General features: G+C 68.0%; 51 protein-coding genes and 6 pseudogenes (1 of these 57 running past the window's edge). 24 read left to right on the forward strand and 33 right to left on the reverse strand.

Annotated elements, in window-relative coordinates; all coding sequences use genetic code 11:
- Positions 1–220: 220 nt before the first annotated feature.
- The 3 genes from ACF073_RS35340 to ACF073_RS35350 all read right to left on the reverse strand — a co-directional run bounded on the left by ACF073_RS35340 (position 221) and on the right by ACF073_RS35350 (position 1,029).
- Positions 221–388 carry a hypothetical protein gene (locus ACF073_RS35340; protein ID WP_392075577.1) on the reverse strand — a complete coding sequence of 56 codons (168 nt, stop codon included), beginning with the start codon at positions 386–388 and terminating at the stop codon, positions 221–223.
- A 91-nt stretch (positions 389–479) separates the two neighbouring features.
- Positions 480–773, reverse strand: coding sequence for a hypothetical protein (locus tag ACF073_RS35345; protein WP_392075578.1), 294 nt, complete (start codon positions 771–773; stop codon positions 480–482).
- A gap of 61 nt (positions 774–834) precedes the next feature.
- Complete coding sequence (locus tag ACF073_RS35350) at positions 835–1,029, reverse strand: hypothetical protein (RefSeq protein WP_392075579.1); 195 nt, start codon at positions 1,027–1,029, stop codon at positions 835–837.
- A 293-nt stretch (positions 1,030–1,322) separates the two neighbouring features.
- On the opposite strand from ACF073_RS35350, the gene ACF073_RS35355 reads away from it, so the two are divergent.
- On the forward strand, positions 1,323–3,863 hold the full coding sequence (locus ACF073_RS35355) for a Helicase associated domain protein (RefSeq protein WP_392075580.1): 2,541 nt from the start codon (positions 1,323–1,325) through the stop codon (positions 3,861–3,863).
- An 83-nt stretch (positions 3,864–3,946) separates the two neighbouring features.
- Here the strand turns inward: ACF073_RS35355 and ACF073_RS35360 are convergent, their stop codons facing one another.
- The 6 genes and pseudogenes from ACF073_RS35360 to ACF073_RS35385 all read right to left on the reverse strand — a co-directional run bounded on the left by ACF073_RS35360 (position 3,947) and on the right by ACF073_RS35385 (position 8,843).
- The gene (locus ACF073_RS35360) at positions 3,947–4,885 is read right to left on the reverse strand and encodes an abortive infection family protein (protein WP_392075581.1); all 939 of its coding nucleotides are present in this window, start codon (positions 4,883–4,885) and stop codon (positions 3,947–3,949) included.
- A 31-nt stretch (positions 4,886–4,916) separates the two neighbouring features.
- Complete coding sequence (locus ACF073_RS35365; protein ID WP_392075582.1) at positions 4,917–5,843, reverse strand: abortive infection family protein; 927 nt, start codon at positions 5,841–5,843, stop codon at positions 4,917–4,919.
- Between the two features lie 409 nt (positions 5,844–6,252).
- The gene (locus tag ACF073_RS35370; RefSeq protein ID WP_392075583.1) at positions 6,253–7,131 is read right to left on the reverse strand and encodes a hypothetical protein; all 879 of its coding nucleotides are present in this window, start codon (positions 7,129–7,131) and stop codon (positions 6,253–6,255) included.
- Positions 7,132–7,298: 167 nt separating this feature from the next.
- Positions 7,299–7,697: a transposase gene (locus ACF073_RS35375; RefSeq protein ID WP_392075584.1), complete on the reverse strand. Its 399-nt coding sequence runs from the start codon at positions 7,695–7,697 to the stop codon at positions 7,299–7,301.
- Between the two features lie 133 nt (positions 7,698–7,830).
- Positions 7,831–8,118, reverse strand: a pseudogene (locus ACF073_RS35380) (winged helix-turn-helix domain-containing protein); the annotation flags it as partial.
- On the reverse strand, positions 8,043–8,843 hold the full coding sequence (locus ACF073_RS35385) for an MFS transporter (protein WP_392075585.1): 801 nt from the start codon (positions 8,841–8,843) through the stop codon (positions 8,043–8,045). The gene ACF073_RS35385 and the pseudogene ACF073_RS35380, both read right to left, overlap by 76 nt.
- 38 nt (positions 8,844–8,881) lie before the next feature.
- On the opposite strand from ACF073_RS35385, the gene ACF073_RS35390 reads away from it, so the two are divergent.
- Positions 8,882–9,478, forward strand: coding sequence for a CGNR zinc finger domain-containing protein (locus ACF073_RS35390; RefSeq protein WP_392075586.1), 597 nt, complete (start codon positions 8,882–8,884; stop codon positions 9,476–9,478).
- A gap of 289 nt (positions 9,479–9,767) precedes the next feature.
- Here ACF073_RS35390 and ACF073_RS35395 read toward each other — a convergent pair.
- The 9 genes and pseudogenes from ACF073_RS35395 to ACF073_RS35435 form a co-directional block, all read right to left on the reverse strand.
- Positions 9,768–10,028 (reverse strand): annotated as a pseudogene (locus ACF073_RS35395) (aldo/keto reductase); the annotation flags it as partial.
- A 462-nt stretch (positions 10,029–10,490) separates the two neighbouring features.
- Positions 10,491–10,922: pseudogene (locus ACF073_RS35400) on the reverse strand (transposase); the annotation flags it as partial.
- 164 nt (positions 10,923–11,086) lie between these two features.
- A pseudogene (locus ACF073_RS35405) lies at positions 11,087–11,763 on the reverse strand (IS5 family transposase); the annotation flags it as partial.
- A 46-nt stretch (positions 11,764–11,809) separates the two neighbouring features.
- A complete protein-coding gene (locus ACF073_RS35410; protein WP_392075587.1) occupies positions 11,810–12,064 on the reverse strand; it encodes a DUF6332 family protein in 255 nt (84 codons plus the stop codon).
- Positions 12,065–12,184: 120 nt separating this feature from the next.
- Positions 12,185–13,087, reverse strand: coding sequence for a hypothetical protein (locus ACF073_RS35415; protein WP_392075588.1), 903 nt, complete (start codon positions 13,085–13,087; stop codon positions 12,185–12,187).
- 91 nt (positions 13,088–13,178) lie between these two features.
- Complete coding sequence (locus ACF073_RS35420; RefSeq protein ID WP_392075589.1) at positions 13,179–14,297, reverse strand: S1 family peptidase; 1,119 nt, start codon at positions 14,295–14,297, stop codon at positions 13,179–13,181.
- 274 nt (positions 14,298–14,571) lie between these two features.
- A complete protein-coding gene (locus ACF073_RS35425) occupies positions 14,572–15,390 on the reverse strand; it encodes a hypothetical protein (protein ID WP_392075590.1) in 819 nt (272 codons plus the stop codon).
- Positions 15,391–15,662: 272 nt separating this feature from the next.
- The gene (locus tag ACF073_RS35430) at positions 15,663–16,067 is read right to left on the reverse strand and encodes a hypothetical protein (RefSeq protein ID WP_392075591.1); all 405 of its coding nucleotides are present in this window, start codon (positions 16,065–16,067) and stop codon (positions 15,663–15,665) included.
- Positions 16,068–16,310: 243 nt separating this feature from the next.
- Positions 16,311–17,534, reverse strand: a complete 1,224-nt coding sequence (locus ACF073_RS35435) for a hypothetical protein (RefSeq protein WP_392075593.1) — start codon at positions 17,532–17,534, stop codon at positions 16,311–16,313.
- A 204-nt stretch (positions 17,535–17,738) separates the two neighbouring features.
- Here ACF073_RS35435 and ACF073_RS35440 point away from each other — a divergent pair, with 204 nt between their 5' ends.
- Complete coding sequence (locus ACF073_RS35440) at positions 17,739–18,335, forward strand: hypothetical protein (protein WP_392075594.1); 597 nt, start codon at positions 17,739–17,741, stop codon at positions 18,333–18,335.
- A gap of 1,016 nt (positions 18,336–19,351) precedes the next feature.
- On the opposite strand, the gene ACF073_RS35445 is transcribed toward ACF073_RS35440, so the two are convergent.
- Complete coding sequence (locus tag ACF073_RS35445; RefSeq protein ID WP_392075595.1) at positions 19,352–20,158, reverse strand: hypothetical protein; 807 nt, start codon at positions 20,156–20,158, stop codon at positions 19,352–19,354.
- Positions 20,159–20,819: 661 nt separating this feature from the next.
- Between ACF073_RS35445 and ACF073_RS35450 the strand changes: the two genes are divergently transcribed.
- The 3 genes from ACF073_RS35450 (at position 20,820) to ACF073_RS35460 (ending at position 23,481) form a co-directional block, all read left to right on the forward strand.
- Positions 20,820–21,437: a DUF6000 family protein gene (locus ACF073_RS35450; protein WP_392075597.1), complete on the forward strand. Its 618-nt coding sequence runs from the start codon at positions 20,820–20,822 to the stop codon at positions 21,435–21,437.
- 516 nt (positions 21,438–21,953) lie between these two features.
- A complete protein-coding gene (locus tag ACF073_RS35455; protein ID WP_392075598.1) occupies positions 21,954–22,499 on the forward strand; it encodes an RNA polymerase sigma factor in 546 nt (181 codons plus the stop codon).
- Positions 22,492–23,481 (forward strand): CU044_5270 family protein, encoded by a 990-nt coding sequence (locus ACF073_RS35460; RefSeq protein ID WP_392075599.1) that lies wholly within the window; start codon positions 22,492–22,494, stop codon positions 23,479–23,481. The genes ACF073_RS35455 and ACF073_RS35460 overlap by 8 nt, the downstream gene beginning before the upstream one ends.
- Positions 23,482–24,028: 547 nt before the next feature.
- Here the strand turns inward: ACF073_RS35460 and ACF073_RS35465 are convergent.
- On the reverse strand, positions 24,029–24,580 hold the full coding sequence (locus tag ACF073_RS35465; protein ID WP_392075600.1) for an AAA family ATPase: 552 nt from the start codon (positions 24,578–24,580) through the stop codon (positions 24,029–24,031).
- Positions 24,581–24,981: 401 nt separating this feature from the next.
- Between ACF073_RS35465 and ACF073_RS35470 the strand changes: the two genes are divergently transcribed.
- The 4 genes and pseudogenes from ACF073_RS35470 to ACF073_RS35485 form a co-directional block, all read left to right on the forward strand.
- Positions 24,982–25,386, forward strand: a complete 405-nt coding sequence (locus tag ACF073_RS35470; RefSeq protein ID WP_392075601.1) for an ADP-ribosylglycohydrolase family protein — start codon at positions 24,982–24,984, stop codon at positions 25,384–25,386.
- Between the two features lie 9 nt (positions 25,387–25,395).
- The gene (locus ACF073_RS35475; protein ID WP_392075602.1) at positions 25,396–25,878 is read left to right on the forward strand and encodes a hypothetical protein; all 483 of its coding nucleotides are present in this window, start codon (positions 25,396–25,398) and stop codon (positions 25,876–25,878) included.
- A 100-nt stretch (positions 25,879–25,978) separates the two neighbouring features.
- Positions 25,979–26,110 (forward strand): annotated as a pseudogene (locus ACF073_RS35480) (SAM-dependent methyltransferase); the annotation flags it as partial.
- A gap of 456 nt (positions 26,111–26,566) precedes the next feature.
- Positions 26,567–26,796: pseudogene (locus ACF073_RS35485) on the forward strand (IS630 family transposase); the annotation flags it as partial.
- Positions 26,797–26,908: 112 nt separating this feature from the next.
- Here the strand turns inward: ACF073_RS35485 and ACF073_RS35490 are convergent.
- Positions 26,909–28,300: a hypothetical protein gene (locus ACF073_RS35490; protein ID WP_392075603.1), complete on the reverse strand. Its 1,392-nt coding sequence runs from the start codon at positions 28,298–28,300 to the stop codon at positions 26,909–26,911.
- 605 nt (positions 28,301–28,905) lie between these two features.
- On the opposite strand from ACF073_RS35490, the gene ACF073_RS35495 reads away from it, so the two are divergent.
- On the forward strand, positions 28,906–29,808 hold the full coding sequence (locus ACF073_RS35495; RefSeq protein WP_392075604.1) for an aminoglycoside phosphotransferase family protein: 903 nt from the start codon (positions 28,906–28,908) through the stop codon (positions 29,806–29,808).
- A gap of 296 nt (positions 29,809–30,104) precedes the next feature.
- On the opposite strand, the gene ACF073_RS35500 is transcribed toward ACF073_RS35495, so the two are convergent.
- Positions 30,105–30,371: a LuxR C-terminal-related transcriptional regulator gene (locus ACF073_RS35500; protein ID WP_392075667.1), complete on the reverse strand. Its 267-nt coding sequence runs from the start codon at positions 30,369–30,371 to the stop codon at positions 30,105–30,107.
- 111 nt (positions 30,372–30,482) lie between these two features.
- Positions 30,483–31,253: a transposase gene (locus ACF073_RS35505; protein ID WP_392075605.1), complete on the reverse strand. Its 771-nt coding sequence runs from the start codon at positions 31,251–31,253 to the stop codon at positions 30,483–30,485.
- A gap of 218 nt (positions 31,254–31,471) precedes the next feature.
- On the opposite strand from ACF073_RS35505, the gene ACF073_RS35510 reads away from it, so the two are divergent.
- The 5 genes from ACF073_RS35510 to ACF073_RS35530 all read left to right on the forward strand — a co-directional run bounded on the left by ACF073_RS35510 (position 31,472) and on the right by ACF073_RS35530 (position 36,648).
- Positions 31,472–32,659 carry a tyrosine-type recombinase/integrase gene (locus tag ACF073_RS35510; protein WP_392075606.1) on the forward strand — a complete coding sequence of 396 codons (1,188 nt, stop codon included), beginning with the start codon at positions 31,472–31,474 and terminating at the stop codon, positions 32,657–32,659.
- An 83-nt stretch (positions 32,660–32,742) separates the two neighbouring features.
- On the forward strand, positions 32,743–35,118 hold the full coding sequence (locus ACF073_RS35515) for a tyrosine-type recombinase/integrase (RefSeq protein WP_392075607.1): 2,376 nt from the start codon (positions 32,743–32,745) through the stop codon (positions 35,116–35,118).
- Positions 35,115–35,660 carry a hypothetical protein gene (locus ACF073_RS35520; protein WP_392075608.1) on the forward strand — a complete coding sequence of 182 codons (546 nt, stop codon included), beginning with the start codon at positions 35,115–35,117 and terminating at the stop codon, positions 35,658–35,660. Before ACF073_RS35515 ends, ACF073_RS35520 begins: the two co-directional genes overlap by 4 nt.
- A gap of 41 nt (positions 35,661–35,701) precedes the next feature.
- Positions 35,702–36,085, forward strand: a complete 384-nt coding sequence (locus tag ACF073_RS35525; protein WP_392075609.1) for a phage tail protein — start codon at positions 35,702–35,704, stop codon at positions 36,083–36,085.
- A gap of 233 nt (positions 36,086–36,318) precedes the next feature.
- Positions 36,319–36,648, forward strand: a complete 330-nt coding sequence (locus ACF073_RS35530) for a hypothetical protein (RefSeq protein WP_392075610.1) — start codon at positions 36,319–36,321, stop codon at positions 36,646–36,648.
- A gap of 195 nt (positions 36,649–36,843) precedes the next feature.
- Here the strand turns inward: ACF073_RS35530 and ACF073_RS35535 are convergent, their stop codons facing one another.
- A complete protein-coding gene (locus ACF073_RS35535) occupies positions 36,844–37,572 on the reverse strand; it encodes a hypothetical protein (protein WP_392075611.1) in 729 nt (242 codons plus the stop codon).
- 1,384 nt (positions 37,573–38,956) lie between these two features.
- On the opposite strand from ACF073_RS35535, the gene ACF073_RS35540 reads away from it, so the two are divergent.
- Both ACF073_RS35540 and ACF073_RS35545 read left to right on the forward strand, forming a co-directional pair.
- Positions 38,957–39,118: a hypothetical protein gene (locus ACF073_RS35540; RefSeq protein WP_392075612.1), complete on the forward strand. Its 162-nt coding sequence runs from the start codon at positions 38,957–38,959 to the stop codon at positions 39,116–39,118.
- 568 nt (positions 39,119–39,686) lie between these two features.
- Positions 39,687–40,412: a helix-turn-helix domain-containing protein gene (locus ACF073_RS35545; RefSeq protein ID WP_392075613.1), complete on the forward strand. Its 726-nt coding sequence runs from the start codon at positions 39,687–39,689 to the stop codon at positions 40,410–40,412.
- Positions 40,413–40,695: 283 nt separating this feature from the next.
- Here the strand turns inward: ACF073_RS35545 and ACF073_RS35550 are convergent, their stop codons facing one another.
- Complete coding sequence (locus ACF073_RS35550) at positions 40,696–40,890, reverse strand: hypothetical protein (RefSeq protein WP_392075614.1); 195 nt, start codon at positions 40,888–40,890, stop codon at positions 40,696–40,698.
- A 50-nt stretch (positions 40,891–40,940) separates the two neighbouring features.
- Between ACF073_RS35550 and ACF073_RS35555 the strand changes: the two genes are divergently transcribed.
- Entirely contained in the window at positions 40,941–41,084 is a 144-nt protein-coding gene (locus ACF073_RS35555) for a hypothetical protein (RefSeq protein WP_392075615.1), read from the forward strand.
- A 1,278-nt stretch (positions 41,085–42,362) separates the two neighbouring features.
- Here the strand turns inward: ACF073_RS35555 and ACF073_RS35560 are convergent.
- From ACF073_RS35560 to ACF073_RS35570, 3 genes are all read right to left on the reverse strand, one after another.
- Positions 42,363–43,622, reverse strand: coding sequence for an MFS transporter (locus tag ACF073_RS35560; RefSeq protein ID WP_392075616.1), 1,260 nt, complete (start codon positions 43,620–43,622; stop codon positions 42,363–42,365).
- 426 nt (positions 43,623–44,048) lie between these two features.
- Positions 44,049–44,441 carry a DUF6281 family protein gene (locus ACF073_RS35565; RefSeq protein WP_392075617.1) on the reverse strand — a complete coding sequence of 131 codons (393 nt, stop codon included), beginning with the start codon at positions 44,439–44,441 and terminating at the stop codon, positions 44,049–44,051.
- A gap of 11 nt (positions 44,442–44,452) precedes the next feature.
- Entirely contained in the window at positions 44,453–45,550 is a 1,098-nt protein-coding gene (locus ACF073_RS35570) for a matrixin family metalloprotease (RefSeq protein WP_392075618.1), read from the reverse strand.
- Between the two features lie 326 nt (positions 45,551–45,876).
- On the opposite strand from ACF073_RS35570, the gene ACF073_RS35575 reads away from it, so the two are divergent.
- Positions 45,877–46,158 (forward strand): hypothetical protein, encoded by a 282-nt coding sequence (locus ACF073_RS35575; protein ID WP_392075619.1) that lies wholly within the window; start codon positions 45,877–45,879, stop codon positions 46,156–46,158.
- Here the strand turns inward: ACF073_RS35575 and ACF073_RS35580 are convergent.
- Positions 46,155–48,593 (reverse strand): Tn3 family transposase, encoded by a 2,439-nt coding sequence (locus ACF073_RS35580; RefSeq protein WP_392075620.1) that lies wholly within the window; start codon positions 48,591–48,593, stop codon positions 46,155–46,157. The two genes, ACF073_RS35575 and ACF073_RS35580, sit on opposite strands and share 4 nt — an antisense overlap.
- 332 nt (positions 48,594–48,925) lie before the next feature.
- Here ACF073_RS35580 and ACF073_RS35585 point away from each other — a divergent pair, with 332 nt between their 5' ends.
- A complete protein-coding gene (locus ACF073_RS35585) occupies positions 48,926–49,945 on the forward strand; it encodes a recombinase family protein (protein ID WP_392075621.1) in 1,020 nt (339 codons plus the stop codon).
- Between the two features lie 78 nt (positions 49,946–50,023).
- Here ACF073_RS35585 and ACF073_RS35590 read toward each other — a convergent pair whose 3' ends face one another.
- Positions 50,024–52,336 carry an FtsX-like permease family protein gene (locus ACF073_RS35590; protein ID WP_392075622.1) on the reverse strand — a complete coding sequence of 771 codons (2,313 nt, stop codon included), beginning with the start codon at positions 52,334–52,336 and terminating at the stop codon, positions 50,024–50,026.
- A complete protein-coding gene (locus ACF073_RS35595) occupies positions 52,333–53,067 on the reverse strand; it encodes an ABC transporter ATP-binding protein (protein ID WP_392075623.1) in 735 nt (244 codons plus the stop codon). The genes ACF073_RS35590 and ACF073_RS35595 overlap by 4 nt, the downstream gene beginning before the upstream one ends.
- A gap of 118 nt (positions 53,068–53,185) precedes the next feature.
- On the opposite strand from ACF073_RS35595, the gene ACF073_RS35600 reads away from it, so the two are divergent.
- The 3 genes from ACF073_RS35600 to ACF073_RS35610 all read left to right on the forward strand — a co-directional run bounded on the left by ACF073_RS35600 (position 53,186) and on the right by ACF073_RS35610 (position 56,506).
- Positions 53,186–54,028, forward strand: coding sequence for a sensor histidine kinase (locus ACF073_RS35600; protein ID WP_392075624.1), 843 nt, complete (start codon positions 53,186–53,188; stop codon positions 54,026–54,028).
- A complete protein-coding gene (locus ACF073_RS35605; protein WP_392075626.1) occupies positions 54,025–54,753 on the forward strand; it encodes a response regulator in 729 nt (242 codons plus the stop codon). The genes ACF073_RS35600 and ACF073_RS35605 overlap by 4 nt, the downstream gene beginning before the upstream one ends.
- Before the next feature lie 589 nt (positions 54,754–55,342).
- On the forward strand, positions 55,343–56,506 hold the full coding sequence (locus ACF073_RS35610; protein ID WP_392075627.1) for an ATP-binding protein: 1,164 nt from the start codon (positions 55,343–55,345) through the stop codon (positions 56,504–56,506).
- 95 nt (positions 56,507–56,601) lie between these two features.
- On the opposite strand, the gene ACF073_RS35615 is transcribed toward ACF073_RS35610, so the two are convergent.
- Complete coding sequence (locus tag ACF073_RS35615; RefSeq protein WP_392075628.1) at positions 56,602–56,727, reverse strand: hypothetical protein; 126 nt, start codon at positions 56,725–56,727, stop codon at positions 56,602–56,604.
- 283 nt (positions 56,728–57,010) lie between these two features.
- Positions 57,011–57,428 carry the 3' portion of a helix-turn-helix domain-containing protein gene (locus tag ACF073_RS35620; RefSeq protein WP_392075629.1) on the reverse strand. The gene runs 560 nt beyond the window's last position, so 418 of the gene's 978 nt are visible here — the last part of the coding sequence; its start codon lies off the right edge, out of view; the stop codon is at positions 57,011–57,013.

The following is a 57,428-nucleotide window of genomic DNA, read 5'->3' on the forward strand; positions in this document are numbered from 1 at the left end:
GGCCGGACGAACTCCCACTCGGCATCCGACAGTTCATGACGACGTATCACGCCACCATGATCCACCAGGCAAGATCATTTGAAGACACTGCCTAGTGGTCCTTCCGGCTGCGCCTGCAGGACCATGACGGCCCGCTGCCGCGGGCCTGGCTGGCTGCAGAAGGGGGTGGCGGGGGCTGTGGTCTCCGGTGACGGACTGTCACCGGAGACCGGTACGGGGGTCAGCGTCTGCGGGCCCAGCCGGAACCGATTCCGGCCACATGCAAGGCCAGAGCCGTCAACCCCAGCAACATGACGTTCGTCGAAGAAAACACATCGTTGGTACTGATATCAGCCGCGTTGATCAAAAACGCAAAGAAGAACAGCACCGCCGCGACTATGCCAAGCACGACAAGCTCCTCTCACAAGGGGGTGACACCCGTATGCCCGCCTATCGCTCCCGCAGACACCGGGACGCCCCAGGCCGTGCCCAGCGGTGAATCAGGCATGCGCGTGGTGCCGTCCGGCCGCCCGCCGCGGTGCGGCATGATGCGCAGGGACGGCCGAACCTGCGCCCTGAAGGCGCTGAAGCCACAGGGAAACCGTGAGCAGAAGACCGGTGAAGACGGCCAGGAGGAGAACGGAGACCCACATCTGCCGGCTCCCGGGAGACTGCCAGCCTGTCCAGACGGTCAATACCGCCCACATCAGGGCGCCCACAGCGTAGAAGGCGCGGACCCGGCCCAGCTGCCGCACGGCCCGCAGGGACATGATGCGATCAGTGATGGATGCCATGCCGGCCCGTGTACCCCGCTGCAGGCAGTTCAGCAGACCAGGTTTGCTTCTGCGGACTCGTTCACTTTTGCTCTTGCTGCTGGGTGCGCCCCTCGAAGTCGCGGCGCACTGCTGCGCCTTGGTCTTCTATCAGTCCTGCACCGTCGGGGAGGTCCAGGACGGCGCCGCAGTGGCCGCACAGTTTCCCGTCTTCGGCAGGCGTGCCGCAGGCCTTGCAGAACCGGTTGCCTTTGTTGTTCTCGGTCTTCGATGTCATGACTCTCCCTGGACGGGTGGACTGGTGATGGGTGCGGAGTACCCCGTGGCTTCCGTGTCGATCCTCAAGGAGGCCTGCTTCATATTGAAGCTGCGATAGACTCTGGACTTGAATGGCTCCAGAGCTGTGGGGTGTGCGGTCCGCTTGAGGGTGGTGCGCTGTCTCCCGTGCCGGGGCGTGGATCCGGCGTTACAGCGGGAAGGCTGTGGCTCAACTCCCGCTGTGTGCAGGCTGGTTGATTGAGTGCCGGTGTGGGAGAGCTGTCATCGGAGCGTGGGAGAGGATGGACCGAAATGGCTGTGAAGGCACTCCGTCCTCACCAGCGAGAAGCCGTGGACGCGGTACTCCGGGCACTCGAATCGCCTGCAAGATCTACCGTGCCCGAGCGGAGTCTGCGGACCCAGGTGGTCATGGCGACCGGATCAGGCAAGACCCTCGTCGCCGTGCGCAGCGCGGAGGAGCTCCGTGCAGGCCGTGTCCTGGTGCTCGTGCCCTCGCTTGACCTGCTGGCCCAGACCGAGGCCGCATGGCGTGAGGGCGGGCGCACGGGGCCGATGATCGGGGTGTCGTCCCTGCGGGGTGCGGAGGCGGACTTCCCGAACACCACGGACGTGGACGAGCTGATCGCCTGGATGCAACCGCTCGACAAGGTCACTGTGTTCGCCACGTACGCCTCGCTCGGGCTCGGCACCCTGGAACGCGCGCACGCCGCCGGCCTTCCGGGGTGGTCGCTGATCGTCGTGGACGAGGCGCACAGGGTTTCGGGCAGGATCGGAAAGCCGTGGGCGGTCGTCCACGACAACACCCGTATCCCCTCCCTGCGCCGGCTCTACATGACCGCCACCCCACGGCTGTGGCAGCCGGACGAGGACTCCGGGCCGGGCGTGCCGGGCGAACTGGTCGCGTCGATGGAGGACGACCCGGCTTCACCGTTCGGCACCAGGTGTTTCACCCTGACACTTTCGGAGGCCGTGGACAGGGGGATCTGTGCCCCCTACCAGGTGGTGTGCGTAGACATCACCGACACGCAACTCCAGGCCGCCATGCTGCTCGGTGCCGAGGGGCGGTCGGATCAGGTGCGCGGGGCCCGGCTCGCCGCGCTCCAGACCGCGCTGGTGAAGGCGGCCTCGGAGGAGGGCTTCCGCCGTACGCTCTCGTTCCACCACGTGGTCAAGGAAGCCGAGGCTTTCGCGGCCGGCCTTCCCGTCATCGCCGCGCAGCTGCATGACGCGGATCCGGAGCTGTACCCGCGTGCGGTCTGGGCGGACTGGCTGTGCGGCGACCACAAGCCCAATCACCGGCGGCGGGTTCTCGGGGAGTTCGCCGACGGGATCGCCACGGACGGCACCGTAGTGGAGAAGGGCTTCCTGAGCTCGGTGAAGGTTCTGGGCGAGGGGGTGGACACCCGAAATTGTGACTCCGTGTACTTCGCCGACGTCCGCGGCTCCATGCCCGACCTCGTCCAAGCCGTCGGCCGCGCCCTACGCATCCGCCCCGGTGAGGGAAAGATCGCCTCCCTGGTCGTCCCCGTTCTGCTCGGGCCCGGAGAGACAGCCGACAACATGCTCACCTCCCGCGCCTACGGCGGGCTCGCCAAGCTCCTGGAAGCCCTGCGTGCCCACGACGCCCGCGTCGTGGAAGCACTCGCCGAGCCACAGGCACAAAGCCGCGTCAGGGGCGTACAGACCCGCTCCGGCGGCGATGAGGGCGAAGGGGAGGCCAGCGACCGAAGCGACCGAAGCGACCGACTCTCGGTACCGGCCCGGGAACTGCTGAAGTTCAGCACGCCCCGTGACCCTGCCCAGCTGGCAACGTTCATCAACCTGCGGGTGCTCCACCCTGAGCATCAGCACTGGCGGCGCGGCATCGAAACCGCCACCCTCTACCAACGGCTCCACGGCGACCTGAAGGTGCCGTTCACCTACCGCGTCCCCGCCGCAGGCGACCAAGAGGCGGAAGCCGAAGGGTGGCCGACCACGCTCACCGGGTTCCCCCTCGGGCAATGGATCGCCGACAACCGGCGCTTCTACGCCCGCGGCGACATGGACACCGACCGCATCGCCCAGCTGGAGAAGCTCGGCATGATCTGGTCACACTACGACGTCGCATGGGAAGAAGGCCTCGCCGCCGCCCGTGGGTGGACGGCTGAGACGGGCCACCTCCTGGCCCCGACGGACGCCACCCACCAGGGATACCGCGTAGGGCTGTTTCTGAAGAACGCGCGAGCGGCCGCCCGGCGAGCGGCCGTGAACGAGCAGCGGCGAGCCGAAGGACTGCCCGTTCAATCCACGGCTGGCGCACTGCCGGAGGAACGGCGCGAGCAGTTGGAAGAGATCGACCCCTCGTGGTGCCCCGCCTGGCCCGTGGAATGGCAGCGATGCTTCCACCTCACGCGACAGCACCTGGAAGCCGGCGGGACGCTGCCAATGGAGCCGGGTGCCGTCGTGCACCAGGGCGAGGATCTGGGGCGGTGGGTCAAGGCCGTGCGCTTCGGCTGGGACAAGCTCACCGGCGTCCAGCAGTGGATGTGCGAACACATCCTCGCGATCGAGCCCGCAGCCGACGACGAGAAACCCAAGCCGCGCCGTTCGCAGGCCGACAAATGGGCCATGAACTATGAGGCCGCCCGGCAGTACTACGAGCGCGAAGGCCACCTCCGAGTACCACGCAAGCATCTCGAGACGCTTGTCGGCGACGACGGCAGGAACGGCGCAGGCCAGGGGCCACGGGAGATCAAGCTCGGGGCATGGATCGGCAACCAGCGCTCCCGGGCTGCGACGCTGACGCCAGAGCGGATGGAGCAGCTCACAAGGATCGGCATGCGCTGGTCCTGATGGTGGGCGTCGTCGTCACCGCGGCCGCCGCGCTCGCAGCCGGCTATCTGCTCGGACGGCGGCCGGAACTACTGGGCATGAGGTTATGGAGAAAGGGGTGGGAGTTTCCCTCGATCGACACGGTCCTGCCAGGTGTCGAGCACGAACTCCGTCACGGCCACCGTGCTGTTCAGCGCCAGCCGGGCATGGCGGGTCAGGGCCGGACTCGGTGCGGCACGCCCGTGGCCGAGTCCGAGCTGGTTGCGTAGCTCAGCCAGGCCCTGCACTGTCGTGGTGAGTGTGCGCAGGACCTTGACCACCGTGGCGCTGGCCTTGGCGTGGTCGGCCACGGCGTCGGCGTTCAGGCCCAGCAGCGTCGTGACGCGCTTGAACAACGGAGGCAGGTCTTCCCCCGGCGGGAACTCGATGCCTTGACGCTCCAAGATGATCTTGCACAGGCTCTCGACGAGTTCTTTGCACGAAGCGATCGCCGCGGCCGGGTCGCGTTCCAGACCGGCCCTGATGCGCTCCTGATGCTCGTGGAGTACACGGGGGTCGGTCAGGAGCGGTCGTGATTCGAACTTCCAGTCCGGCCGGGCGCCATGGAACGTCGCGCGCGACCCGCCCGCGTAGACCGGCAACCCGCTGATGTACTCGGCCGGGTAGAGCTCGAAGCCGTCGACCGCGAGAAGCTCGTTCAGCTTCCCCGCCAGACGCTGGACCTCTGCCGGGTCGCGCCGCACCACTGGGTGAAGCATCTCGGCAAGGAACCTGAGCAGCGGTTGCGGGGAGTCGCCGTTGAGGCCGAAGCGGTCGTCGGTGAAAACCCATTCCGGCGGCCAGTCGTCATTGCTCAAGCAGTGCTGGATGATGTCCTCCCTGGCCGTCAAGCGCCGGAAGCCATCGCCTTCGAGGGCATTCAGGTCGTACAGGCGCTCCAGGAACCTCACCTCGTCCAGAGCGCCCCACCACCAGACCTTCTCGACAACCAGAAGGTCGAGAAGGCGCTGGCGGGTGACCACGGTGAGCTGCTGCGGTGCCACGGAGCTACTCCTTCCTGTCAGGGTCGCCGGCTCACGCGGGCTCATGTGGAGGTTGTGGGGTGCCACCCGCGGGCAGGGTCGTCGCGGATGCCCTGCGCCAGGGGGCGTCGGGGTCGGCGAGGGTGTCGAGCATCAGCTCGCACCATGTGGCGGCCGTGCCAACGGCGAAGCGGGCATGCCGGGGCCCCAATCCGGTGGGTGCGGTCAGCCGCCCGTGGCCGGTTCCATACCGGTCGCGCAGTTCCGCGACGCCGATGGCAGCCGAAGTCAGGGCACCCAGGATCCGCTTGATGCTGTCGGCGTTGTCGGGGCTGCTGGCGTTGCGTGCCGGCGGTACAGCCGCGGGGTGGAGGTGAAGTGCCTGTTGCGCCTGTTTGATCAGGGCAGGCAGATCCTGGCGTTCGTCGACCGGAAGCTTCCGCTTGAGCATCACGAGCTTGGCGGTAGCCTCGATCAGCTGTTTGGCCGCGCCGATGGCGTCGTCGGGATAGTCGGCTCCGAACCTGCGGACCCGCTCCAGCTCGGCGTGGATGCCCGATGCCTCAGTCAGACCGTCGACGTGGACGGTCAGGCGGGCGACGCGTGCCGTGTGCAGGCGCAGCTCGTCGTCCAGGCGGCAGCCGTCCTGCGCGAAAGCCTCCCGCAGGTCCGCCACCGTTTCGGCAGGCAGGCCGTTTCCCTCGAACTTCCGGTTGTCACGGTCGAGACGGCGCAGCATGCTCTCGAACACCCGCAGGGCCCGGGTCACGTGGTCTTCGTCAGTCCAGTCAACGGATGAGGCGTAGGAGTCGAAGAGCTGTTTACGGACGCCGCCCTCGCCGGGAGTAGCGTCAGGGTTTTGCGCGAAGTGTTCGTTCTCCCAGTACTCGCCGATCGCCCCTGCCACGAGATCGCTCATCAGTGCCCGGACGGCGTTTCGGGCGGTCCGGGAGAGAAGTTCACGATCAGGGGTGGTCATATAGGCAGATTACGGGGCCGGCGAATGAAGCACCCCCGCATTTTCTCCTTTCACCGAAGCCCGGCTGAAGGGCGGGAGCGGCCCGGGCGGTGCTGCGTCCAGTCCCAACGTGCCCCGGGTGCGAACCGGGATCCGGCTGCGGGCGCGGTCCCATCCGTGCGTGTACATGGTTGCGGTCTTCCCAGTCCTCGACGAGCTTCGGCAGCGCATTCGGGTGACGCTCCGGGTCTCCGTATCACTGAGCGCACCGTGTGAAGCTGCTGAAAGTGCATCAATAGAGAAGCCGCCCGCGCAGTACCGGGGGAATCAGCGGGAGATCAGAGTGACGGTTAGTTGGATCGTGTCATGGGCCGCTACTGAGCTTGAATGCGTGATGTCGGCCAGTCGTCCATGATCAAACCGGTTGTGGTCATCCCGCCTGAGATCGAGCCGGTGCGGTCCGTAGACGGGTGACCTGGGCGCGGTTGCGGGCGCGCGAGGCCCGACGCTCCCCGGCCTCGACGAGCACCGCGGCTCTGGCTTCCTCTCCGGCATCGAACGCCGCCGGAGTGAAGCGGTCGCTGGCTCTGACGTGCCGTTCCCAGTCGTCCTGCCAGAACTCCACCGTCCAGCCCGGCCACAAGTCTGGTATCTGGTAAGCCTGTGGCGCGGAGTAGAGGGACCACCAGCCCAGATGACGGCGTTCCGGGTCGAGGTGGATGCCGGAGTTAACGTGCAGGCGGCAGACTCCGTGCCCGGGGGTGTCTGCCAGGCGGTCGAGCAGGGCGGCGCCCTCGCGGACAGGGTGGTCGAAGGCGTCTGAGGCGACGTGGCAGCGGCCGGTGCTGACCGTGATCACCACACCGCCTGGGTCGGGCCCGACCAAGTCCTCGTCGTCGGGGGCGAGGAGCGGGGCCAAGGAGGGTTCCGAATCGCGGCAGCGGACGTATTCCGGGTCCAGCCCGACGTACTCACGCAGTTCGGCCGAGCCGTCGTATAGCCAGCGGACCTCCCAGCCGGGCCACGCTGCTCGGATCAGCTCGAGCATGGCCGCGCGGTGGCGGAGCTCAGTACTGGGCCCTTCCCAGGCGAAGAACAGGAGCACCTTCCGACCGAGGTCGAGCAGTATCCCGCCCTGGGCCATGGTGTCATCCAACCACCAGCCGTCTTGGCGGAGTCCGGGAAGCATGGCGAGAACCGGCGTCGGCCCTTCCAGCAGGTCGAGGTCGATTCCGACCGCCCAGCCGGTCCGGTACAGCTCATGTGTCCCGTTCTCGCGGACCACGATGATGTTGGCTCTGTCTCCCATTGGGCCAGGATGACCGGGCGGGAGGCTATCGGCCATCCGGTTTCGGCGGCTTCGGGGCTCCGGTGTCCAGAAAGTGAAGGCGTGCCGACAGGGTGGGGGTGTGGTCATGCCCCCCAGGAGCGGTGTAGCGATCATGTTCCGACGGCCATGCGGTGGGCAGTGCTGACTCAGTCGTCCATTCTCAGACCGGTGCTGGTCAAGCAGCCGTCGACCAGGTCCGGACGGTACTGGATCTGCTTGAGCCTGCGCTTGACGGCGCGAGTGATCTGGCCGAGGTCGGCTGCGGCGAGGTTGCCGATGTCGCGCTTGATCAGCGACCAGATGCCCTCTTGCGGGTTCAGGTGCGGTGAGTAACTCGGAAGTTGGAAGACGGTGAGCCAGTCCGCGTGGTCGGCGATGAATCGACGCATCGCCTCGACCAGATGCATGCGCAGGTTGTCCCAAACCAGCACGATCGGGCCGCCGAGCTGGATGTGCGCTCTGACCAGCAGATCGCGCAGGTCGCGCCAACCGATGCCCTTCGGTTCGCCTTTGCGGCCCCGGTACTCGCGGACCGAGTAGAACATCCTGGACCGCTCCCCTGCTTGTAGCAGGTCAGCCCGGCTATGGACACCCGGCCCGAGCCCCGGCCACGGACCCGGAGCCGGACCACCGGCGTTGAGCCCTTGCGTCCCCAGCTCCTCGCGCGCGGCGTCGTCGTCGACTGTCCGGCTTCGTCCTCGAAAACGATCCAGCCGTCATACGCCGCCGCGGTGCTCTTACCCGCGGCCAGGTCTCCTTCGTCCAGACCTCGACCGCCGCGTCGTCACGCTCGATCGCCCGCCGGGCGGGCTGCTGCCAGGACCAGCCGTACCGCTTCAACAGCAGCCACGTGCCCTCCACCATGTAGCTCACGTGGAACAGCCGGCCAATCAGCGTCCTGATCCGTGCAAGTGTCCACCGCTGATCGGCCCAGCCGTGGACCAGCGGCCCGCGGTCCAGCTCCCGCGTTCGCCCAGGAGCGGGATGCACGCCGTCAGCATGCCCTGGGCGACGCAGGAGACGATGGAAGTGAGGGTCGCCCGAGCCAGAGGCGGCCTTCCGACGATGATCCGCATCCCGGCAACGAGGTCGCTGATCACCGAGGTCGTCCGAGCGCCCCGCGCCCGACCAGGAGGGGCAGGCAGCAACCATGCGGCGGGCAGTGCCAAGGCGATGAGCACCACGGAGACCACCACGGCCGAAGGGGCTCCCAACGCCTCCGCCACGCCGCCGGCGAGAGCAGGACCAGCCAGACTCGCCACGCTGAACGTCATGGCGTCGAACGCGTTCGCCCGCTGAAGGCGGTCGCCGAGCACCACACGGGGCAGCTGGGCCGTCCAGCCGCCCGACAGGGCAGGCCCCGGCAGCCCCGTCACCACGGCGATCACCATGGTGACAGCGAACGGCAACCGGCCGAGTCCCACGAGAATCACACCCAGCCCCGCCGCATACATGACGAGGGCCCCGGCCAGCAGGCGTCCCGGCCGTCCGGCTCTGTCGAGGAGCGCCCCGAGCACCGGCCCGCCTACGGCGGCAGAGATCGTAATGCCCGCAAGCAGCGACGACGCTTCGACGGTCGATCCGGCCAGGGCAAATCCTGCCAGCATCAGCGCCGGTCCTGACATCTCGTCTCCGGCACGAGCTGCCACTGCTCCGGCGAGATACAAGCGGAGTGAGTAACGCCTTCTCATCACCAAGACGTTACGGAAGTAACTCAAAACTCAGCAAGATGCGTTACATTCCACAGGTGCTCTCCCACAGCGACGACTGGTCCACCCGGCACTCCGTGCTGACCACGGCTCGACGGACCGCCGCACTGCTCAACGCTCTCGCTGACGACCGCCCCGATCCGGCCGGAGTTGCCGACGTGCTCCGCGACTACGGCGAGACTGACCCCATCGACCTCACCACTCGTGATGTCGCCGGGATGCGCGCAGCCGCCGCACTGCTGCGGCAAGTCTTCGCCGCCGAGCACGCCGACGGCGCCGCAGCCACCCTCAACCGCCTCCTGCAGGAGCACACGGGACCGCTCCGCCTGACCTCGCACGGCGGCAGCACCCCCTGGCATCCCCACCTCGACCACGACGATAACGCTCCCTGGGACGAGTGGCTCCTCGCCTCCTCCTGCATGGCCCTGACCGTCCTCGTCTGGGACCGCCAACGCCCGCCCGGCAGGATCTGCGCCTCACCCAGCTGCCACACCGTCTTCATCACCCAGGGCAGCGGCCCCGAACGCCGCTACTGCTCCCGCCGATGCGCGACCCGCGAACGAGTCGCAGCCCACCGACGCTCCCACTCCATCGAACAACCAAACGAAATCAAGTAGGCACCCAGCGCCCCACCCGGCATCGCTCAACGAGCTGCTCGTCGACACAGCATCGGGTTGGAAAACACCTACCAACGATCTCCCACGGGCGACCTCGCGTATTCGGCTGTCGCGCATTTCTCTCCGCATGAGGTTCCCTGGTGACCGTCTGTGGTCGTGCCGACCAGTTGGCAGCAGAGGGAGGGGCTGTCACCGCAGCTGTACCGGCCCGGGCAGGCGTTGAGCGCGGCAGCCCCCGGTCTGAGTCTGGGACGCGCGGCTGTACCGCTCCAGCTGCTTGACGCGGATGTCATGCAGCGGGCGGAGGCGCGACAGCTGGCGGGTTGAGGCGGGCGAAGCCTTCCTGTCGCTGGTAAGGGAGGTACGGGTAGGGCGCTGTCCTGCCGCTCGCCGCATCGAGTTTCGCCATCTGCTCGGGCGTGAGAGTCCAGCCGACGGCACCGAGGTTCTGGCGAAGCCGGTTCTCGTCGCGGGCGCCGATGATGACGGAGGAGACGGTCGGTCGCTGCAGCGCCCAGTTGATGGCGATCTGCGGAATGCTTTTGCCGGTGCGCAACCTCGAACGCAGCCCCGGTCGTAACCTCGTGGTCCTGGTCGGCCGAGGCGGCCGGTCGCGCGGCCCGTACGGGCTTGCAGGGTGCGGGCCGGCTGGCGCAGCTCGCAGGCGCCGCCGGAGCCGACGGGACGGTCTGCCAGTCGGGGTGCCACCACAGTCGTACGGACTGGAGCAGCAGGCGGTGGCACAGGTCGGGGGCGGGGGGCGGTTCGCGCTGCATGACGTGGCGATGATGAGCCAGGTCCACAGGTCGGCGGTGTCTGCGTGACAGATCTTCGGGGCGGTCCATCCGAGCGTCTGCTTCATCAGCCTGAATGTGTGCTCCAGGTCGAAGCGGCGGAGGAACGACTACCACCGGCGGTCGATATCCGTCGGCGTGGCGCTGGCGGACCGAGGAGCACAGCCAGACGGGTTTCGGGTCGCGATCGCCCGGCAGACGCTCGTCCTTCGGACGCATCAATGTGCCGTGCAGGATGAGTAGTTCCTCGTCCACGTGCTCCAGCCAGGGGCCAGTGTGGGTGAGTCTGGGATGCATCCGGTCCCAGGCCGTCGGCTCGGCGGTGCCATAGCGGGTGGTATCCGTGAAGGTGGTGACGTCGGGCTGGTGCCATGTGTCGGGCTTGGCGAGGGTGAGGCGCCGCCGTGCCTGCGGGGCCGGCCGCCTTCCGGCCCGGAGCGGGTGGGACCGGCGTCGCGGAGCATGACGCGGTCCGAGCGCAGACGTCCGACCAGCACAACTGGCAGGTCCGCCAGGGCGTGGGAGAGATAGGCGACCTCGTAGCCGCTGTCCATGACGATCAGGATCTCGGGGTCGCCCGGCCGCCAGTGCCCGGCCATTGTCAACCGGTCGACCATATAGCGGAGTTTGCGGGCACATCGACGGGCAGACTCATGGGCAGCGGCCGTCCTTCAGCTTCGTGCTCGACGCCCCGAAGCATCAAGGACGGCCCTATCCCGTATGTCGCTGATCGATACAATTCAGCAGATCGGGTGACCTGCGACGTTGCGCGTCAAGCTTGGCCACGCGACCCGCTTGCGGCTGACAAGCCATCTCATTTGGTGAGTCGGCGGTAGCTGATGAGAATACAGGCGAGGTTGGTGAAGGCGAGGAAGTGCTCGGCTTTGCGTTCGTAGCGGCGGTGGAGTCGGCGGCAGCCGGCGAGCCAGGCCATGGTCCGTTCGACGGTCCAGCGGTGTCGCCCGATTCGTCGTGAGGTCTCGACGCCCTTGCGGGCAATGTGGTGCTGGATGCCTCGCTACGACAGCCATTGCCGCAGGTGGCGGTAGTCGTAGCCCTTGTCGGCGTGGCGCTTGCCGGGCTTGCGCCGAGGGGGTCCACGACGGGACCGGATCGGGGGTATGCCCTTCACCAGCGGTATCAGGGCCTGGCTGTCGTGGACGTTGGCGCCGGAAATGCCGACGGGCAGGGGCAGACCTGTCCGCTCGGTGATCACATGGATCTTCGAGCTGTACTTGCCCCGGTCGACAGGATTCGGACCTGTCAGGTCCCCCTTTTCAGGGCTCGCATGTTCACCGAGTCGATCGCGCACCGCGACCAGTCCAGGTCGCCGCGGGCACCGAGTTCGTCGAGGACCAGGCGGTGGAGCTTGGCCCACACACGGGCCTTCGTCCATTCGGCGAACCGGCGGTGGGCCGTCGCGCCGGACGGGCCGAAAGAGGCTGTCGGCAGCTGCTGCCACGTGCAGCCCGAGATCGCCACGAACACGACAATCCCCACGCTGAGAGGCTACCGACCATAGAGGAAAGGCCCGTGGTCAGCGCCCCATGCGGCGCTGCTTGTCGAACCGAAGCAACGCCCCTAAAAGACGCCACACCCCGGCCACCGCTCCGAGAAAAGCGCCTGCCGCCAACACGCGTCTCTCTGCCGAACCAGGGAGGTCAAGGGCCAGGGCAAGAGTCCAGGCGACCGCGAAAACCAACCCAGCCAGCACGACGGCAGTCACCAGGGCGAAGACGATCTCCACCGTCATTGCGTCCTTCTCCCATCGCGACTCACGCCCCATGCCCATGGGGCAAGTCTCTCATCGCAGTCAACTCACCCCGCCAGCTCTGACCGCTGACTCACACGGGCAGCTCGACCACCAATTGAGATGACTTCAAAAGGGCCTCGCCGAGGGACCGGGCACTGCTCAAGTCCAGCTCGGCGAGGGCCCGTGTGATGGCTTGTACGGAATCGGCCGGCCGGTGTGCGCGTCGAGTAGAACGCGGTCGCCCAGGGGGCGCGCCAGCTTCACAGTCACGCGTCGCAACCTCGCCCGCTTGGTGCAGTTGCCGCTGTCGTTCTTCCCGTGATTGACGGAGCCTGAGAGCACCACGCTGCCACGTGTTTCCAGCACAGCCACCGAAGGGCCATCATCGCAGGCACCGTGAAGGGCAACCACGGTCACCGAACGCCCGTCTGCGGCAATGTCGACCAGTTGGTCGAGCGGATAGCCCGGGACGCCGTGTGCCCGCTCAATCGGGGGCCGGGGCAGTGGCGACGGGATGACGGCGGCCTGCTTGAGAGCCGAGGCATACCCGTCGAGGGTGAACAGCCAGGCTGGGACGGCCGCCGGCCCCCGGCTGGTGGCCACACTCATCTGACCCAGCTTCGTCCCAGTGACAATCAGGTGCGGCTTTCCGCCGGTGCGGCCGTGCGCCAGGGTCTTGTACGACTCAATTGCCCCCACCAGCGGCCGTGTGAGCGATCCGCCCCCGGCCCAAGTCACCCGGCCGTCCTTCGGTCGGGTATCGGGCAACGTGCCCCGCAGAACGAAGTTGTGGTCTTGATAGGCCCGCTTGTCGGCCTGGCTCCGCAGGCCGCCACGCGGCAGCTGGACCACCTCACCCATGGGGTGGTAGCCAGCTCGCCACGCGGCGGCAGCGGTTGATCCGTCCCAGGCGCTCGCGACCTTGCGGGCACGGTGCGCCAGCGTCTCCGTATCGCTGCCAGCACCCTTCTGGCTGCCGCAACCGGAGACGGCCCCTAAGCCGGCGGCGGACAAGGCCGCCGCGGCGAGCAGGCTCAGTGAGCGCGATGCCCTCATGAGCATATGGACCTCCGAAAAGATGGCAACGGCGGGCTGTCCCGTCTTTGAGACGGCGCAGGGCCAGGGCAGGTTCCCCGGTTGTGGCGGCCCGCTGTCAGTAGACGTGGAGACCGCGGTCGTTCAGCACTCTCTGCACCGGCGTGAAATAGTTCCGGTAGCTGCCGGTGGAGGAGGAGTTGCACACCGACTCGTCGGTGCCGCCGGAGAGAAGGCCCAGTGCTGTTTTCCCGTGGAGCGCGGGTCCGCCGCTGTCGCCAGGCAAAGCGCAGACGTTCGCCTCGTACATGCCGTAAAGGGTCTTGCCTTCTATGTGGACGGTCGTACTCGTCTTGGTGATGTTGCCCGTCATGTCCTTACTGGAGTCTCCGAGGCGGTCTATCTCTTCGTCTTCCATCGCGTAGCGGGAGTTCGTGATCTGACGGTAGTCGCCAGTCGCGTAGCGGACCATCCCGAGGGGATTGATGTCGGGTCCATCCGCCTTGACGGTGGCCCAGTCGCAGCCGAGAGTCTCGCCGTCACAGTGGCCCCCGGTGCCGGTTCCGAAGTTGTACGCGGTCTGGGTGCCGATCCTGGTGTTGTTCCAGGCGGTGTACCAAACGCTTCCGGTACCCGGCACGCAGTGGCCAGCGGTGAGCATGTACTTCGTCCCCGACGAGTTCACGACATTGAAGCCGGCGGTGCACCGCCAACCCTCGGAGGTAATGCCATTGCCACCTCGGAGGTCGGTGGCCTTGAAGGTGAGCTTGCCCCTGATTCGATCGATGCGAATCGCTCCCGGGTGAGCCGCCGCGACCTTCTCGATGCGGGCCCGGTGGGCGGCGGACACCCCGTCGAAGATCTCGACGTTCACCTGGTTGGTTCTGGCCTCGATCCCCCATGCCGTATTGGGTATGTTCCCCAGCTTGTTGAGCTTGCCGTGGATGGACGCAAGTTCGGCCGCACTGTGAGTCACCAGCTTCGGGACCCCGCCGGCATCCCGGACGGTCTGCGCAGCGTCCTGGTCGGTAACCGCGACTACTGGACGCCCTTTCTCTAAGTACACGCCGCCCGTTCGGTCGTCGCCGAGCTTGTGCGCCAGCGCCGCCGCATGGATGGGGTCAGTGAGTGGTGTGGGGTTGTTCGCAGCGGATGCTCGCGGTGAGACGAGACCGAAGGCTGCAAGCGCAGCAGCCGTTGTAGCGATGCAGAGTGCGGGTTTGCGGGTGGCAGGCATGCGAGGATTTCCCTCCCTGGTCTAAGTTTTCGGATCTGGCACGGGCAATCTCGGACAGTGGGTACGGCACGCTCCCGGTCGAGGGGCTCGGCCGGATCGCCCTAGTCGCCGGCTCGCCGTACCGGGCTCAGGGATGTAGCGCCGGTTCGTGCGACGGACAGCGCACAGGCTAAATTGCGTGGTGCATGTGGAACGCCCCTCTGGCAGCGCCGTTGCGAAGTTGCTGTCGGCGTGCCTGAATCAGCAAGCGCAGGAGTCACAGTAGGCACACAGTTCACGATTCTTGCACCGCACGGAGAATGGTTGGCCAAAAGCGCGACGCACAGCGGAACCATCGAGCACAATGGAGAATGCGGCGGGTGATCTGCAATTTTTCTGAGCTCAACCTGTGAAAGTGGAGCTGAATCGCACCTTCCGTCAGGCAAGCGATAGGCAAGATCTGATCGCTGGCTGCAATGCCCTGTCCTCGTATAGCTACGATGAAAGGACATGCAGCGCTGCTCGACCGCAGCTTCACACGACGGAACCGGCACCCATCCCTTTGCGCCGTCTCCTGGCCCGCCATGGGCGGCTTCCGGCCAGAGGAGGGCACGGCCTCGTCCCCACCCGACTCAACCTTCTGCACACCAGTCGGTGAAACCGGGCAAGAATGGGGAATTGGTGCGGCTCCGTGCTCCGGGTCTGTCGACTCCGGACATCTCCCCGTCGCTCGTGCCTGCCCCCACGGGATGTAGCCGAGGTTCAAGTGCTTGAGTCCGGACAGGCACTGCACCTGGTCCACCAGGCGGCTGGTGAACAGTCTCCTTGCAGACGTCTCGCCGTACCGGTCGATGTGGGCGAACACCAGCTGCGGGTATTTCAGCGAGCGGACCCGCCAATCGCGGATCCGCTCGCCATTCAGGTTATCGAGGACAAGCTCCTGCTCCCGGTCGATGTCGTCAACGGCCGGGGCGGGCGCGACGACCGGACGCGGTGCTGGCACGACGACCGGCGGCACGGGCGCGGCCGGGGCAGCGGCCTGCGGCTTCGGCTTCGGCTTCGGCTTCGGCTTCGGCTTCGGCTTCGGCTTCGGCTTCGGCTTCGGCTTCGGCACCAGCCTGCACTGCCGGCTGCCGGGCGCGGACCTGCTCCCTCTCGGCCTCGCGAGCCCACGTCCTGGTGGTCACGTCCTGGTGCGGCCGCTGCGCGGTGGCCGCCCGGCGCTCGGCTCGGTGGCCAGCGACACCACGACGGGGACGAGGGCTCCGACGAGTGTGGCGGGCCCAGCGGCCTGCGACGCACGGAAGGAAATTCGCGTGTCACAGGTGACGGTCGGCCAGTCGGCGCCCGCCCGCGTCGGTGACGATGAGGTTGCACGCGACGCCGTCACCGTCCCACCAGATCGCGAACTTGTTCGGCAAGGTGGCGGGAGGCACTGGTGGCATCGGTGGTGGAGTATGTGGTGGACAGCTCGACGTCGTACTCACTGGTCCCGAGGTGTACGAGGGTGACCCGCTCGACGTGGCGCGCGGTGTCGGCAGCGCCGTTGTCCGCGGCCCAGTCCCGGAAGCGGCCACGCAGGTCAGGGGCGTTTTCGCGACGGGTGACAGGGCCGTCCGGAGGACGGGGAGCGCCGCTGCCGACGCCCTGCTTGCAACCCATTACCCGCGCGCCGCGGTCCTGGGCCACCAGCGCCGACGGCCTTGCCGTCAGTGAGCGGCGTACGCAGCCGCCGTTCACCTCACGGACGGCACTTCCCTTGCCGCCTTCGTGGAAGAGGCGCTTTCCCACTGTGTATCCCGCCTCAAAGACTGCCGCATAGGCAGGAGCGGATGAAGATGCGGAGCCGGTAGTGGATGGTACGGCCGACGAGGACACCGACGGGTGTGCGGAGGGGGATGCCGAATCGGACGGGCCGGAGCATGCGGCCATGACCAGGCCCAGTCTTACCGCCAGGACGGGTATCACGACCGCCCGTACGGGCCGGCCGAGTTTGGTACGAGCGCAGCGCCGGGTCATGCCATGTTCAAGTCGTCACGCTTCGTCAGCCCACACCGGAGTGCCGTTGTCCTGCACGTGCAGCGTAGGCGAGTGCTCGCGATACCCCCACTGTGCTGTGCCATCGGGTACCACCCAGACCTTTGCCTGGAATGCTTGAGCCGACGTCAACGAAGCGGTGCACGCGTCTAGCGGGCTGGTCCTCGTCGCCTTGGCGGGGATGGTGACTTTCACCGCCGTTCCCCACGGGTCGGGGCATGTCTGCTCCACTGCGGCCTGGACGTAGGCGAGCTTCGCCTTCACTGTGACTGGCTTGCCCGAGGTGTTCGTAAACTGAACTAGGAAAGACATCGCCCTGTCCTTGGTGACGAGTGTGCATGGCGTCCACGACACCGCGCCCGCACTCCGGGCCTTTCCACACCGGTGGTTGCCCTCCATGCCGCCGGGCTCGGTTGAGGCGGCCGGCCCCGGCTTGGCCAGGTGAACCCCCGTCGCGCTCGGCGACGCAGACCCGTTCGGCTTCTGACCGGCCGAGGACGACTCTCCACCACCCGGCCGCACGATCAGCGCGATCGCACCGACCACCCCTATGGCCGCGGCCGCTCCTGCCCAGACCCGTTCGTTCTTCCAGGTACGCCTCCCAGCCGTGTGCTCGGCGCCTGCGACCGGTCCGGCCGTCCTGGCCGATTCAACGGGTTCGGCCTGACCGGCGCCCCCGTCCGCTTCGGCAGGTTCGACGGCCCCGTCCGCTTCGGCAGGTTCGACGGCCCCGTCCGGCTCGGCGGGTTCGGCAGGTTCAGCGGGCTTTGCGAGCGCGTGCGGCTCGGACGACTCGACAGGTTCACCAGTCTGGCCGGTGACGCTCGCCAGGACCCGGTTCCGCCAGCCCGGCCCTTCTGCTTCCCGAAGGCTGCGCGCCAGGTCGGCGATCTCCCGGCCGATCCTCGGAAGCTGATGGGCGTTCTGAGGAGCCTTCTCCTTCAGCGCCCGGGCGATGGCTTCACAGTCCTCGACGCTGGGCAGCCGATTGTGCTTGATACCGGGCTGCAGTTGGTCGCGCCCCTTCAGCCAGTACGACAGCAGCGGCTCGTCGATCTTCTTACGGGACTGCCAGGCCGGTGTCTGCCGTTCCTTCTCCAGTGCGGCCACCAGAGTCGTGCGCTTCGGCTTCCCCTTCTCGGTCGGCTCTCCCACGCACGCCGCCCACGCGTCCAGAGCCTGCACCAGGCGATGCGCCAGATCCTCTAGCTGCTCCCCCATCAACGGCTCCCCTCCGAGGGACTTCCCATTGCGGTGCAACGGAGAAGCAGCAGGTTACGGAGCTGCAAGTTGCGCTGCAAATCCCCGCCCCTCTTGCACTGGTGATCTCCCCGGCCGACTCCGGGAGATTCGGTTCCGGCGGCGCGGAACGGCCGGCCGCCGCCCCGGTCACCGGGGCCTGACAAGAACAGGAGAACCATCACCATGGGCAAGATCAGAAGCGCCTTCGCGGCGGCTGCGGCCGCGGCCGTGCTCGCCACGGGGACCGTCACCACGCTGACCGCCCCGGCCGAGGCCGCCGCAGGCGGCCGGGTGTGCCTCGTGCTGGCGCCCAACTCCGTCGACCTGGACGGTCCCAAGGGTCGTCTCCGCCCGCTCGGGCACATCGGCTGGGCGCTCCGTAACAGCAGCAAGACCTGGACCTACGGCGCCACCGAGGGCGACACCGGCCAGCCCAAGGTCACCTTCATCCAGAACGGCTCCTGGAACCGGATGCTCCACAACTTCAAGACCCGCCGCACCGGCAACCAGGCCTATGTGAAGTACAGGTGCCTGAACACGCCCTCCGCCAACGTGGCCAAGGCGCAGAGGGCGGCCAGCACGAGCGCGAAGAACGGCTACAACCTGGCCCGCAACAACTGCCTGACCAAAAGCGTGGACATTTTCCACGCCTACAGTCCCTGGTTGAACAACAGCCGGCACCTGCCCGACCCCAAGCCCTACGGCATCTCCCTGACCCCGAACCACTACTACAACGACCTGCTGCCCAAGGCTGGGTGGGGCGGCACCGTCAACCTGTGACCCCGCCGCCTACTGGCCATCCAAACGCCCAAGACATCGAAAAGAGGACTCACCATGTGGAACAAGTGCCAGCGCTGCAAGGGCAACGGAAAGTGCACTACCTGTGACGGCTCCGGCTACCGGGGAGTGTGGAAGTGTGACAGCTGCCGGGGCAGTGGCGACTGCAAGGCGTGCGACGGCCGCGGCTGAGCTGATCCCCTGGAGCGCCACTGCACAACCTGAACGAAGGGCTCCGCGCCGGTCGACCCGGCGGGGAGCCCTTCCCTATGTCGGTGGCATACGTCGCCGACGTCGGGACATCGGAGCCACGGTCATCGCTGTCAGTCCTCCGCTCCGTCTCCGTCCTCGTCGTCGTCCAGCCCGAGGCGTCGGGGTCACACAGCGGACACAGCGTGACCCCGACCGGGACAGAACAAGCGCACCATCGAGCTTCTGCCTTCAGGTGGGACCTTGGTGATCGTTGACGGCTCCGCTAGCGTTCGAAGACCTGCCAGCACCGGCATCTTCCGCAAGTCCACATGCCGCGCCGAACACCGGGCGAGATCAGGTCCCAACTGCCGCTTCGGGACACCAGGCACGACAGACGAACCGTCATGCCGGGACTGTCTGCGTCAGCAAACCGTCAAATCGCCACATTCGAGCGCGGCCGAGGCTTGCCCAGCGGTGATGTCGCACTCGCGTTCCGACACTGGGCTCTGCGGGCCGGCCGTCCCCGTAACCTTCGGTCCCGGGGACGACGAGAACTACGAGCCGCACTGGACCCCGTCGACGCCCGCATCCTCTGTAGAACAGTCAATGACCCGTTCGCTCCACAGCACCTGCCGTGGTGGCAACGGCGCACCGAATCTGAAGTGGCCGGGCCGGACGATGCCCACGGATCGGGCTCGGGCCAATCCGTCCTCTTGGCATGCCGCGAGGTAGTCGGCCCAGCTGTCCTGTGCGAAGCCGGCCCCGGGTGTGAGCGTTGCTGGCGGAGACGCCGAACAGGTCGCTGACGACAATGGGCGGCAGCTCGCTCACCGTTCGAGCATGGCCGTGTTGCGGACGGCGAGGACGGGGGGGCCGTGCTGCTTCATCTCGGGTGATCTGTTGCTCGATCGGGTGGGCGAGTTTGGGGGCAGCAGGACGGGGTTTCGGTCGAATGTGAAGCAGGCGCCGTCCTCTTCGCGATCGAACCGCTCGGTGGTCAGCTCGACGACGCGGGTGATGGGCAGGGCGTAGAGCCGGACCAGGGCACCGACGATGCGTACTTCGACTGGCAGCGTGTCGTTGTTGAGGCAACGGCGGAGCTGTTCGCCGTGCTCGTCCTCGGTGAGGAAGTTCGCGGGCAGGCTGTGGTGCTTGGGAGGGACGGGGAGCTTCGCGGTGAGGCGGCGCGCGACCTTCCAGCGGATGAAGGAGGAGAGGCTCCGGCGCCGGGCGGGATGGGCGGTGAGCCAGAGGTCGAGGTCCTCCTGAGCGACGGTGGCGAGGGCAGGCTGGTGGTCATCGAGCCAGGTGAGGAACTCGATGGCGACGCGGACGTCGATACGGTCGGCGGACGCGGAGCCGGCTGCGTAGCGGCCTCGCTCCGCGCGGCGCCGCGCATCGTGAACGACGTGCCACTCGGCGACTGGGCGGATGATCCGGGCTTGGTGCGTCGGAAGTTGTCCCAGCACGCTGTCGAGCCAGAGTTCCAGCCGGGCGAAGTACTCCTGCCGACGGGGCAGGACGCCGGTGGCAACCAGGACCGCGCGGACGTAGCGGGTGACCGCGTCCTGCGGCACCGAGACCAGGACCTCGTGGGTGATCTCGTCCTGACGGGTGGCGAATTGGGGCAACATCTTCGCGCCGGAGTTCTCCCGTCGCAGCCAGTCGAGGATCGATCAGGCGTTCTCCACCGCGATGAGGGCTTCGGCGAGCGGGAGAAGTCGTGGGGCGATCGTGCCGCCTTCGACGCTGAGGAGGTCGTGAACCTGATCGGTGAGGACACAGCGGGTGCAGTTGCTGTTGGCGTAGATGTCGTCGGGGATGCCGCATCGGCGACAGGCAGAGTCGATGTCCGGCCGGCCGGCGCAAGGCCCACAGAGGCCATGGCCGTCCGGGGTGCTGCCGACCAGGACGCGGGGTGGTGCCGCACTGCGAGCGTGTTTCGGGGTTGCACTTGCACCGCTGGTGCAGGTGCCGCAGAGGGTTCCGAGCGGCCAGATCGCCTCGACCTGTCTGGTCGCGCCGCAGTCGTCACAACGACGCGACGGTCGAGGCCGGCAGGAGCGGCAGTGGAAAGCCCATCCCTGCTGGCTGCCCCGGGCCCCGTGGCGGCGCCGGCCGCAGACGACACACTCGCCGATGGGGCCGCGGTAGTAGCGGTCGCAGGTGTCGGGCCGGGTATCGGTGACACGGACCGTGATCCTGCGAGTCTGGCCGCGGAGCCTGCAGGGCCGGCTTGGCCGCTCATAGCAATGGTGACAAAGTGCTCCGTCATCGCAAGGCAAGATTGGCCGTGTGATACGCCATCCCCAAGACGATGCCGAATTGCTGGCCCTGGTGCGCCGCTATGTCACGCCCGAGCGGCGCTACATGAAGCTCGGAGGCAGCTTGCTACGCATGCAAAGTCCTGAGTACGACCGATTCACGCGAGATCTCCGTGAGGACGCGGGACTCATCACCGCAGATGAGATCGCCAAGCTTCTTGAGGGCGGCTGGCGCGAACGCAGAACTGCGGCTTGGCTCGCAGCCATCTCCCGCCGGACCGAGTTCCGTGAGCGCCTCGGGGAACTCCTGCTGGCTAGCGAGGTCTGCTGTGCAGGGCTGGCCTACTGCGTGACCCTAGCCAGCTTCGGAACGGCGCGCGACGCTGATCTGCTCGCCGCCTATCTTGATCGCTACCTCCGTCGCCCTGACCTCGGATACGACCAAACCGTCGTCATGGGCGCTCTCCAGTTCATCGACCTGAACCTTGGACGTGGTCAAGCCGACCGCTTCCGGGAACCGGGTGGTCTGTGGCAGCAGTGGCTCCAGGATGCACCTCACATGCAGGGCGGCTCGGACCCCGCCCCCTTCTACTTGAGTCTTATTCGTCAGCTTTGCGCGTTCGTCGACGAGTGCGCCGAGGCGCTATGACCGACCCATCTCGTGGTGGTCTCAGGTTCTGCCGTTGCGCGGACCGATTGGCCTTGTGCACCGAGAGCTTCGGCCAGTTGTTTCGTGGCGAAGCAACGGGCGCACGACTGCTCGCGGAAGATCCTGTCGCTTGTGCCGCAGCGCTGGCACGCGTAGGTGAGATCGACTCCGGCGCAGGGTCCGCAGATGCCGGCCCCTGATTCGGTGGACCCGGTGAGTGGACGTCGCTCTTCGCACTGAACGCAGGCACCGGGGCGTACGCGCACTGCCGCGCAGCAGTGTTTGCAGACGGGCCCATCGGTCAGTAGGCGTGGACAGGACGGTCGTGGAGAGAGCGTGCGCATGGGCCCGTAGGGCGGGGACAGCAACTCTGGCAGAACGGCTTGCCCGCCACCCTGCGCGCGCAGGTCCGGAGCCGGCCGCAGGAGGAGCAGGCGACCGGCTGAGCGTGAAACCTCTTTCGACCCACCCTGTAAGGATGGCTGCGTGCCGGACACATACGCAGCTGGAGGGGATGTGAACACATCAAGTGAACAGCGTTTCACGGAGCTGTACCGCGCACACCACGCGGCCGTGGACGCGTATGTACGCCGGCGTCTGGACAGCTCGCATGCGGTCGACGACGTCGTGGCGGAGGTTTTCACGACCGCCTGGCGGCGGTTGGAGGAAGTACCGCGTGGGGCGGTCCTGCCGTGGCTGTACGCGACGGCACGTCGTCTGATGGCCAACGCGCGGCGAGCCGATCAAAGGCGGGTGAACCTGGCCGATGCCGCCGCTGGGCACGGCAGGCATTACGCCGAAGACCCGGCCGACGGGGTGACAGGGAGCATGGCGGTCGCCGCCGCCTTCGACGCGCTGCGCGAAGAGGACAGGGAGGTACTCCGGCTCGCTCTGTGGGAGGAGTTGCCGGCCCGCCGGGCGGCGAAGGTTCTCGGCTGTACGACGGCCGCCTTCCATGTCCGGCTGCACCGAGCCCGAACTCGCCTGCGCCGGCACCTCACCGCCACCAGCACCAGCCCGGCGCAGCCGGCTCTGACGCCCCTCGGGAGTGCCGATGCATGACATCGACCAGGCCCTGCGCTCGATGAACCCGGTCCGCACCGGGAAGCCGGCAAGCCAGTCCCAGCTCGACCAGATCGTCGCGGACATGCAACACACCGCCGACGCGCGCCGGCCCACGGCGCGGCGACGCTGGGGGTGGGCGGTCACGGCGGCCGCGGTCACCGCCGGGGTGATCGGGTACGTCGTGGACCCGTTCGGTGTCGCCGCTCAGCCGGCCATGGCGGTCACTCCCGCCCCACTGCATCTGCAGCAGACAGATCAGCCGGCCGCCGACATGCTGGAAGCGATCGCCGACCGCGTCTCCGGCCAGGCCGACGACCGGCCCGCCACGTGGAAGACCGAACACTTCGTACGCGACGGGTGGAGTCTGTCGACCCTCATCGACAACATGCAGGTCACCTCCGCGGTCATTCCAGAGCACCGCGAGACGTGGGAGAAGTCCGACGGCTCCTCTCACTGGAAAGTGACGTCACTGCCGCCCCAGTTCAGGAACGTCCACCAGCGCGAGGTGTGGCAGAAGGCCGGATCATTGGGCGAGGAACCGGTTCACTACAGCGGCACGAGCAGCCCTGACTCTGTCGGTGCGAGTGAGCCGCCCGCCACGGTCGAGGGCATGCGCAAGTGGCTCGCCAACGGCCAGCACATGGGCCCCGGGCTTCTCTACGAGGTGCTGCCGGAACGCTTCCAGGACCACGTCTTCTCGCCCCCGCAACGGGCCGCCGTCCTGCGGGTCCTGGCCTCGGAACGCGGCGTCGTCTATACGGGAACGGTGAAGGACCGAGCCGGCCGCAGCGGTGAGGCGTTCTCTCTGACGGGCCGGTTCGGCGGACTGCCCAACAAGCGCACGCTCATCTTCGATCCGGCCAACGGCGACCTCCTCGCCTACGAGGAGCAACTCCTCGGCGACCCCGGCGAGCTCAAAGTACGGCCCTATTCCGTGATCGCGTACAGCACCTTCCTCACCGCCGAACGCCTGCAGTGACGAACAGGGCCGGGTCTGAGGGCACATCCCCCGTACCCGGCCCTTCAGGCCGCGGACCCGCAACTACCGCGATGTGCACACCGGCGTGTGCGAGCGGAGTCGCGCCGGTCTGGTCGGCAAGCTGATCAGCAAATTGCCGGAGCAGCTGCGCCGCGAGGCGTTGCGCGAGATGGGTCCGCAAGCGTGCGGGCCAGTCCCCTGGTCATACGCGCACCTGTCGATCCGTTGCGGAAGGTTCAACCACTGCATCCTGGACGAGAGCGACTGCGCCGACGCGAAGTGCCTGGAAGGCGCCATCCTGTCTCCAGGACACCATGTACCCCCACCGATAGTTGCCATTTTGCACGCTGCTGCAGCTGCAACAACAGCATCCCCCCTGCCCCGCACACCTACCGATCTGGCGAGCCGGGCACACCTCGCCGAGTCGCCTTCGAATGCTTCTGCCGCTCTCGGCCAACCGCAGCGGAGAACGGCGGACTTCGCGAACGGGCCGCCGATCGGTCAGCAGTCCCCCCCGGGCCGCATTCTCGCCGCTCAGGAGATGAGATCAGGCCCCGGACGGGCCACCGGCTCGAACCCGAGCCAGTACCTGATCGGCCAATTCCTGCGGCGTCAGCTCGCCGTCCAGGAACACGGTGTCACTGGGCAGGATGTCGGCCGCGGCCATGCACTGTTCGATCCTGTCCTTGCACCAGCGCCGGACCCGCTCGTCCTGCTCGGGGATATCCGGGGTGAGTCTCCGGCCGTCGATCCGCTTCTCCAGGGTTTCTCGGGGGACCTTGAGGAAGAAGTGGTGAACGTCGATGCCTCTGCCAGTCAGCGCGCTGAAGATCTCACCGGCGTACCCGCGATCGACCAGGGTCATGGGGACCAGAACAGGACGGTGGTACTCCTCGACCAGGCCCACCGCCAAGCTGGCGACTTCCCGCCGCCATAGCCTGAGGTCCTGAAAATCACCGGTCGGCACCTCAACGATCTCCCGCAGGACATAGCCGACCATCTCGGGGTCATAGACGAGCGCCTCGGGCCAGCGCGGACGCAGCTCGTCCACCAGCGTGGTCTTCCCGCTGCCGAAAGCACCGTTCACCCAGACTAGCAATGTGGTTCTCCCCGCCCCCGTTGCTCTATCCCTGCCCCCCGCCGGCCCAACGCGTCGGATCAGCATGCCGCGCAGGCTTGGCCGGCGCCAGCTCCACTCCCCCACCATGCCCGAAAGGTCGCCAGGTGGGGCTGAATCCCACTGTCAGGGGTGCAGGTCTCATTGCCGTAGACGGCACGGGCTGCGCGGCTGTCGGTGCGGCACAGATTGCCCGCGCGGATGAGGTGGATTGAGCGGGTCGCCGGCGCGGTCGTCGGCTCGGTGGTGGGTGACGCGCTGGGCGGCTCTTTCGAGTTCGATCCCCCGGGAGCTTTCTCTGAACGGCTGCCCGCACCTGATGCCGGTGGTGAGATGTGCGGAGGCGGCGGCTGGGACCCCGGCGAGGCACTGACGAGACGCAGATGTCCGTCCTGGTCGCGGAGTCGCTGCTGAAGCGGGGAGGGCATCTTCGCCCGCTTCCAGCGGTGGGCGGCATCGGCCCGCAGACCGAGGACGTCCTGACCAATGGGATGCCTCGGGACCGCGCCGCCGTGTTCCATTTCCAGGTCAGCCAACGAGCAGCGGCAAACTGCTCCTCGATGCGGGCCTCGGCCTCCGCGGTCCGCTTCTCGGCCGCCGACCGGGAAGCCGCCATGGACGCGGCCCACCGCATCGCCGCCCTCACCCACGGTGACCGTACGGCCGGGGGCACCGCCGGACCCGGCCGCTCCACGTCCCCCTCCCAGGCTTCGACGGACGGGTGCCGCACTGGGCAGATCTGCTCTGCCTCGCACAGCGCCTCGGAGGCTGAACCGCCCGGTCAGTAGACTCGCGACGTGACGGATCACGGCATTGAATTCCCGGTCTTCCGACTTCATGTCGTGCCAGCGGTTCTCGCGCTTGCGAGTCCTTCGTGGCAACGTGACGTCTGGCTGCGGCCAGAGGAGTTCGAGGACCTGGACTACGTGGTCAACGTTCTGTTCGACGACTTCTGCAACGCAGGCGATCCCACCCCGTGGCTGGGCAAGAGCCTGCGGACCGAGGAGGAAGTCGCGCTCATGAAGGAGCTGGGCGAGGTCTACTCGACCGTGCAGGAAGAAGTAGGCCGCGGTGCCTCGGACGACGTCTATCTAGACGCTCCAGCCTGGGGCGACGTGATCGCAATCGCAGCCAGGTTGGCTCAGGTGATGGTCACCAATGACCTCCGGGCTGCGGCTCTCGTACACGAACAGCTCAACCGCTCTCGGCGCAGACCGAGAACAGTCTCGTATACGCGTACGACGAGCGGCCAGCCATGTTGGCCCTCGCCGGAGACGTGACCGGCCGTGGGCTCCTGGACGCCGGCTGCGGATCAGGCCCCTGTCCGCTGCGCTAAGCAACCGGGGTGCCGTCGTCACCGGCGTCGACGCCGGCGCCGGGATGCCGGCACTGGCGAGGCTCCGGCTCGGTGACGATGCAGCACTGCACGTCGTGGGCCTATGCGACCCTCTGCCCTTCCCAGACGGCACGTACGACGATGTGGTCGCCTCGATGGTCCCGCACAACCTGGAGAACCCGGGGCCGACTCTGGCCGAGTTGCGGCGGGTACCCAGGGCCGCCGGTCGGCTGATCGCGTCGGTGAGCCACCCCTTCGCGGCCTACTCGCACAGGGTTCCACGCCCCGCCTCACCACGCGGACACCAGCTACACCTTCGACTGGACTCTCAACGGGCAATCCCTACGGACGGAGTTCTCGCGCGGGCCGTGGCACGCGATGACCGATGCCTTCACCACAGGCGGCTTACGTCTTTCCGCCATCAGCGAGCCCAGGCCGCCCCGGCGGCCGCGAGTTGTTCCCGGACGGCTTCCAGGACCTTTCGACCTATCCCGACCTCCTGTTCGTCGTCGTCGGGGCACCGCCGTCGGCTACCGGTTCGGGCAGCTAGTGCCGTGACCGCATTGGTGCGCCGCGTTGGTTGCCATGGCGGTCGGATGTGCGGTGGCGACGATCTGACCGCTGGACGCGCGGTGGCTGAACCTCTCCGTGTGCGCAGACTCGCCGACCAGGAGGGACAGCGGCCGCAGCAGACCGTTCGCCGGGCAGGACGTGTTCGGTGCGCTTCCGGCGCGCGATGATGCCGTTGGCCTCGGCCGGCGGAGTCCAGGTGCCGGTGATCGGCCGGCTGGTCCAGGCAGACGAGGACACCGTCCGGGATGTGATCCACCGCTACAACGAAATGGGCAAGAGCACCCTAGAGGGCGTCGGGCAGGTGATCGGCGGCTCGGTCCGGTCACGCCGCCGACGGGTGTCCGTCCCTCCGCCGGCGGGCGCTCGGCGGTTTGTGAGCAGTGGGTGTGTGGCGGTGGACGTCAGCGCTCGCGACGCAGGGAGACGCGCAGGGCCCCATTGTCGTTCCGGCTCAGGAAGAGTCCCGCGCCCTTCACGTTGGCCACGAGTGGCACGACGGTGCCGTGGCCGAGGACCTTCGCAGTATCCGAGCCCTCGTCGAGATCTACCTGCACGGCGGCGGTTTCAGTGCCTTCGGCAGTCGAGTCCTGCCGGACCGCTCCGTACGCGGTTCCGTCGTCGCGGATCGAGACGACCATGATGTCTTTTCGGTCACCGCTCTTGGCCAGACAGATGCCCTTCTTGCGCTGCAGATCGAAGACGACGGGCCCGGCGGCGAGGTAGCGGCCGTCGGGCGAGGCGACCACGCCGTACTCACGGTTCGATCCGTAGTTGCCCGCATTGATGTCGTTGTTCAGGTCGTAGCCGCAGGTCATGGATGCCTGAAGACGTCCTGTGCCCAGATCGTGCACCGACCACACCGGATCGGCGGCAGCGCCGTCCTCCTTGTCCGGAGTCTGCCAGCCGGCAAGCACGTGGCCGTCGATGACACCATAGGCCAGCCCGTTAAAGGGAGCGAGGTCGCCGGTCCGCTCGGTACCGCTCGGGCGTGCGGCGTCACTGAACCAGTGGCCAGCCAGGCCGAAGCCACCGTTGTCCACACCGACCAAGGGGCCGTCCGGGGTGGCCGCGATGACACGACTCCCCGCACAGTCGGCCTGACCGCACGCAGACAGCAGGTCCTCGGGGTGGTCGTAGGCGGTGCTCTGACCCGTCACCACATCCACCGCAAACGAACGCGCTGGGTACACGCCCGAGTCGATCACACCGCCCAGGCCGACCAGCACCCGGCCACCATACGGAGAGACCCGCACCGTGGGCTGCCCCTTTACCGGCAGATCGATCTCCCGCAGCGGCTTCACCGACGCGCCCTGCCCGTCAGCCGCGTACACCGCCAGACTGACCACCGCGGTGCCTTCGTGCAACGCGTCCTTCCCCCGCACGCCTTGGGCGAAGGTGACGATGTACTCGCGGCCGTCCTGATCAACGACTGTCACACCTGGCGTGTGCGACAACTCGGTGTCGCTGGGCGCGGGTATGTCCCATGGCGCTGAAGACCACTTGATCCGCCCTGTGTCAGCGGCCCGCACGATGGTGGTGTAGCCGTTTGCAGCCCCCTGAACGCTGGCAACCCCACCGGCGCCCGGCACCGCCACCACGGGTGCGTTGGCCACCTGCTTCGGCACGCCGCCGAGTGCCGTGTCCCATCCCCCGCCCGCGTCGTAGGCAGGAGGCACTCTCAGTTCGGCGAGTTTCTCCGCTCGGTGAAAGGGGTTCAGAGGATTGCCGTTGCTGTCCCTGCGGCCGCCGTCTGCCTGGTCGCTACAGCCCGCCAGCGATACCGCGGCCAGCACCAACGCTCCCGCCACTGCCCGAACGCGCATGCCGTGTACGTCCCCTTTACCCCCGTGACGGATTCATCCGAACCGTCGGTGACCATCTGACCGCCGACCGTATCAAGAGTCCGGACAGCTCCCCACGCAGGAGCTAGCGTCCAAGGCCATGGCGTCACGGCGGCTGACCTCGCGCTCTCGCGAAGTGGCGTCCAGAGTGTGACCAAGTGAGCACCGAGGTTCAAGGCCCCGATACCGCCCGTCAATAGCCCGGGCTCGTTTTGAACCTCCTCTCCCTGATCCCTGCCAAGGAAGGCGAATAGCGTGCCCGCGGCGTCCTGCACTGGATCGAACGCGACGCGGCAGCGTAGCGGTCGGATTCGCGCACCGGTGCCGCACGCAACTGGTGCTGCCCCGGCACACGATCCGCCGCGGTTTCCGGCCCCTCCTGGTCGGCCGGTCTGCGCACACGGACGGGCTCAGCCACCGCACCACCCAAGATGTCCGAGCCGACATCCAACCGTCCGGAATGGCCGCCCTGGCGAACCTTCCCGGTCAGAGCACCAGCCAGGCGCGGAGCACGAGCGTCGCCGGAGTCGGCGTCTGCCCCATTAGTGTGGCTTCGTATGACCGACTCCGAGAGCGACATCACCGCAGACCTGGTCCGCGACCTGCTGCGGGAGCAGCATCCGGATCTTGCACGGCTGGTCATCCACGAGGTGGCGGGCGGGTGGGACAACCAGCAGTGGCGCCTTGGGGACGAGTTGGCCGTGCGCATGCCGCGTACAGAACGTGCCCCGGATCTCCAGCGCAAGGAGCGCCGGTGGCTGCCCGTCCTGGCCCCGCGCCTGCCGCTCCCGGTCCCGGTCCCGGTACGGACAGGTGAACCGTCCGCGCGCTTCCCGAAGCCCTGGACCATCATGACCTGGGTCCCCGGCGAGCCACTGGACCGCACCTCGATCAGCCGAGGCGACCACGCGGCCGACACCCTGGCGGGCTTCCTCAGGGCGCTCCACGTGGAGGCGCCCGCCGACGCGCCGGTCAGTGAGGACCGCGGCGTCCACCCCAAGAAGTGCACGGACGGCTTCGACCACTTCTTCCACGCCGTTGTCCCCGACGACATCGCCGACAAGGTGCGGGCCGTCTGGGACGACGCCGTCGCCGCGCCCGAGTGGCAGGGCCCGCAGGTATGGGTGCACGGCGACCTCCATCCCGCGAACGTCGTCGTCTCGGACGGGACGCTCTCGGGCGTGATCGACTTCGGTGACATGTTCGCCGGCGATCCGGCGTGGGACCTCGCGGCCGCATGGGTGGTCCTTCCCATGGGCGCCGCCTCACGGTTCTTCGACGCATACGCGCGTGCGGACGAGGCGACGATCCGGCGCGCCCGCGGGCTGGCCGTTCTGAGAAGCCTCTTCCTCATGCTCATGGGCCAGAACGGAGACCGGGGCCTTCCGGGCGGCAAACCGGCATGGGGACCCGCGGGAAGGGCGGCGCTCGACCGCGCCCTGAGAGGCAGATTGATGTAGGCACGGGCGGCGGTCCTCATCCGAGACTCGCTGCCGCTGGTACTCGCTGCCGCAATCGGCGCGACGCCACTCCTGCGTCGCTCGTGACCGCCTCCGGCCGGCGCACCACCGCCGGCAGCGCGGTCCGTGTCCGTTCGATCGTCGGCGGTCGGGACCGACAAGACCGCCGCACCCCGGCGTTGTCTGGGGGGAGACGAACGTCGAGGTACGGCGGCCGGCTTGGAGGCAGAGGCACTCGTATGCGGGGGCTGGGGGCGCTGTCCTTTCCGATCTTGCAAAGCGAACCTTGGCCACTGTCAGGGTTCCGCCTGGCTCCCGTCGCCTTCGCTGTACGAGTAGTGGTCATCCACCGAGTCTGAAAGGAGGCCGAGTTCTTGAGCTTTCGCCCCTAACGCCACGCGCCCTTTTACTTCAAGATTGGACATGAGATTGCGAATTCTTCGCTGTACGGTGCGATGCCCGATGCCCAGTTTCCTTGCAATCGCAGCGTCAACCAGGCCGCAGTAGAGGAGCTGCAAGATTTCCCAGTCCGTCTCCTCGATCCCCAACGATGCGGCACGCATAAGTTGCACGAATTCCCCCTAATAGTAGCCCGTCGCCAGGCCGCCCGAGAAGAGCCTAAGCGCTGTCCCGTAAATGATCTTTGACGTGCTGGATGACCTGCCGTATCTCCGTTACCCGGCCAGGGTGAGGTTGTGCAGGCGGGCGATGCCGAGCATGGCGTGATGGACGGCGTCGCCCTTGAGGCGGCAGTCGCGGAGGATCTTCCAGGTCTTCATGCGGGCGAAAGCGTGCTCGACGCGGGCGCGGACTTTGCGGTGGGAGGTGTTGTGTTCCTCTTTCCAGTCAGGGAGTTCGGCCTGGCCGGGTTCCCGGCGGTGCGGGATGACCAGGCCGGTGCCGCGGTAGCCGCCGTCCGCGATGACCGTTGTCTTGCCGACGGCGTCCTTCGCGCCGGACAGTTCCCACGCCTTGCAGTCGTTGCGGTTGCCGGGCAACGGGCGTCCGACGGCGACGACGAGCCGGGTGTCGGCGTCGATGACGACCTGGTGGTTGGTCGAGTAGCGGTAGTTCTTCGACTGCTCGGCGACCTGGTGATCGCGGGTGGGGACCAGGGTGCCGTCCACGATCAGCACGGCGTCCTTGCGGAACCGCCTGCGTTGCTGGAGGGCGAGCGCAGGTCCGAGGTGGTCGATGATGCGGTCGGCGGCCGACTTCGACACCTCGAACAGCGGGGCCAGTTGGCGCAGCGTCAGGTTGGTCCGCCAGTAGGCGGCGACCAGCAGCACACGGTCCTCCAGCGGCAGGCTCCACGGTCGGCCCTTGCGCACCGGGTCCGCACCCTCGCGCCGCAGCGCGGTGATCAGCTTCCCGAACTGACGCGGGCTCAGCCCGGTGAACGGGGCTATCCAGGACGGCTCCGACGCCGTGATCACACCAGCCACAGCGAGATCATTGCAGTTGCCGTCGCCCTTCCCTCAGGCCGATCCTGTGGGCTCGGTCAACGAGGAGGACACGTGGGGCTTGTTCTGTTCCCAGTTCTCCTGGGCTTCTACGAGTGTGGCGTGACGCTGCACTAGCTGCGTGACCTGGGCTTTTCTCTAACATCTCTGGGGCTGTCGTGATCGTTGCGACACGTTGCACATAGAGATGGAGGAGACCCGTGAGGGCCTTTCCTGTTCAACTCCCGTCCGGCGTCCGGTACTGGACCGTGCTGGACGAAAACCTCGCCGTGGTTCCTGCGGCCGACGCGTTCTTGCGGCACGTGCGGTTCGGCAAGGACCAGGCTGAGCTGACGACCCGTACGTACGCCGGGCACATCGCGCTGTACCTGCGCTGGTGCATACGGACGGGCCGCGACTGGCGGGTGGCGGCCGAGGAGCTGGGGCTGTTCGTCGTCTGGCTGAAGTTCGGTACGCGGCAGGTCACAGGTATCGCGCGACCGGCCGGGAGCGGGTTGGTGTATCCGGGGCCGGGGGCGGAGCCCGTGCGGGAGCCGGCCCGGATTCAGAACGTGCTCGCCGGGGTGCGGCAGTTCCTGCTGCACGGCATCACGGCGAAGGCGGTTCCCCCGGCCGTGATGGCCCAGCTCTACGAGGTGGCGGAGAACTGGGACCTGCCGGAGCAGGCTCGGGGGGAGGACCTGACGGGCTACCGGATGCGGCCCCGGCACCGGGTGCAGGTCCCGCGCAAGAAGGGCGAGCGGGCCGAGGACCGCGAGATCGTGGACTTGTTCTTGGCCTGCCGGAATGCCAGGGACCGGTTCATCGTCCTGCTGCTGGGCCGGGCGGGACTGCGACCGGGAGGCGCTGCGGGCCTGCGCCGCGAGGACATGCACTTCATGCCGGACTCCTCGGCGCTGGGCTGCCCGAAGAAGGGCTCCCACCTGCACACGCTGCGGCGGGACAATCCGAACGGGGCCTGGGCGAAGCGGCAGCCGACCGCAGCACCGGGGCGGTGGAAGCCTGTCGACCATCTGGTCGTGCTCGCCTACGACCAGTACGTGCTGGAGCGGATGGCGCTGCCGCACGGACCGGACAGCGACTTCGTGCTGGTGAACCTGTTCGCCGAGCCGCTGGGCGCCCCGATGACCGCGGACAGCATCGGAGAACTCCTCGGCCGCCTTTCGAAGCGGGCTGGGTTGAGCAGGAACATCACGCCGCGGATGCTACGTCGCGCGGCGGGCAGCAACTTTGCGGACGCGGGCGCTGGCCAGGACGAGATCGCTGGGCTGCTCGACCACTCACAGCTGTCCAGCGCGGAGCCGTACCTGACACCGGCCCCCGACCGGCTGAGGGACGCGGTCGATGCGGTTCCGTCGCCGCGCGAGTTCACCGGCGGTGTCCGGTGACGAGCCGCCTCACGCCGATCATCACCGCCCCGGTTCCTCAACACGGGGCGTCCGATTCCGAGCAGGCCGCCTTCCTCTGGTCGATGATCGAACCCGACTTCCTGGAGGGCGCGGGCTGGAACGCCGATCGGCGGGTCCTGGACCCGCCGATCGGCCACCCCACTCTGGGCGGCCGGCGCTGTCCGGTGCCGGGCTGCCTCTCCCCGGTGAAGGGATTGCAGCTGTGCGCCACGTGCAGCACACGCCGCCGTGCGTCCGGGATGCCGCAAGGGGAGTTCGTCAAGATCCCGCGCACCGCGCCGTATCGGCATCTGCCGACGGGCGACTGCCGGGTGACCGGCTGCGAGCGGCCATGGACCGACTCGGGCGGCCGGCCCGTATGCCGCTCGCACTGGTGGCAGCTGCAGAAGCACGGTGGCACCCTTGAAGAATTCCTCGCCGACCCGGCCGTCAAGGGCCTGCTCAGTCTCGGAGACTGCGCCGTGCTCGCCTGCAACCGCCGGGCAGTCAGCGCCGGTGACGTCCGGCTGTGCCACACCCACGAGAAGCGACTCTGGGTTCTGCGGGAGGAGGACGACTTCGACGAGGAGGCGTGGTTGCGCACCGCGCCGTCGGCCGCGTTCGCCACCGAGGTCAGCTTCAGGGGCCTGCCCGATCTCGTCGTCGCCCAGCTGCTGTTCGGCCTTCAGCACCGCTGCCACCGTGGCGGCCGTACCGAGGTCGCCAACTTCCGCGCGCTCATCGACCGGACCATTCGCCCCTCGCTCGCCTCGCGCCTCGAAGACGTCCCCGATCCGGCCGCGAACAGCGAGGCCCTGATCCTTCTGAACCGAACACGGATCTACGCGATCCGTGCGGTCAAGACACCCGAGGGCGAGTACGCCAAGGACACCTGGGACCTGGTCGCCTTCGGCCACCGCGGCAACCTCGTCTTCACGACGATCCATCAGCCCTGGCTGCGGGAGAGCGCCAAACGGTGGGCCCGCGACTACCTCTCCAAGGTCCGCTCCAAGAGCACCGCCTCGCACGCACAGCAACATCTCCACGGTCTGGCCAGGCTCTCCGACACCCTTCGGGCCCGGCCCGACCGCGGCAGGGACAAGGCCGCGCTGGCCCGCGCCGACATCGAGAACTTCCTGAACAGGATGTCGTTCCTCGAAGCCAACGGACAGATGACCACCCGCACCCGGATCGCCTACGTCAGCAAGGCCCGCAACGTGCTCAAGCAGGCCCGGGCCATGGGCCTGACCCGCCCCGAGGGCCCGCTGGCCGGCCTGCCGGACGACTTCGTCATCAGCCGCACGGACATCCCCAAGGCGCCGGAGCCCTCGGAAGAGAGCCAAGACCTGCCGGCCGAAGTAATGCGCCATCTCGGCACCCATCTGGACGCCTTCGAGGCGATGACCTGCTACGAGATGCGGCTGAGCGTCGAGCTGCTGATGGACACCGGCCGTCGCCCCGAGGAGATCTGCCGCCTGGAGCTGAACTGTCTCACCCGCGACAGTCAGAACAAGCCGGTGCTGCTCTACAACAACTGGAAGGAGCAGCGGATCGGGCGGCAACTACCCATCCACGAGCCGACGGCCGAGCTGATCATCGCTCAGCAGAAACGCGTACGTGAACGCTTCCCCGACCGGCCGCCGTCCCAGCTGGTCCTGCTGCCCTCGCCGCAGCTGAACCTGCGCGGGGACCGCTCGATCGACTCCAACCACCTCAGCGGCATGCACCGCGAGTGGGTCGAGTCGCTGCCGGACTTCGTCCTCGACGACGGCACCGTCTTCGACAAGGAGAAGATCTTCCCCTACGCCTACCGGCACTCCTTCGCCCAGCGCCACGCGGACGCCGGCGTCCCCGTCGACGTCCTGGCCGAGCTCATGGACCACGAGAACTACCAGACCACCAGGGCGTACTACCGGGTCAAGGAAGTACGCCTGCGCGAAGCGGTCGAGCGCGTCACCCAACTCCAGTTCGACCGCCACGGCACGCGCATCTGGGGCGCGGTCACCAGCGTGCTTGACGCCGAACGCGCCCGACGGGCCATCGGCGCCGTGGTGGTCCCCTTCGGCACCTGCTCCGAACCCACCAACGTCGCCGCCGGCGGGGGTGCCTGCCCGCTCCGCTTCCGCTGCGTGGGCTGCGACCACTTCTCCACCGACGTCTCCTACCTGCCCGACCTACGCACCTACCTGGATGACCTGCTCCGCCAGCGGGAGAAGCTGAGATCGATGGCCGAAGCCGACGACTGGGCCCGCGCCGAGGCCACGCCCTCGGATGCGGAGATCACCCGCATCCGCCGCCTGATCCAGCGCGTCACCGAGGACATCGGCACGCTCACCGAAGCCGAACGCGCCGAGGTCCAGCGGGCCTCCGCGGTGGTCCGCCAGATGCGGCAGACCTTCCTCGGCATGCCCCGCATCCGCCAGCCCCTGCCCGACCTCCGAGTGGAGCGCTCCGCATGACCGCACCCGACCCCACCGTTCAGGCGATGGTCGAAGGCCGCCGGGCCGACACCGGCCGGCGCCGCCAGCGCGTGCTCACCGCGCTGGCCCAGGCCGCCAAGGACGGCTCCGAGACCAGCGTCACCGCGATCGCCCGCCGCGCCGGCGTCGACCGCACCTTCCTCTACCGCCACCGCGACCTGCTCGGCCGGGTCCACGCGCAGGCCGCCGAACCGCCCACCGCCCCCGGGGGCCGCGGCCCGGCCGTCAGCCGGGCCTCCCTCCAGGCCGACCTGCTCGCCGCCGACGCCCGCACCGCCCGACTCGCCGCCCACGCCCGCCGCCTCGAAGCGCGGCTCAGCGAGGTCTTGGGCGAGCACGTCTGGCGCGAGTCCGGCATCGGTGGCACCGAGGACAACGAGCAGCTCAAGGCCCGGATTACCACCCTCGAACAGCAGGTGGTCGACCTGGAACTCAAGCTCCAGGACCAGGGCGACGAGCTTGCCGCCGCCCGCGGCGCCAACCGCGAACTGATGGCCCAGCTGAACCGTCACGCCAACTGACCGATCACCCGGCGCCCGGCCGGTACATGGCAGGGCGCCGGGTGGAGACGCTGAAGAGCGTCTCCGGTGTGACGCTCGACCAGGAGTACGTCGAGCTGGTGCAGAACTCGCCTGACGGGAAGCCGGTTCCCGATCTGGTTCTGGGGGCGCCGAAGTTCTTCGGAGACGTGACGCTCACGCGTGCCATGGACAAGAGCGAGAAGTTCACCCAGTGGATCCTGGACTCCCGCAATCCGACCAAGACCGAAGACGGTGCCCAAGACATCGTGCTGGTGTACGTGAACGCACAGAACGGTACCGAGAAGAAGTTCCAGCTCACCGGCGCGCGTCCTACCTCCTGGTCCGCGCAGGATCTGGCTGCAGGTGAAACCGGCCAGGTCGACGAGACGCTCGAACTCAAATACGTCTCCTGCGATCCGATCTGACGCCTGCTGACACGTCCATCGGTCCGGCCGATCGCGCGTCGCGTGATCGGCCGGACCGTTCTCAGCGTCTTCCCTGGGGCAGCCCAGGGGGTGAGGGGCGGGCTAGGACCCCTGCACCACATGTGTTGCATGAGTTAGAGTCTTGCGGACAGCTCCTGAGCTGCGGAAACTCCATCCGCACACCCGCGAAGCCCCGGAGAAGCGTCGGAGACGACGACACCAGCAGCCCGGACGTGTCCTGGTCCTACACCGGCTTTGGAGTGTTCCGGCGGTGGCTGGCGCAGGCCGAGGGGTTCGAACTAAACGAGATGGACGGCTTCGGTGGACAGCGCTCCTGGAGAGACGTCTCCACCACCCTGGCACCACTCCTCAATCATCCCGACGACGACGGCCCGGACCTCACGCCGGTCCAGTGCGCGGCGATCCTGCCCCGCCTGCAGGAGATCGCCGACCAACCTCAAGAGGGAAGCATCCTCCTCCAGCGGCACCTCGACGACGCCCGCCAGTTCGTGGTCGTCCTGCAGCTCTGCATCGAGAAGGACGTCGACCTCCTCTTCGGCTGACGTCGACCGGCGCCAACGGCTCACTGTGACCAGCAGTTACGGGACAACTCTTAGAGACGCCTGACGCACCACAACAACCCCTTGAGTGACACCAAATGAGGCACTCGGCCCCCGATGGATCGAAAATTATTCCCGCCCTTTCCGCAGGAGTAACCGCCGGACCATGGCGCCGCCCCGAGAGCGCGGAGTCGGTGACTAGCGGCGGCAGTCGGCCGCCCAGGCATACAGATGGCGTTCCCTGTCCGCGCGGGGTGGCTCGCCGGGCGTTGGCATGATGTCCGCGTGGATGTATTGAGCGATCTGATCGAGTGCGCTGTGACAGGCCGGGCTGTCGGGGCCGAGGGCCACGATGTGGGCGATGCGGTCGTCCGGCGTGGCCTGGGAAGCGGAGGTCACGTGGTCGCCGGGGTGCCGGGTGAGAGCGATCCGGTCGAGATGCGGGTGGCGGTCTGCGTGCGGGTGAACGGTCAAACGCCGTAGGGAGCCTGTTGCGGACGGATAGAGGAACTGTATGGCCGCTGCGCGCTGTCGGGTCGCAGCGAGAGACGGGGTGCGGCCGGTGGCGAGGTCTGCCGCGGCACTCGGCAGATCGATGCCCGTGGCCCGCTTGACCAGGAGCGGGATCAGGTCGTCGGCGATGTGGCCGGCCACGTCGAGGACGCGGGGCCCTCTGGGGGTGAGTCTCATACGGACGCTGAGGACGCCCAGCGTAATGCCGAGTGCCCGTACGGTCCGGGAGACAACCTGCCGGATCACCGGATGGTGCAGGAGGGTGTCATGCGCGAAAACGCAGTGGCGTACGGCCTGACGGGCCGGGAGCGGCCCCGCAACCGTTCTCGTGATCGCGGCGATCCGAATGTCTTCGTCGTCCAGGACAACCGTTTCAGCGGAGATCTGCTTCCCGTCCCGGAGTTCCTCGACCACTGCACTCCCCCGCCAGTCGGCGGGGCGTCCGGCAAGAGGTCGGGTGACCCGCTCATACGCAGCGGCAGCTTCACCGCCGTCACTCGCCTGGACAGCGATCACGCGCTTCGTGCCGGACGGTCGGACCAGGACGGGATGTCCGAGTGACTCGGCATGTGCAGCGGCCGATGGAGCATCGAACGCCTCCAGCCACCGGGGCTGCGGCACCCTGTGCTCTGCCAGCACTCTTCTGAGATCACCGAGGTCACTGCAGCGGTCCAAGGAATCCGCACCGGGGGTGGGAGTCCGAAGCAGTCCAGCGATCCGGGCCGTGATCCCGCGGTGCTCAGGCATATAGGTGAGCGCGCCCCGAAGTTCATGGCGAGACCAGTAGCCCTGCACGGCTTCGAGAGTGGCGACGGGATCCGCGGGATCGGCCACTAGGTGATGCGCCAGGTACGGGCGTGCCCACTGGGGGGCCACGGCGTCGACAAGCACCACAGGGTGGGACACGGCGATCTGCGCCAGGCGGAACTCTTCCTCCGCCGCATGGGAGCTACCTGCCCCGAGCAGGCACACAGGGTCAGACATCGCCGCCCCGCGAGGAGAAGCAAGCGGGGGCTCGGCCTGCTGCACGACCGTGCAGGTCGCCACCGCGTGACGCGGTGCGGGAGGGACGGCGCCCCGTTCCCGTCCCTGCGGGCCGACCGAACTCGGCCTGTCTGACCGGCGGTCGTCCGTCTCGCCGCAACCGTTGCAGGTGCAGCTGCAACGACTCATTGATGTTCATCGTCGTTCCCCGTGTTCGTCTCAGTTCACTCGCGGGCACGACCGCCCCGCTCGCGGTACCGGGACGCCCACCGGATCCCCTTTCGGCACGGCCGGGGGTATCCACTGGTGGGCGCCGGCCGGACAAGCCTGTGCCGGCCGCGTCGCCATGTGTAGTTGTCACCTTGCCCGCGGACTCCCTCGCACGCTGTGCGGCCGCTTCGTGGTCGGCGTCTGCGGCAGGCCGCGGGAGTCCATCCGCAGCCCTCGAAGACCGCGGCATCCCCCGAGGAGGTACGGAGCCGGTCCCAGAACGCGCGGAGTCGGCACATAGCACGGGATCGCACGGCCCCCACCCGGCGATGGCTATATAACCGACCGTAAGACTGGTCTGATTGCAACGACCCTTCCACGCAGAGTGAGCTAAATCAATGGCCGCATGAGTGGGCGCAGTGATTGTGCGGCTACCGTCGCTGCGCTTGCGGCCGGCCTGGGGCGCCGCGCATTGCGCGGAGTACACGAGGTGCGGCTCCATGGTCGGGATCACGAAAGCCTCCGCCCGGATCGAGAGACGGAGGTGACCGTGCGGCAACCTGCCCAAGCCCGCGGTACAGCCACTCGCGCGGAAATCCTTGACGTGGCGGCGAACCTGATGGATGACAAACCGCCGCGAGTAGGGCCGCTGCAGGCCGTCGTCGACGCATGGATCGTCCTGGCCTGGCTCACCCCGCAGGTGCCGGTGGTGAAGGCCGCGGCGAAGCTTGCCACCAACCAGGACCACATGGGCACATTCGGATAGCTCTGGTCGCAGTACGTCCCTGGCGCAGGACGTAACCGGCACGCCCGATGAGCATCCAGGCCGCCGGCCCTGATTTGACGTCCAGAAAGCGTGCTTTCTGGACGCATCACGCATGAATACCGACCGCAAGGAGGGGCGCAGAGAGCATAGAAAGACGATGTTGTCGCATCGTTGTTTCCAGGTCGGGAAGCCCTCGGAGCTCTCAGCCTCTGGCTGATGCTTCACCAGATACCGACTGTGTACCTGTTCTTGGGAGCAGGACTGGCGTAGCGGCACGTTGCATTCACGGTCGATCCGTATGCGCGATCGGTAGGCGATTACACGCCAACCGCCCGTGAGGATGTCCTATTCACGTCCTAGCGAGGGCGACCCGGAGTGGAACCCATGAGGGGGTGGCTGTTGAAACCGATCGGATGCATGGTTGGATGCCGAGCATCGTTCACGCCGAGTGGCGCAGATGTGACGGACCAGAGCCGCGTGCACGGATCGTGCGAGTTAGGGGGGTGGCTCACTCAGGGGCAGGGGGAGGGCTGTGAGGCGCGGAACATCCCGCGAATACCAGCGGTTGATGAGGCAGTACCGCGAGAGGCGGTCGCGGCAGGACGTGGGGCTTGACCCGCGCGTTGGCAGTCGGACCGGGCAGGAATCTGCAAAGCTGCGACAACCCGATGTCGATGAGGCCCTGGGGTCCGGCGCCGGCGTCTACCAGAAGGTGGAGAGCGGCAGGCTGCGTCCGTCTCCCGAGCTGTTCCTGCGTATCGCGGAAACACTTCGCTTCAGTTCGCACGACAGGCGCGTGGCCCACCTCGATCTGTTCGGTTCGGAGCCGCCACCAGCGGTCGGCGGACCCTCTCCGCATTGGCAGCGCGCCGTCGACGGCCAGCGGGAAATGATGTGCGTCCTGGCTCCGGACGGACAGCTCGTGGCGCACAATGCGGCCTTCGTAGCGATGTTCGGCGGCGAAGTGGCTCCTTCGAACTTCTGGCGCTGGTCACTGTTCTCCGACCACGCACGAGGCACAGTGCTCGTCGACTGGGAGGAGGACTGGGCCCCCTACCTCCTGGAGGAGTGCCGTCTGCTGTCCTTCCGGTATCGCGATAATGCGGCCGTACGCCGCCTCTACGCGGACTTGGCCGGCGATCCCCGACTGCGGTGCCTCCCCAGGGCCGATGCCGATCTCAACGGACGTGTCTGCTCACTGCGGCACGTGAACAACGGCACCAGGCGCGTGCGCGTCCTGGCTGCCGAATCCCAGGGGTTCCGTCTGCTGACCTTCCTTTTCGAAACGGCTTAGCGAAGAGCTGCGTCATGATGTCCCAGCCGACACCGATGGATACGCCGTGCACCTACTGATTCCGGATGATCCAATTCTCGCTGCGAACTTCGTCACCCTCGAACAATCTCTCCTGTGTTCCCTTCACTACGGATACGGGACCGAACTGACAGGTACACAGGCAGCGACCGTCAAAGTCGCCTACGAGAGCTGCCAGGATCTGCAATACATGCTCCCCGTACGGTTCCACGCCCAGACACCGGATGCCATGGCGGACGAGGAAAACGGCTACCGGCTCGAGGGCTCATCCGGGCAGCCCTTGACGAGGCTGTACGCCGTGGATGGCGAACGACACGTCGGTCATCTCGAAGCCTGTTACATGATGCTGCGCCAGGCGGAGCTCGACGAGTGGCGCGATCCGCCGGCCCAGCTGACCGAGGCGCTGCGAGAGATCAGCGATGGAGCGGACTTGGTAGACCGCTTCCGCCGCGTCCTGCAAGTCGTCTGCTTCCCGCTCCCCCGCGGCTGCTCGCGACAATTCGCCATGCGGTGCCCGGAGGGACCAGCACAGCCGTCACGCTCGACGCCGACCAGGAGGAGCAATACCTGGGCCACCGCGAAAAGGTCATCCGTATTATCAGCGGCGACGATGAATTTTCTTATGCCATGCATCAGGCGCTCTACGCGATGTGAAAGCGGGCTGGCGCGCGGCGGCGCAGACGAACGGCTGCCGGGCCACGCGGGCACCAGCTCGGCATCGGGCGCAGGGTACGGTGTCGGATGGTCGCCCGTGATCCCCTCCAGGGCGGCAGAGCCTTGGGGTGAAGACGCGTCCATCGCAGGTCAGCGCACTCGGGTGCCCTTCGTTCCCCACGGCTCAGCGCAGCGGAGTCGAAGCGTCGAGCGGGCCCCGTACACCAGGCAGTCGTACTCCGGGGCGAGCACCGACGGAGTCAGGTGGAGGCGGTCCGTCACGCGCGGCTCGGAGGCTCCGGACGAACCAGCGGTCCTCCAGCCACTCGGCTACGGCGGGCCGTGCCCGGCCGCCGCGCAGGTCGACGTTGTGGACCCTATGGTCCGACGAGGCGAGCCGGTCCTCGACCGGCCGCGGGCCCTGCGGACCGATGGTGTGCTACACCGGCGCGCGCGTCACGAAGTTCCCGGAGCGCGCCCGGAAGGCGCCCTCGCCGAAGCACAGGCCGAGGGCGTTCAGCGCTCACCGTAGTGGCTTCTTAGATGCTGGCCCTTCCGCCCCCCGCAGGGTAGGCGGAGGCACGGCCCCAACCCGGCACCACCACTGCCCGCCGGGACCCGGGCCATCGGCACCCCGTCTCCACAGCGGCAACCATCAACGTCTGGCAGTGCACCGACAGCACCTCGGTTCCAGCCGCGTCCTGGAGGTGAGGCACCGCCGGCGCGAGCCCACCGGCTCCCTCTGCGGCGCGACGTCCTCGGCGGGCGCCTCCTCCTCGGCCAGTGCCACCAGATATTGTTCCAGGCCGATCGCCATGCGCATGAGCACCTCTCCCGATCGAGACTTCGGTGCAAGCCGCCATCTCATGTCCGGCAGCGAAGACCGTACGTCAGATGCGGAGGTCCAGAAGAAGGACGACCTCTCAGCTTGTGCTTTGTGGTCGGCGGCTTCGTTGAGTCAGCAGCGCACTCGCGGACGGTGTTGCCGTCGAGACGGACGATGCACTCTCCGAAGAGCGCCATGGGACGGCCCTCGTCTTCGACAATCAGCCTCAGCCCGAGATCCATCATGGGCTTGATGGCCTGCTCTGTTCGAGAGCCGTGGGGGTCCGCCCGTGCAGGCCGCCAGGTCTCGAACAGCGCACGGACCCCCTCCCAACCGGGCCCGGGGAAGAAGTGACAGCGGTACGCCGGTTGATCAATTGCGTCCTGCCGTACTTCGCTGTTCCGCGTGGCGAGCTATACGGGCCGACATCTCCGCGATCAACTCTTACGCCCTCATGCCACTGCCTCCTCCGGTACGGCCGGTCGTGCAAGCGGGGTCAGAGATCCGAGGAACAGCAGAAGCACAAGGACACCGCCGACTGGCAGGAGCACTGCTTTGACGCTCCACTGCGCACATGCGCTGGTCATGGCAACGGCACCCACCGGGGCCAACGACGTGGTGATCGTCCAGAATGCCCCGGTGACCCGACCAGTGATCCGAGGAGGGGTGATCTGTTGACGCAGGCTCATCGAGCAGATTCCACCCAGGGTGCTTCCCAGGCCGAACAAGAAGCCGACGACGGCGACGGACATCGCGTCAGCCGTCAGGGGGAGCAGGCCCACTGACACCGCGACAAGAAAGAACCCACCGAACCAACATCTCACGAACCCGAAACGACGGTACAGCGGCCCAGCAGCCATGGCTGCGATGAGTGATCCGAGCGCCGCGGCCGCGAAGACCAACCCAGTCACCCACGACTTGCTGTGCAGTGAATCTCGGAGCCAGTACACCAAAAGGTCATCGGCCGACACGGTCACGAAGGTGAACAGGGTCAGCAGGACTGTCAGCCAACGCAGGGCCTGATTGCTCCACAAGAACGCGACGCCGGCTCTGAATGTGGCCAGCCAACCGTCGGAGCGAGTTGCGTAGGGGTCGGCGTTCGGGTCGCTCACTTGCAAGGAAATCGACCGCAGCAACCAGACGCTGAGTGCTGAGCCGGCGAAGGTGAGAGCGTCGATGCCGACCGCAATGTCTGGGCCGGCCACCGCCGACAGAGATCCAGCGGCGATCGGACCCACCAGATAGGAGAACGAGTTCGAGGCCTCCAGCCGGCCATTGGCGTCGACGATCTGTTCCGCGGGGACCAGCTCCTGCACCATCGAAACATGGGCCACCTGGAAAGTCAGCCCCAGCCCGGCACCCACGGCTGCGCACACATAGATCAGCCACAGCTGCGGTTCCACCCACCACACCACAGGGACCGACCCGTAGGTGACAAGTCTTCCGAGGTCGCACCAGATCATTAATCGTGTCCGGTCTACTCGGTCGATGACCGGTCCGACGACGACGCCTGCGACCAGGCGAAGTACGCCGTAGATCATGGAGACGAGCCCCATCTGCACAAGCGAACCGGTGAGATCAAGGACCAGGAGCGGCAACGCGAGGGTGCCGAACGCGTTACCGAAAGCCGAGAGGGTCTGTCCCGCCCAGTAGAAGTTGAACTGCTGGTTGCGAAGCAACGAGGCACTCGCGTCGGCGTTGAAATCCCCCATCAGCACTCGCCCCTCGCGAATCGAAGCACAGCTGCTATTCGAGAACCGTCTGCTCCGATGTCGCCGCGAGGCGTTTGACGAGAGCCGGCGCGAACGCGCGGTCCGGATCGCCGGAGGCGGTCGCATCGGTGCGCGCCGTTTCGATGACGGCCCAGAAGTCGTCTACGTTCAGGCCGCACCTTCCCACCCCCGGCTCTGACAACCGAGCTTGGAGTCCGGCCGTGCCTTCGGGGCTTGGACGTGGCGGTGGGCATGGGGGGCCCGGCGTCTCGGCGTAAGTTCTCCGGGATGCCGAGCAGCTCGCAGATCGCTGCATCCGGAACTCGATGCCCGACTGCGCCGCCTCGTCGCAAGGGCCTTCACGCCACGGCGCATCGCAGGTCCGGTGCGCCGCTGGTACCTGAGCGGTGGTGCCTGCTGTCCGCTTCATGAAGCTTTGATCAGTTTCCTCACCTGGGGCGGGAGCTTGTTGTCCGAATACACGGCGACGAGCATCGCGTCGTCGGGTGCGCTGCCGACGGCAATGGCCAGCTCGGGGGAGACACCGTTCACCACGTAGGCCGTCTTCGTTGTTGCGGGCTCCGCGTCTTCGTTCTGGCTGCCAGTGTCGTCGCAGGGCGGCTTGGTGGCGGTACCGAGCTTGCTCCCGACCGTGAACTCCGCGTTCGCGACGTCTCGGTACGTCCGGCCCTTGTAGGTGACTCGGTAGGCGCACGAAGCCGAATCATCCGACGTGTCACCGCCTGATGTGCAGGCGGCTGCGGACGCCGCCACGGCTGCGATCAGCAGCACCCTCATGCCTAGTCCGGTCGAGCTCATCAACGGCCTCCTTAGTAGATGCTGCGAAGACCGAGGACGTCTCCCTTGCCGAGCGTTCGGGCCTTCGTCGTGCAGAGGAACGAGTCCGTGAACATGGTGAGGTTTTCGTGTCCATCGCCGACATGGCTCAGACCGAATACGTGGCCGGCTTCGTGAGTGGCGACGGATCGGATGTCGTATTTGTTCAAGCAACTGCTGGTCGGCTTGTTGGTGAAGTCGTAATCGTATGTGTTGAAACGGACGTCAGCTTCACGCAAGTCGTTCTTGACGCCGGGCATGGGCCATGAGTACGAGCAGGTCGTCGCGACAGCGCTGTCCTTGATGTTCCCGGCGTCCCACACGCTTACGCCGTCGTTTCCGGTGCAGCGGCCAGTCTTGCTGATGCTCGCCTCGCGGCCGGTCTCGGACAGGAAGTTCGCCTTCGCGCCGACCGAGTCACCGTATCCACAGTTGTTGTAGCTATCGGTGATGTTGTCTATCGCGTCATAGATAGCCCACTTGGCGTTGGTCCGGGAAAGCCCCCCGGGCATCCCGTCATCACCGATGTACCAATTATAGGTGCCGTACTCTTTGAGGTCGGCCGTCTTGTAGGCGCCATCGCTGCATGCCCCAGGAGCCCTGAGAGCGTCCGTGTCGGCTACCTCGGCACCATCGGAGGGGTCGGAAGGGTCGGCAACCGCGTCCTGCTCCGGCACATCGACCGCTGGGTCGACAGTGTTCGCCAGAGGATCGGGTCTGTCGTACCCGGCGGTGGACGAGTCGGGATTGGCGTCGTCAAGGTTGTAGGAGACCCTCCCGTCGTCGCCGACCTCAAGTGTGAACCCGTGCGATTCGCCGTCGGTGGTCAGCATGTCGATGCTCACAGCCATACCAGGTTCAGGCACGGTCACACCTGTACCGTCGTACGTCACGACCCGTCCCACGGCATTGCATAAGACCACAGACGAGCCAGCGGGCAGGTCGCCGATGGTTAACTCACCCTCGCCGAGCGCACAGACGCCGGCTCCAGCCGCTGCCACGTCGGTGCCGCTGGCGACCGCCGACAGCGAGGCCGTCAATGCGAAGGCTGTGAGCACCCTGCCTATGAGTCTTGGATTGCGCTCCGTCACTCTCCACCCCCTGGAGATCCTCCCGGTGCACGGGAAACAATCAACTGCCGCGGAGAGTAGCCGTTATTTCTTCACGAATTCTTCTGATTTTCAGACAAAGTGGCGCTTGTAAGGGTGCCACGAGGCACCGGTATGTTGCCGGCGGAGCCGATCCGGCGGCGGCAGTTGTCACGTGCCGCGTCTACGTCCGCCCACCTGCCGTGCCGCACTGATCGGCCGTCGCTGGTGAGCAGCAGGTGGTGGGGTCCGGGTTGGAACGGAACAGAAAACCGGCGTAGCTGTCAAAATTTTTGACGGGTCGTGAGCTGTGCTGCCAGGGTGTGCGGGTGAGCGATGACCCGACGATCGGTTTCCTGAAGTCGGATGTGGCGCGGTTCTGCGCCGGTCTGGATGAACTGGCTCCGGCGATCCGGCTGCGGCTGCTCGTTCAGCTGCGGGCCGCGCTGGATGAGGTGACGGACGCGGCCTTGGACGAGGGGATGGCCGCGGCGAAAGCGGAGGGTTGGGGGCTGCGGCAGATCGGCGGCCAGGTGGGTCTGTCGCACGAGAAGGTCCGCTACCGGCTCGCCCAGAGCGCGCGCCAGGGCGAGCCGGGCGGGGACGCCTAGATCGTGGTGGCGGTCCTCTCAGGCTTGGCGGTGGAGCGGAGCTGTCCGCCTTGGACCTCGTTGGGCAGAGCGAAGCTGTAGCGGCCGTGGAAGTTGATGTGCGCGAACTTCAGCGGTGAGAGGCGGGCGAGGTCCTCGTCACGGACGTGGATGCCCTCAGCCCGCATCTCTGCGATGATCTTCTGGAAGTAGACCGTGTTCCACAGAACGACGACATTGAGCATCAGCCCCAGCGCCCCAAGCTGATCTTCCTGTCCCTCCCTGTACGCCTGCCGCAGTTCGCCCTTCTGGCCGTGGAAGATCTTCCGGGCGAGTTCGTGGCGGGATTCCTGCCGGTTGAGCTGGGTGTTGACCCTGCGCCTGAGCAACTCATCGGTGAAGTACGAGGACAGGTACGCGCTGCGGTCCAGGCGGCCGAGTTCCATGACGGCCTTGCCGGTCGGGGTGGGCTTGCCGCCGGGGGCGAGGACGCGCAGGGCCTCAGAGGCTTTGATGGTGCCGGAGTGCAGGGAGCCGGCAAGGCGGAGCATCTCGTCCCAGTGGGCGGTGATCTGCTTGAGGTTGATCTTGTCGCGGGTGACCGGGTTGAGCGGCCCGTAGTCGGCGTCCGGGTCGGCGCGGTAGAGGGTGGCGCTGCCGACGTCGGCCAGGCGTGGGGAGAACTGGTAGCCCATGAGGCGAAAGAGCCCGAAGACGATCTCGCTGGCGCCGTGCGTGTCGGAGGTGATCTCGACGGGCCGCAGGGCGGTCTCCTGTTCCAGCAGGCCGTCGAGGATGTAGAAGGAGTCGCGCTGGGTGCCGGGGATCAGGATGCCGTGCAGGCCGCTGAACTGGTCCGAGAGGAAGTTGTAGAACGTCACCCCGCGTCGGCGAGTGCCGAAGTATTTCGGGTTCGGTCCGGAGTTGAGGGTGCGGATCGGGGTGATGAAGCGCAGTCCGTCGGCGGAGGCCAGCTCGCCGCCGCCCCACGCCTGTACCAGGGGCAGGCGCATGTGGTAGTCGACCAGGCGGGCGTTGGCCGCGCTGAGGGTCTGGGCGCGTACGTAGTTCTGCTCGACCCAGAACAGCCGGTCGCGGCTGAGCGCGTCGACGCCGTCGTGGACGATCGGCTCGATGCCGACGTTGGTGGCCTCGGAGGTGAGGACCGCGGCCACGGACAGCTCAAGGTCGGCCATGCGGGAGTTGGCCTCGGAGACGTGGGTGAAGTCGCCGAGGTAGGGCACCCAGGAGTTGACCTCCAGCACGATCTCGGGAAGGTCGACGGCGGGCATTCGCGCCTCGATCTCCTTGTTCAGCTCGACCAGGGAGGCGGGTTCGTCCAGGCGGTCGAGGCCTGTGAGGATGATGCGGTCGCGGCCTCCTTGCTGCTCGATGCGTACGGCGGGGTTGGCGGCCAGGCCGTCGGCGAAGTCGCGATGAGCCTTGTCGAGCCGGGCGGTCCACTCGGCGAGGATCTTGTCGGGCTTGGGGTCGAGGTCGAGTTCCTCGCAGACCCTCGTGCGGGCCGCATCCCACGCGGCATCGCCCAGCAGGCGGGCGTTGGGGTTGCCCCACTTGTGCAGGCCCGGCACGAACACCTCGTGCCGGTGCAGCGCGGAGCGCAGGGCCTCGGCGGACGCGACGATCAAAGCGCGCTTCTCCACGCTGCCCACGGGCATCGGCGGAGGCGGGAAGACCAGGCGCCGCCAGGCGGAGGTGAGGACCTTGGCGGTGGCGTGACCGCCGAAGGAGCGCAGCGACTCGTAGCGTTCCAGCGCTTTGCCCACCCCGCGCGCCGAGATGTCGCGCGGCGAGCGGCGCAGCCGGTCCAGTTCCGAGAGACGCTTGCCCGCGGGGACGACGACCAACTGTTGCAGCTGCTCGGCCTGCTCGGCGGTGGGCGCGGCGGCCAGCGTCGCCCACAGGCGTTTCTCGGCCCGCTCTCGGGTGCCGGACACCAGCCGTTCCAGCACGGTCACCCCGGGCAGCACCACTTTCTTGTCCACCAGGCGCTTGGTGGCCAGGTCGAACAGCAGGGTGGGGCGTTCGTTGCCGATCCAGGCCCGCTGATACATCCAGCGGGCGAGCGCGAACCACTGGTCGAACTCGAACTTGGTGTACCCGTAGCCCTCGCGGATCTGGTCCTGGTGGTCCCAGCGGGCCTCCCCGCTGCCGTACCCGGCGAACGCACGTGGCTCCAGCCCGAGTTGCTCGGCGACATAGGCGACCACCACGGCGGGCACCTCTTCGGGGTTCTCCAGGAAGGTGCCCAGGTAGCGGATGGTGCCGAGCTGGACGGCCCAGCCGATCCGGTTCCTCGCGCCGCGGGCGGCCATAGCCCGGCGCCGCGCGGTCTGATCCAGCAGGAAGGACCCGGCGAGCTGTCCCTCGTCCGGGTCCTCGGTGAAGTGGCCGAAGCGCCTGCGCTGTTCCTCGCTCAGAAAGTTGGTCGGCACCGCCCGCTCCTTGATCGTCGGCGTGATTCGCGCGCGACGGTGCCAGGTGACCCGGCGGAGCGTGAGGTGATCTGCGATTGCAGCCCAGAGCATTACCCCATGTGATAGATGGGGCAGCCCAGGCGGGAGGTGCGTGCGGGGTCTTCCGGGCGGCCCGGTGGGGCTTGACCACCCATGCCCGCAGCGGCTCTCACAAACGTTCCTTTGTCGGAGCAAGATCAAGAACGGGCCATCGGGACACCGTTGATCTTGGATCGGTTCTCAGAACCCGTTCTCACTCAAAGAGGTGAGCTACCCCCTTCTGAGAAATGTTTGTGACAAGATCCAGGGGCATGACGGACCCTCAAGAGCCTTCCGCGACCGACGCGGACGAAGTCGAGCGCCATCCCTGCCCCCGCTGCGCGGCCGAGCCCGGCTCGCCGTGCCGCTCGCGTGGCGGCGCGGTCGCAGGCACCTACCACACAGGCCGCTTCACGAAGGTGCCTCGGCTCGTCAAGCTGCTACGAGTGCCGACCCCGGCCGACCGGGGCCCGGGGCAGTCGTGGCGGCCCGGCACCCCGCCCCCGGCGCCGATCGACCCGGACACCCCGAGCGCGGACATCCGCATCGGGTATGCGAGATGCTCGCACCTGAGCCAAGAGCTCCAGTCTCAGCTGGACGCCCTCGCCAAGCACGGCATCCCGAGGGACAAAATCTTCAGCGAGAAGATCAGCACCCGGGTGCGGGTGCGCCCGCAGTTCGAGGCTGCGCTCAAGGCCGCCCGGGAGATCAAGGCCCATGCCCCGCACTGCCGGGTCATCGTCACGGTGTACGAGATGAAACGGCTGGGACGCGATGCCGCCGAGCTCACAGCCCTTGCGGACCACCTCACCGCGCACGGCCTGGCGCTGGAGATGCTCGCAGGCCCCCTCCAGGGGATGTACGACCCCAGCGGCGCCGGGAGACTGCTGTTCGCGTTCTTTGCGGCGATGGCGGAGACCGAGCGGGAGAACATCCGGGAGTCGACGCTGGAAGGGCTCGACACCGCGGCCCGCAAGGGCAAGCACGGCGGCCGGCCCGCGGTCATCACCGACGACATGCTGCACACCGTTCTCCGGCGCCGGGCGAACGGCGAGTCCGTCGAGCAGATCCGGCCCGACCTGATCATCCCCACCGGCAAGCGCAAAGGCCAGAACCCTTCCCTGGCCAGCATCTACCGGGCGCTCGCCGAGCACGAGAAGGCCCAGGCGTACCCCGAAGCCGTCGAAGCCGCCCACGCCGACTTCGCCGCACTGCAAAACGCCGAGCGGCCGGGCGACGGCATCCCCAGCCCCCGCCCGGCCGCAGCAACAGATAGCGTCAGCTCGCGCTGACTGCACGCGGGGCATTTCCGCCCGCCCTGCCAGGCCGGGCGACGCCCCCGCTCGTCGCTCGGCCCGGCAGGGCGTGCGTCACTCGTTGTGCAGTACCTCGGCGATCGGCAGTCGGGCCGCCGTGCGGGAGGGGAGCAGTGCGCCGAGGACGGCGATGAGGACGCCCGCCAGCGCGACGGTGATCAGTAGCGGGGCGTGCCACACGTTGATCATCGAGTCCGTGAACACCAGGATGGTGATGTTCTCGACGATCAGCCGGTGCGCGGCCATCCCGAGCGGGACGCCGATGATCCCGCTGACCAGACCCAGCCCTGCGACCGAGGTCACCGTCATCGCGACCACCTGGCGCGGGGTCATGCCGATCGACTTGAGCATGCCGAGGTCCCGGCGGCGCTCGCGGATGTTCAGCAGCACGGTGTTGAAGACGCCGAGGGCGGCGACCACGCACAGCAGCACGGTGAAGATCGTCGAGAAGCTGATCACCGAGGCGATTGGGCCGTTCACGTCGTGCGTCACCACGTTCGGGTAGAGGCCGGGGTCGGCGTCCTTGATCGCCTTGACGTAGGCGTCGGCGTCCGCGCCGGGGGCGAGCCGCACGACGTACTCGACCACGTGCAGTTCCACTCCGGTCCCGGCCAGCGTTGCCGCGTTGGACGCCACCGCCCGGGCGTTGCCCTGGACGGGCTCGCCGACGATGGTCACGGGCAGGAGCCGGCCACTGACGTCCAGGGTGATCCGGTCGCCGAGTTTGACTCCGTGCTGGTCCAGGAACGCCGGTCCGGCAATCACCTCGCCCAGCCCGGTCGCCGGGCGCCCCTTGGCCACGTGGAGTGGCCGCTCGAGGGCGTCGCCGCCGTAGAAGTCGGCGAACACCGGCTGGGTGTAGCCGACCAGGCCGACCCGTTCGAACGCGCGCGAGGTCACCTGGTCGGATCCGGGCGTGGCGCGCAGCACGGCCTCGATCTGGGCGTCGGTCAGCTTCGGCACTCTCTGGTGGGCGTCGGCGGCGCCGACCTGCACGTGGACGAAGGTGCGGCCGTTGTCCCCGCCCGGTGGCTGCATGGAGGCGAGCAGCGTGCCGGTCAGGCCGGTGGCGAAGGTTACCGTGACCACGCCCAGCACGATGGACGCCATGGTGAGCGCCGTCCGGGCCGGGCGCGCGAAGGGCTGGCCAAGGCCGAGGCTGCCCGAGCGTGGCAGCCGCGTGCCACTGAGCCAGCGCTGGACCCGCAGGCCGCGCCCGGTGCGCGGCGCGCTGCCGGCGGTGATCGCCTCGGCCGCGGAGATCCGATGGGCGCGCGAGGCCGGCAGGAACGCGGCGAGGGCGACCAGCAGGGGCACGGCGACCAGGCAGGCAACCGGCAGCCAGGCCGGGGGCGCGAGCGCGGCGGTGCCGGTCTCGATCCCGTTGAAGGCCATGTCGACGATCGGGCGGGCCAGCGCCCAGCCGGCGACCGTGCCGAGGACGGCGCCGGCGATCGCGGGCACCGAGACCATGGCGAGGTAGACCGCGACCACCTGGCGCGGGGTGAAGCCGAGCGCCTTGAGCACGCCGATGTGGCGGTAGCCGGATACCACCGCGCCGCTGACTACGTTTCCGACGATCAATACCGCGACCACCAGGCCGAGCGCGCCGAAGACCGACATGAACGGCAGGTAGGCGTCGGCCGAGGCGGAGAACGCCTGCTTGAGGGTGAGGTAGGACTGCGCGCTGGTCAGCGCGTCCCCAGGCAGGCCCTCGGTGGCCTTCGCCAAGCCTGCCTTCAACGCGTCGTCGCTCGAAGCGTCGGTGAATCGGTAGAGCATCTGCTCGGCGGTGGGATGCAGGGCGGCCATCTGCTCGGGGGTGACCCAGCCGCCCGCCGAGTTGCTCATGCTGTCGGCGATGCCGACCACGGTGAGCGGCGGGGCGCCGGTGGGCGCGATGGTCTGGCCCAGCAGGTTGTCGAAGGTGCCCCGGAAGCCCATGTAGACGACGACCTCGCCTGGCCTGGTGGCCCAGCGGCCTGCGGTCAGCTCCACGCGGTCCACCGGGCCTGCCGGGTCGGCTCGGCCCACCAGGGTGATCGACCCGGGCGCGTGGCCCAGCCAGTCCGTCGGGATGTTCAAGGTGACCTGGGCGAACGGCCCGGCGGCCGCCTCGACGCCCGGCCGGTGGGCGCTGGCGGCCAGTTGCTCCGCCGGGGCCTTGGCGGCGTCGAAGGTCGCGACCATGTGGGCGCCGCGCTGCACATCGAAGGCGGCGTCGAACGGCGCCCGGGCGGCGCTCATCACGGCGAGCGCGAGCAGGATGGTGGTGGTCGAGCAGAAGACGACCAGTCCGATCACGATCGTCTGGACCTTGCGCCGTTTGACGGCCGCGCGCGAGGCCCGCCACACCGCCCCGGTCATGCCGTGTGCTCCGAGGGCTCCAAAGAACGCTCGCGGGCCACGCGACCGTCCGCGACCTCGACCAGCCGGCTGGCGCAGCGGGTGGCCAGGTGCGGGTCGTGGGTGACGATCAGCAGGGTCTGCCCGATCTGGTTGAGGTCGATCAGCAGGTCCATCACCTGCTCGCCGGAGCGGCTGTCCAGGGCTCCGGTCGGCTCGTCCGCGAGCAGCAGCGCCGGACGGTTCATCAGTGCTCGGGCGACAGCTACGCGTTGGCGCTCGCCGCCGCTGAGGGCGGCCGGGTAGGTGTCCTTGCGGTGGGCGACGCCGAGTTCGTCCAGCAGCTCCAGGGCGCGCCGGCGGGCCTGCCGGGCGGAGATGCCGGTCAGCTGGGCGGCCAGGGCGACGTTGTCGAGTGCCGGCAGGTCGTCGATGAGGTTGAAGAACTGGAAGATCATGCCGATGTGCCGGCGGCGGAACAGTGCCAGCCCGGTCTCGTTCAACTGCCCCAGGTCCTGGTCGTGCACCTGGACCGTGCCGCAGGTGGGCCGGTCCAGGCCGGCGACCATGTTCAGCAAGGTGGACTTGCCGCAGCCCGAGGGGCCCATGACGGCGACCGCCTCGCCCGCTCGGATCCGCAGGTCGATTCCGGCCAGGGCCTTGGCGTCCCCGAACTCCTTGTGGACACCGGACAGCTCGACGACGAGCTGCGCGCCGTCCTGCCGGGTGGTCCCGTCGTGATCATTGCTCATGGCACACGACGGTAGGAGCGGCGGGGCGGGCTGGGCGTCCCACTCCAGGTGTAACTGTCCAGGGCCGTAGTACCGGGGATGTACACAGGCGGCACCCCCGGTTGATGTGGATCACGGCGTGAGCTGGGAAGCTGGCGGCATGTGGGGAGCGGAAGCGGGCTGGACCACCGCCCTGGTGGCGGCAGGCGCGGCCGGCTGGCTGGCCGCGGCGCTCGCCCGGGCGCGCCGCGCGTACCGGGCGGCGATCGGCGAGCGCGGCTGGCTGCTGGAGCGGGAGCGGCAGAGTGCCGCGCACACGGCCGTCGACGCCGAGCGGGCCAGGATCGCCGCGGAGCTGCACGACATCGTCAGCCACAACGTGAGCCTGATGGTTGTGCAGGCCGGTGCGGCCCGTGAGGTGCTGGCCACCATGCCCGAGGAGGCAACGGCCGCGATGACCGCCGTTGAGACCGCCGGGCGGAACGCGATGACCGAACTGCGACACCTGCTAGGCCTGCTCGCCCCCGCGCCGGACGGCGCCGACGAGCCGGACCGGGACGGCTTCGCGCCGCAGCCGAGCCTTGGTCGGCTCAGCCCGCTGATCGACCGGTTCGCCTTCGCCGGCCTGCCGGTGGAGGTGCGGATCTCCGGCGAGCCGCGGCCGCTGCCGGCCGGAATTGACGTGACGGCGTACCGGATCATCCAGGAGGCGCTGACCAACGCGCTCAAGCACGGGGACGGAGTGAAGGCGGAGGTGACGGTGCGCTACGCGGACCACTACCTGCGGGTGGAGGTGCTGAACAGCGGGCCGAGCGTGCTCACCGGGGATGCGGCTGGTCCCGAGCGGCGGGCCGACGGGACGGGGCGCGGGCTGCTCGGCCTGAGCGAGCGGGTCGCCGTCTACGGCGGCGACCTCGACGCCCGGCGCCGCATCGGCGGCGGCTTCCGGGTCCGCGCGCGCATCCCGCTGGACCGGCCGTGACGGACGCGCCCTCAACCGGCCAGCTCGGGCCCCGGGTCGTGATCGCCGACGACCAAGAGCTGGTCCGCACCGGGTTCCGGATGATCCTGACCGCCCGCGGGATCGACGTGGTGGGCGAAGCCTCCGACGGCGCCGAGGCGGTCGCCAAGGTGCTCGAACACCGGCCGGACGTCGCGCTGTTGGACATCCGGATGCCCGGAATGGACGGCCTGGAGGCCGCCCGCCGGATCCTCGTCCAGGTCCCCCGGTGCCGGGTGATCATGCTGACCACCTTCGACCTCGACCACTACGTGTACGCCGCCCTCGCCGCAGGCGCCAGCGGCTTCCTGCTCAAGGACGTCACATCGGCCCATCTCGCCGCCGCCGTACGCCTGGTGGACACAGGGGACGCGCTACTCGCGCCCTCGATCACGCGCCGGCTCGTCGAACGCTTCGCCACCGGCGCCCCCACCCTGGCCGCCTCCACCGAAGCCCCGGCACCGCACCGCGACTTGGCCCCGCTGACGCCGCGCGAGCGGGAGGTGCTGACACTGCTGGGGCATGGCTTCTCCAACAGCGAGCTGGCGAGCAAGCTGACGCTCAGCGAGTCGACGGTGAAGACGCACGTGGCGCGGATCTTCGCCAAGCTCAACCTCCGCGACCGCGCCCAGGCCGTGGTTCTCGCGTACGAGACGGGCCTGGTCTCGCCGGGTGGGAGGCAGCAGCGCCCGGTGCGCGGACGGTGACCCGGGCCAGGTTCCGCTCAGAAGCGTCCTGAGCCACCGTCGTTCCACATCAGTCACGGACGACCGAGACCTCAGCATCGTCGTCCCAACGGACATGCTTCGCCGTGGGCGGCAACCTACGCCGCCCGCCCTGCCGCGCGCCGACGATCGTGGCAAGCTCCCCCAACAGGTGGCACCTCCAGCGAGTGCACCGAACACCGGACGTCAAAAGTTTTGACAGCTATGCCGGTTTTCTGTTCCGTTCCTACCCTGACCCCGTGGTCACGCCGGGGTTCGACGAGGACGGCGAGGAGACGCGGCCTCGGCGGCTCCCCTGGAACCGGACTGTTACCCGGGGCGAGGTGCCGGACACAGGAGGATCTCGCCGACGTCGAAACGGAGGCCTCGGAGCTGCTGGCAAGGGTGTCGTCCACACCCTCGACGGGGCCGCGGCCGCACTCCGGCGATGATTCGCGCCCCCTGGGCCGACTGCCTGCGGACAGCCGCTCCCACGCCTGCCCGCGCCATCGGAGAAACGACTCTGAACTGGTGCTTTCCTGGGACTCGCCTAGCCTAGAGAGTTCTGCTGGACAGCATCGGAGGGGACATCATGAGTGAGGAAGCCACCGAGTACGACGCCAGTCATATCCAGGTATTGCAGGGGTGGGAAGCCGTTCGCAAGCGGCCCGGGATGTACATCGGCTCGACAGGTGAACGCGGCCTGCGCCAGATGGTGTTCGAGGTGGCGGACCGGGCGGTGAACGAGGTACTGGCCGGGCGTGCCGGTTCCGTTGACATCACTCTCACAACGGACGGCGGCGTGTGTGTCGCCGACGACGGGCCAGGTGTTGCCATCGGCGAGACGGGGGACGCCGGCGGTCCCGGGCTCGAAGCCCTGTTCAGCCACATGCAGGCCGGGGCGCGAGCCGGAGGCCGCCACGACGTGGCGCTCGGCTTCTGCGGCGCGGGGCCCAGCGTCGTCAACGCCCTGTCGCGCCGGATGACGGCCGAGGTGCGGCGCGCGGGAACGCGCTGGGTCCAGGAGTTCGCGCGCGGCGTGACCGCCACCCCGCTCACCGAGGCGGGGACGGCGACCGGAAGCGGGACCACCATCGCCTTCTGGCCCGACGCCGACATCTTCGGAGCCGCGGAGTTCTCGTTCGACCGACTGGCCGAGCGCTTCAGGGAACTGGCCTTCCTGAACCAGGCCCTGGAGATCTCCCTGACCGACCTCCGCCGCCCGGATGCACCCCGTTCGGTCCGGCTCCGCTTCCCGGGCGGGGCACGGGACTTCGTCGCCTTCCTCGACGGCCACGCGGCGGCGTCCGCCCCCATGGACACCATCGCCTTCGAGCGCGAGGACCCTCGGATGGCGGGGGTGATGGAGGTGGCCTTCCGCTGGTGCGGCTGCCCTGAGGAGCGGGTCCGGAGCTTCGCCAACAGCCGGCCCACTGTCGACGGCACGCACGCGCTGGGCTTCCGCGACGGGGTGACGGCCGCGGTCACCGCGTACGCACGGGAGCAGGGGCTGCTGACGGCCGCGGACCCCGGCTTCGACGCCGATCGGATCGGCGAGGGCCTGACGGCGGTCGTGTCGGTGAAACTGGACCATCTGGAGCTCGAGGCCTCCACCCACGACGTGCTGGGCAACTCCGAAGTGCGCGCGTGCGTCAGACAGGCCGTCCAGGCCCACCTCGGCAGGTGGCTGAAGGAGCAGCCGGAACGGGCCGCAGCCGTCATCGACCGGATCATCCAAGGTGCCTGCCGGGACTGACCGGCAACGGACCACCTGCTGGTTCGCGAATAGCGGGATCGGCAGGGCCGCCGGGAGCATGCCGACGCTCGTTCAGGCTTCGGTGCGCACCCGGACTACGCCGCCGACGCCCAGGGCGAGGCCACCGCGCCGGGCAGGGCGTAGCGGTGGCTGTGGCCGAATCCGCCCCGCCGCCCGACCGCGCTGGTCATCAACGCCTGCCCGGCCGCGGCGGTCGTCAACGCCTTACAGTCTGGCGCCAGCTCCTCCTCGGCACGGCCGTGTACGGCGTAATCCCCTGCAGTTCGCCCCAGGCGGCATGAGCGCGCGTCCGGGATGGTGGGTGCGGCGGCCTTCCTTCTTCCTTCAGAGCGCGGGCTGCTCGGGCCAGAGCGCTCAGACTGACCCCTCCGCCGACCAGGCCGACGCGACATCCGGCGGCCATCCGTCAGTGTTCGACACCGAACTCGTCGAGGCCGCCGGCGCCCGGTCTCACCGCGCGGACCCGTGTCCCGCCTGGGTGCTTCAAGCCCCGAACGGCATGGGTCCCGGACCGCGCCTGCAGCGGCGCGTCATCGATGCATCCGGCGTCACCACGCCTGCGTCGCGTCGCTCGGCCACGGCCGGCCGGCCGCCGATGCCGACAAGTACAAGGGTGAGCCGGGTGAGCCCGAGGGCTTGCAGCGAACGCGGTGTTTCCTCTACCAGGCGGCATCCCCGGAGCCCGACGCGCGGATCGGGGTGCCTCAGTTCGCGGATCGCGTCTTCGTGGTGAATGAGGTCCGCTCCGCAGCCCATCACCCAGTCGGGCATGTCGTTGAGGTAGGCGTCGCGAAGCGCGGGGTCAAGGTCCACGTCACGCCGGATGGCCAGAAGGCCCTGGTCCTCGCCGTAGCGTTCGAGACTGGAAAAGAGTTGCGCAAGCATGGCGAGTTGCCATGTC

Source organism: Streptomyces sp. NPDC015171 (assembly GCF_043079545.1).
GTDB lineage: Bacteria > Actinomycetota > Actinomycetes > Streptomycetales > Streptomycetaceae > Streptomyces.

Excerpts from the sequence above, each read along its gene's own strand:
- ACF073_RS35350 (WP_392075579.1), bottom strand. The coding sequence starts at position 1,029 with ATGACATCGAAGACCGAGAACAACAAAGGCAACCGGTTCTGCAAGGCC.
- ACF073_RS35460 (WP_392075599.1), top strand. The coding sequence starts at position 22,492 with ATGCATGACATCGACCAGGCCCTGCGCTCGATGAACCCGGTCCGCACC.
- ACF073_RS35595 (WP_392075623.1), bottom strand. The coding sequence starts at position 53,067 with ATGAGCAATGATCACGACGGGACCACCCGGCAGGACGGCGCGCAGCTC.
- ACF073_RS35590 (WP_392075622.1), bottom strand. The coding sequence starts at position 52,336 with ATGACCGGGGCGGTGTGGCGGGCCTCGCGCGCGGCCGTCAAACGGCGC.
- ACF073_RS35610 (WP_392075627.1), top strand. The coding sequence starts at position 55,343 with ATGAGTGAGGAAGCCACCGAGTACGACGCCAGTCATATCCAGGTATTG.
- ACF073_RS35560 (WP_392075616.1), bottom strand. The coding sequence starts at position 43,622 with ATGGGGGATTTCAACGCCGACGCGAGTGCCTCGTTGCTTCGCAACCAG.
- ACF073_RS35520 (WP_392075608.1), top strand. The coding sequence starts at position 35,115 with ATGACCGCACCCGACCCCACCGTTCAGGCGATGGTCGAAGGCCGCCGG.
- ACF073_RS35390 (WP_392075586.1), top strand. The coding sequence starts at position 8,882 with ATGCGTTACATTCCACAGGTGCTCTCCCACAGCGACGACTGGTCCACC.
- ACF073_RS35440 (WP_392075594.1), top strand. The coding sequence starts at position 17,739 with ATGGGCAAGATCAGAAGCGCCTTCGCGGCGGCTGCGGCCGCGGCCGTG.
- ACF073_RS35365 (WP_392075582.1), bottom strand. The coding sequence starts at position 5,843 with ATGACCACCCCTGATCGTGAACTTCTCTCCCGGACCGCCCGAAACGCC.
- ACF073_RS35435 (WP_392075593.1), bottom strand. The coding sequence starts at position 17,534 with ATGGGGGAGCAGCTAGAGGATCTGGCGCATCGCCTGGTGCAGGCTCTG.
- ACF073_RS35515 (WP_392075607.1), top strand. The coding sequence starts at position 32,743 with ATGATCGAACCCGACTTCCTGGAGGGCGCGGGCTGGAACGCCGATCGG.
- ACF073_RS35410 (WP_392075587.1), bottom strand. The coding sequence starts at position 12,064 with ATGGGCATGGGGCGTGAGTCGCGATGGGAGAAGGACGCAATGACGGTG.
- ACF073_RS35355 (WP_392075580.1), top strand. The coding sequence starts at position 1,323 with ATGGCTGTGAAGGCACTCCGTCCTCACCAGCGAGAAGCCGTGGACGCG.
- ACF073_RS35345 (WP_392075578.1), bottom strand. The coding sequence starts at position 773 with ATGGCATCCATCACTGATCGCATCATGTCCCTGCGGGCCGTGCGGCAG.
- ACF073_RS35545 (WP_392075613.1), top strand. The coding sequence starts at position 39,687 with ATGAGGCAGTACCGCGAGAGGCGGTCGCGGCAGGACGTGGGGCTTGAC.
- ACF073_RS35470 (WP_392075601.1), top strand. The coding sequence starts at position 24,982 with ATGTCCGTCCTGGTCGCGGAGTCGCTGCTGAAGCGGGGAGGGCATCTT.
- ACF073_RS35445 (WP_392075595.1), bottom strand. The coding sequence starts at position 20,158 with ATGTTGCCCCAATTCGCCACCCGTCAGGACGAGATCACCCACGAGGTC.
- ACF073_RS35370 (WP_392075583.1), bottom strand. The coding sequence starts at position 7,131 with ATGGGAGACAGAGCCAACATCATCGTGGTCCGCGAGAACGGGACACAT.
- ACF073_RS35415 (WP_392075588.1), bottom strand. The coding sequence starts at position 13,087 with ATGCTCATGAGGGCATCGCGCTCACTGAGCCTGCTCGCCGCGGCGGCC.
- ACF073_RS35420 (WP_392075589.1), bottom strand. The coding sequence starts at position 14,297 with ATGCCTGCCACCCGCAAACCCGCACTCTGCATCGCTACAACGGCTGCT.
- ACF073_RS35500 (WP_392075667.1), bottom strand. The coding sequence starts at position 30,371 with ATGCGTGCCGCATCGTTGGGGATCGAGGAGACGGACTGGGAAATCTTG.
- ACF073_RS35495 (WP_392075604.1), top strand. The coding sequence starts at position 28,906 with ATGACCGACTCCGAGAGCGACATCACCGCAGACCTGGTCCGCGACCTG.
- ACF073_RS35375 (WP_392075584.1), bottom strand. The coding sequence starts at position 7,697 with ATGTTCTACTCGGTCCGCGAGTACCGGGGCCGCAAAGGCGAACCGAAG.
- ACF073_RS35565 (WP_392075617.1), bottom strand. The coding sequence starts at position 44,441 with ATGAGCTCGACCGGACTAGGCATGAGGGTGCTGCTGATCGCAGCCGTG.
- ACF073_RS35385 (WP_392075585.1), bottom strand. The coding sequence starts at position 8,843 with ATGAGAAGGCGTTACTCACTCCGCTTGTATCTCGCCGGAGCAGTGGCA.
- ACF073_RS35585 (WP_392075621.1), top strand. The coding sequence starts at position 48,926 with ATGACGGACCCTCAAGAGCCTTCCGCGACCGACGCGGACGAAGTCGAG.